This is a genomic window from Bradyrhizobium sp. Crot121 (assembly GCF_059512385.1).
Window position 1 is genome coordinate 55,796 of the sequence record NZ_JCAMOR010000022.1, and the last position, 57,318, is coordinate 113,113.

Here is a 57,318-nt window from a genome sequence, read left to right on the forward strand (position 1 = left end):
AGTTGACCGCGTCGTAGCGCGTCATGTCCTGCTCTTGCAGGAAATAGGCAGCGTGGCTTTCGCGCTCGGCGAAGATCGCGATCAGCACATTGGCGCCGGTCACTTCTTCGCGACCCGAGGACTGCACATGGATCACCGCGCGCTGGATCACGCGCTGGAAACCGGCGGTCGGCTTCGCGTCATCGGCGCCATCAGTCACAAGGTTTTCGAATTCGGTCTCAAGATAGTTGACGAGACTGGTCCTGAGCTTGTCGAGATCAACGCTGCAGGCCCGCATCACCGCGGCCGCATCCGAGTCATCGATCAGCGACAGCAGAAGGTGTTCAAGCGTCGCGTATTGATGGTGACGCTCGTTTGCAATCGCCAATGCACGATGCAGGGATTGTTCAAGGCTTTGGGAAAAAGTAGGCATTCGCTTCCTCTGTGGCCCCCGGCCATCATGATCGCCATTGCCCGGTCAGGCAACAACAACCTTCGTCATCCCCTGTCATATAGTCACGCACGATCGTGGCGAAAGCCCGGCTTCGCGCAGCGGTCAGCCAATCGAGCAAAGGCGCCGCGACCGAGAGCCACATCCCTCCAGTCAGCGGGAACATCATCCGCTTCCATCGGGCAAAGCGCGCTTCCGTCAGGCGAATTAAATGCAAGACCCGTTCCGCTTCGTGGCGGGTCTGCTCGACGTTGGGCCCGCGTTACTTCTTTTCCATCACACATTGCAGCGGATGCTGGTGCTTCCGCGCAAAATCCATCACCTGGGTCACCTTGGTCTCGGCGATCTCATAGGTGAAAACCCCGCACTCCCCGATGCCATGGTGGTGGACGTGTAGCATGATCTTGGTCGCCGCTTCCGCGTCCTTGTTGAAGAACTTCTCTAAGACATGAACGACGAACTCCATCGGAGTGTAGTCATCGTTCAAGATCAGGACGCGGTACAAATTCGGGCGCTTGGTCTTCGGCTTGACCTTGGTAATGACCGAAGTGGACGGACCTCCGGTGGCCCCCCCACTACGGCCCTCATCGTTGCTCATCCGGGGCGCTGATGGCGCGGCAAGCGCCGATATGGGCGAATTGGTTGCAAAAACTGTCTGCGACATGGCTCAGGCGTTCGACATCCCCAAAGGAAACACGCAACGCACTTGGAGGTTGCGCAACGCCGAAAACAGTCGTCACGGAACTTCCAGCACGCTCGAGAGATCGCCGTTTCCCGGTCCGATCCTTTGCTGGATCGGCAAAAGGCAATATGGGCCCGGCTTTGTCCCGCTGCAAGCACAGATGCGTGGCTCACACGGGGCCGGCCGGCCCGACTCCCGGGTCTCGACGCTCATGCGAAGGTTAATCGTTTCTGGCGGGTTTGACAAAGGAAGCCGACTACTCGTTTAGCGACCATTGACAATAGGTCCGCTTTCGTCCCCGTCGTTCGGCTTTTGCCTTGGCTTTGACCCGTTTTTATGAGGACCGGTTTACCACCTATTTAGCGGCGCACTGAGAAATGGCGGCACCAACCAGATTGCGGTGAACGCCATGTCCGTTACAGCCATTTTCGACCGCCTTCGTACAGCGGCCCGCCGGTTCGCCGGCGCGGATCAAGGCAATATAGCGGTAATTTTTGCCTTGGCTGCGGTTCCGATCATCACCCTCGTCGGTGCCGCGATCGACTATTCCCGCGCCAACAGCGCCCGCTCCTCGATGCAGGCGGCGCTCGACTCGACGGCGCTGATGGTGGCGAAAGATCTGACCGACGGCAGGATATCGACCTCGGACGTCACCACGGCGGCGCGGAAATATTTCGCCGCGCTCTACACTAACCCCGATGCCCAATCGGTGACGATCAACGCGAGTTATACGCAGAATACCGGAAACGGCTCGACCATCAAGGTCGATGGCTCCGGCAGCGTGAATACCGAATTCTTGAAGTTCGCGAGCCTTGACACTCTCGGCTTCAACCTCAGCTCCACCTCTCTCTGGGGCACGGTTCGGATGCGGGTTGCGCTGGTACTCGACGTGACCGGTTCGATGCAGAACGACGGCAAGATGGCCGCCCTGAAGCCTGCCGCAAAGGCCCTGATCGATCAGCTCGCTGCGCTCGCAAAGAATCCAGGCGATGTCTACATCTCGCTCGTTCCGTTCGCCAAGGAGGTCAACGCCGGTCCCGGCAACTACAATCAACCCTGGATCAACTGGAGCGAGTGGGATGCGGTCAATGGGACCTGCAGCAACACCTCCTATAAGAACAGCAGCAGTTGCACCGCCGCCGGCAAGACCTGGAAGACGAACAATCACACCACCTGGAACGGCTGCGTGACGGACCGCGACCAGGACTACGATACGCTGAATACCACACCAACCATCAACACTTCTCTCCCGTCCACTCGGTTCTACGCCGATCAGTATGACGCATGCCCGCCCCAACTGATGCCACTCACCTATGATTTTGCCGCCCTGAAGAACAAGGTCGATTCCCTCGTACCCAATGGCGGCACCAATCAGCCGATCGGAATCGCGTGGGGATGGCAGTCCCTCACCCAAGGCGCGCCGCTCAATGCACCCGCCGAGGATCCCAACTACACCTATCAGAAGGTCCTGATCGTGATGTCCGACGGTCTGAACACCCAGGACCGCTGGCCATCATACGGAAACGGCCAAGTCCAATTTAATGGCCAGATCGACGCCCGCCAGCGCATTCAGTGCGACAACATCAAGGGTCAGGGCATCACCATCTATACGATGCACGTGAATACCAGTGGTGATCCAACATCCCAAATTCTGAAGTACTGTGCCAGCAGCTCAGACAAATTCTCAACCGTGACGTCCTCAACCCAGATCATGACGGCCTTCACTTCGATCGGGAACTCGCTGTCCAAGCTGCGTGTCGCGCGGTAGCTACCGTCCCCTCGACGAACAGAAAAGCCCGGCCAAAGGCCGGGCTTTTCGTTTGGAAACTAAGGCAGCGCCGATTAATGCGTCGGGTTGAATCTAGCGACCAGGCCCTCGAACGGCTTGAAAGTCTGCTTGGCGCAGTCGCTGTAGAGGCCGGCGATCTTCTGCGATTCGGCAACGAAGGTCTCGTAGGCCGAGCGGGCATACTCGGTCTGGGCTTCCAGCGCTTTCTCGAGCGACTTCACGCCGGACAGCTTTTCCACAAACGACTTGGTGTCCTCGAACGACTTCTTCGCGTAGTCGCCATAGGCGGTCGCGATCGCCTGGACGCCGCTCTGCAGATTGTTCGCCGAAGCTGTGATCGTCTCAATCTGCTCTTTTCCGTAGTTCTGAATGTCTTCAACCTTGACCATTGGAATCCTTTCCCAAGACTTTTTGCGCAAACCCATTGTCGGCACGGAGCCGACTCCCCGAACGCGCCGTCAAACTAGTGCGGCGCACAATCAAGTCAAGCGATATTGTGCATTGCACAAATTGTTCGAATTTGCCGAAAACCCCGGGTCTTTACGCAACGCTTAATTAAGCTTTTGGAAACTCGGCAGGCCTAACCTTGATTCCCGAACGGGTTCATCTTCCGACAAGCAGCCTGAAAACTGTTTGTGAACAGCATCTTAGCCAGAACAGCGACCCTTGCCGGCCGATGCAACCGGAGCCTCGTTTCCGGAAGCCATCGTCGAACAGGGTGATGTCAGCGGGCCGGCGGGCACAATTTTGCCCCACGGGCCGGTGATCAAGATAGAAATTGGGACGGGGAAGTAAATGCTTCGTACAACCTTCGCTTCCTCGCGTGTCTTGCGAGTTGGCGTTCTCGGGCTCATCACCTTCACCACGGCGATCCTGATCTCCAGCGAGAGCGCCGAGGCGCGTCGCTCCCGCCACCGCCATCACGTGCGCTCTCATCAGGTGGATCGCGACAGCTATAGCCCCCAATTCTCTTCCATCATCGTCGACGGCAATTCCGGCTCGGTGCTGGCATCCAACAATCCCGATGGTCTTCGTCACCCGGCCTCGCTGACCAAGATCATGACGCTTTATCTGCTGTTCGAGCGCCTCGAAGCCGGCAGGATGAAGCTGGATACGGAAATGCAGGTATCGGAGCACGCTTCGGAGCAGTCTCCTACCAAGCTTGGCCTCCGGCCCGGCCAGACCATCAGGGTCGAAGACGCCATCAAGGGCCTGGTGACGCGTTCCGCCAATGACGCCGCCGTCGTGATCGCCGAAGCCATTGGCGGCGATGAGGATGATTTCGCCAAGATGATGACGCGGAAGGCCCGTTCGCTCGGCATGAGCAAGACGGTCTACCGCAACGCATCAGGCCTGCCCAATGATGAGCAGGTGACGACCGCGCGCGACCAAGCCACCCTCGGCCGCGCGATCCAGGATCGGTTCCCGCGCTACTATCGGTATTTCTCGACCACCGTGTTCAATTATCGGGGACAGTCGATCCGCAATCACAACCACCTGCTCGGCAAGGTGGAGGGCATCGACGGCATCAAGACCGGCTACACCCGCGCCTCCGGCTTCAATCTCGTCAGTTCGATGCGCCGCGGCAACCGCCATCTGATCGGCGTGGTGTTGGGTGGCCGCAGCGGCGGCTCGCGCGACGCCATCATGCGCAGCCTGCTCGCCGAGAACCTCGAGAAGGGCGCAACGATCCGCACCGCCGCCGCCATCACCGAGAAGAACGTCGCGGATGGCAATACCAATATCGCGGAAGCTGATACGCCGTCGCGCGGCAACGACCAGCCGGCGCAGGTCACTTCCGGCGCCGCCGCCTCCGCTGAGCCCGCAATGGCAGCGCTCACGCCGGCGGCCCCGCGCCCGGCCGCAAAGGCATCGCTGATGGCCGCAGCGGCCGCCGCCCTTCCCCCGCCGCCAGCGAAGATTGAGCCAGCGGCGAGGCCGGAGCCCAAATCCGAACCCGCGCCCCTGACCAACGGCGTGATCCAGAGCCAGCCGATGGCGATCATTCCCGGCTCGGCCGAGCCGATGAAGCCGGTCAAGGTGAAGACGGTTCAGGTCAAGGCCGGCGGCACCAAGCTCGCCTCCGCCGCGCCATCCCAGCCGGCACCACCGGTCACCAATGCGATCCCACCCCGTCCGGAAGTCGCCGAGACCTCCAGCGCCGTCGTGGCAAGCGCCGACGTCGCCAAGACCGACGCCGCAAGGTCCGCAGCCAGAGCCGAAATGCCGCCGCAGCCTGCCGGGTTCGGCACCGGCAATGGCATCCTCGGTGTGTTGCCCGCGTCGAGCCTGCAGCAGCCCACCTCCTCGCCGCAGACGGTCGCCGCGCTCCAGCCGCAAGCGGTGTCGCCGGCCGCGGTCGCCAAGCCCACGCAGCCTGCCGTGCACACCGGCTGGATCATCCAGGTCGGTGCACTCGAAAGCGAGAACGAGGCGCGCCAGCGCATCGATCTTGCGCGCAACCAGTCGCGCGGCCTCCTCGGCAAGGCCGATCCCTTCACCGAGCCGGTCGTCGGCAAGGATAACCGCAAGCTTTATCGCGCCCGCTTTGCCGGCCTCGAGCGCGAGCAGGCCGAGGCGGCGTGCCGGACGCTGAAACGCGCCGACATCTCCTGCATCACCATCCGCAACTGATCTTTCGGCCCGATCGTAAAATCGCAAAGCCGGCGCCCACTAGCGCCGGCTTTTTTGCGTCGGCCTGTCGCAGCCGCGGCCACTTGTTCCCTCGCGAAAACTTCTCGGCAAGGATTTACGGTTAAGCTTTCGAGAACAGGGGATCGACCACGCTGGACAACGGCGGGCGAGACAGGGCGCGTCAGCACAGAGAAGCAGCGGCAACTCTCGGTTTGTAGCGTTGGTAGCGTGCCGGAGTTAGCTAGAATGCGTGCGAAGCAAGGTATCCTTGGCCTCGTTTACACGGGCAGCGAGGTACGTCGACCCCCCTTGGTCGGGATGCAGTTTCTTCATGAGAGTGCGGTGCGCCCGGCTGATCTCGTCACGCGAGGCTCCCGGCTGCAGGCCAAGGATCTGGTAGGCCTCCTCTTCCGTCATTTTGCCGCCCGGCGCCGCGCGGCGTTGCCCCCCTGCCCCGTTGCGCTGCGCGTCCTGACGCCAAGCGGGAAACCGGCGGTCCAGATAGCTTTCAAGTAACGTGACGCTCTCGGCGTCGAAGCCGGCGGCCATCGCCAGCAATCCCTGAAGGTCGAACTCGTCGAGCGAGCGGCCGGCATTCGGCCCTTCCACGATCTGACCCGACAGCGCGCCGGTGTCGTGGTCGAGGCTCATGTCGAGATATTTCGAGCGCACGCGCGAGCTCTGTCCGGCGGAGCGCTGCGTGCCGCCGAAGATGCTGCCGAAATTGCCCAGCACGTTCGGGGACCAGCCGAGCAGGCCGGCGCCAAAGATCCCGAGCGGGATCGCGACAGCAAGTTCGCCCCTGATTCCGGTATAGGCGGCGACCGCGAGCGACAACACGCCGCCGACGATCTTGATCGCGCGCGCCATCATCGCCGGGTTGGCGGCCCGAAACATCTGCAGCAGGAGATAAAGCGTGACAACGGCGACGACGCCGGCAATCAGGGTTGGCATGGGCGCAATATAATCGCGGCGGCGAGGAAAAGCATCGCGAACCAAGCCCACAACGACCCAGCCTGGCTGGTGCGCCGCCGTGCGCTGTCAGGGGACGTGGCGACCACCGTCACTTCATCTGGCCGATCAACTTGGCCGCACCGCTTGCGGTTTTCGACAACTGCAGCAGCGCCTCGCGGCCGCCGGCGGCGTAGGCCGCAGCCGCCCGCAGCAGTTCGCGCAATTGCGCCGCTGCACCCGGATCGAAGCGGCAATAGGCGCCGCCGGTCAGCCGCGCAATCTCACGGAACGCCTGCTCGGCGGTGGCGTCGCCGCCTTCCTGGAACATGAAGACGGGTACCTTGAGCAGCCCGAGTTCGCCGGCCTTGGTGCAGAGATCATCGACGGACTCCTCCATGGCATCGCCGACGAACACCACGGCCCGCACCCCGGAGGCGACCGCCTCGCGGCGCGTCTCGGACAACACTTTGCCGATCTGAGTATTGCCGCCCTGGCAATCGATCTTGCCCATCAATCTGGCAAGGTGAGCGCTGTCGGAAATCCAGCCAGTCGCCCGGCATTCGTTGAAACCGCGGTAGTAGACCAGGCGGATATCCAGGCTGCCCAGGGAAGCGGCTTCGCGAAACATGTCCGCCTGCAGCGCGCAGGCCATGTCCCAGGTCGGCTGCCGGCTCATGGTGGCGTCGAGTGCAAAAATCAGCCTTCCGCGCGCGCTGGCCTGATGCGGCGACATCGCGCGCGCCTTGGCGACGAAGGCGGCGATATCGTCGGAGCTGGACGGAGATGCTTCCGGCAGGCGACCGAACTTGCGGGCCTCGGCCGCCTGCGCAGCGATGTCGTTACCGGATTTCGGTTTGGTCGGTTCGCCAGCCATGAATCCTCGCCGTTGCTGCGAGGATTATGTGGGCCGAGACCAGGAAAGCGTCAATGCGCGCGCGGGATGCGCCGAGCATTGGGGCCAGAGGTCAGTTTGGTACGGCCGAGCGATCTTTCTCGGTCTCGGTCTTCTGGACCTTCTTGGTCGAGGGATCCGGTACGTAGAGCGAGACCGGTCCCGGTTCGAGGATCTTCGGCGGCGCACTCCTGGTGTCGACCGGCGCCACCTCACTGTCGCTATCGACCAGAAACTTGTCGAGCATCGCCTGGATCGAGTTCTTCGCCACGTCCGGGCCGGTGTCGCGCATATCGTTGTGCTGGAAATTGGTGTTCACCACGGTGATACCTGACTTCTCGCACTCCTCATCATCGGGCACGACGCCCGGATCAGGCTTGAAATGGGTATCCTTCGAGCGGAACGACAGGATCTTGAACTTGCCGTCGGTCAGGAACGGCACGCGCAGATTGTCCAGCGTCACGACCTTCTTGATCTCGTCGGGATACTGCTTGGCGAAGTACATCGAGATGTCGCCGCCCATCGAGTGTCCGACCATGGTGACCTTGGCATAGTCGGCGTTAGGCTGGAGCTTCTTCATCTCGTCGATAGCGAAGTGGATATTGGCCACGCCGCGCTGGATTTGCGGCAAGCGGCCGACATAGAGCTCGCCGGCCTTGGTCACCATCGGCGGGTCTGTCGGCAGGTCGTGCTGCGGGCTGATCACCAGATAGCCGCGCGCGGCAAAGATGTTGGTCAGGAACGAATACTCGGTGTTCTTGACGGTATTGCCGTGGTTGAGGATCGCCACCGGCAGGGTGATCATGCCGGCGTTGGCCTGCATCTCCTTGTCCCAGCGCACGGCGACGTCGACGGGAACGAGGCGATTGTCCCGCGCCGGATCATAGAATTTGAGTGTCTCGTGACGGATAGCCCACTTGCTGGCGGTGAAATACGCGCCAGCAACAAGCACGGTAAGTGAAAGCAGAACGGTAATTCCACGTTTCATATTCGTCCTCGGCGCGCCCGCCTCTGGCGCTATATCCCATTTGTCCGGACTCTGACGGTCCGTGTGGATGATATATGTCACAGCGACGTGACGGGAAGTCCAAATGTTGTGTGTTGACCGCCTGATCGTTGTGCGATGCACCTAATCCTTGTGCATGCGCACAAGTAGCTGTGGGATTTGGCTTTCCTCCTAACCTTATGATGGCGCCTGCGAAATTCGGGTCTAGGCGCTCAATACATTTGTAATAAAACGGCCCACTTTGAAGTTTGTTCCCAGCTTTGGACCCTCCCCCGTAGTCACACGGGTTCAGGCAGCCGTGTAGATGGTAAGTTTCAGCGCCGGGTCGTCATTGGCCTGAAAGCTCGCATATTCGTAGGCCAGGCGGCCCCTCTTGGGATGGCTGAGCACTTTGCGGCCGGACACGCTGCTTTTGATATCGTGCGCCCCCCACCATTGGGCGAATTCCTGGCAGCCGTGCTGCAGCCGAGCGAGCAGGTCGCGAAAGGCAGGATCGCCCGCCCAGAGATCGTGACTTGCGCGAAACTGGGCCACCATCCGGCGGGCTTCATCGGCCCATGATGGACCGAACAGACGCCGCGTCGCCTCATTGGTCAGCATGCAGATGAGCACGTTGCGGTCGGCTGGCGGAAGTCGGCTGAAGCCGAAGGTTTGTTCTGCGGCATCGTTCCAGGCCAGAATGTCCCAGCGCCGCCCGGTGATATAGGCCGGCTGGTTCAAGCTCTCCATCGTGCGCCGGATCGCCGGTGGCACCACCTCCGGGATGAACGGCCGCCGATCGGCGTCGCGGATCAGCGCCCGCAGATGCGCGTGCTCGGCCTTGGTCAACCGTAGCGCTCGCGCCAAGGCGTCGATCGTCGTCAGCGAAGGGCTGACGCTGCGCCCCTGTTCGAGCCGCGTGTACCAATCGACGCCGATGCCGGCGAGTTCGGCCACCTCCTCGCGGCGCAAGCCGGGCGTCCGGCGGCGTCGTCCGATCGGAAGGCCGGCAGTTTTTGGTGTCAGCTTCTCCCGCCGCGAGCGCAGGAAATCGCCGAGTTCGCTTTGCCGGGCATCTGCCATGGGACTCTTCCTGCGACGAAAGGAGGGACTCTTGATCCCAGGATAATACCAGGTCTTGTTGCCCAGGACAGGCGCTTCGATGATGCAGTCTCAAGCGGGGTAAGAGCCATGAAAGCTGCTGTTTTGAGATCATTTGGATCGCCACTCGCGATCGAAACCGTTACCGACCCGGTGATCGGCACCGGTGAAGTCGTGGTCGACGTCGTGGCGACGCGCGTACTGTCCTATGCCAACGAAGTCTTCAGCGGCGAACGAAACTATCTCTTGGAGTTGCCGGCCGTGCCGGGACCCGGCGCGATCGGAAGGGTTCGCGCGGTGGGGCCCGACGCCACGCACCTCGCCGTGGGCGACTGGGTCTATTGCGACCCGACCTTCCGCTCCCGCGACGACGCCATCTCGCCCGACATTACCCTGCAAGGCTGGAGCGCGGGCGGCGAAGGCGGGTTGCGGCTGCAGCGGCACTTCCGCCACGGTTCGTTCGCGGAGCAGACGCTGGTCCCAACCGAGAACGTCAAGCGCATCGGCACGATCGATGCGGTCCACGCGCCAGCCTGGTGCGCGCTCGGCACGTGCCTTGTGCCGTATGGCGGCTTCCTGGCGGCAAGACTGCAGGCGGGGGAGACGGTGCTGGTCAGCGGCGCCACCGGCAATTTCGGCAGCGCCGCCGTCGCGGTCGCGCTCGCCATGGGCGCGAGATGCGTGGTGGCGCCGGGGCGCGATGAAAGGGTGCTCGCCGACCTGGGGCGTCGCTTCGGCCACAGGGTGCGCCCGGTCCGGCTTTCCGGCAATGAGGAGGACGATCGCCGGCGGATGCGCGAGGCGGCTGACGGCCCGATCGATTGCGTGATCGACCTGATGCCGCCCTCGGTCAGTGCAACCACGGTGCGCGCGGCCGTCATGACGGTGCGCCCCTACGGGCGCGTGGCGCTTATGGGCGGCGTCGGGATGCTGGGTGGCCCAGGCCTCGAATTGCCCTACCCCTGGATCATGCGCGAATGCATCACCATCCACGGCGTGTGGATGTATCCGCCGGAAGCAACGCTCGGTCTCGTTGGCATGATCCGGGCAGGCCTGCTGCCGCTCGACCTGTTTGAGGTTACCACCTTCGACCTTGATCACGTCAACGAGGCGGTGGCGCACGCGGCCGCCAATGGCGGCCCCTTCAAGATGACGATCCTGCAGCCGGCGTGAGCCGCCCTCTCAAGTCGCGATGATGTCGTGGAGCTCGAGCGGTTTGTCGACCTGGCTGAACCATTCGGCCCGGTTGGCCGCGCGGCGGCGGCCGCGCTCGTCGAGCGGCAGCTTCAATTGGCGCAGGAGGCCAGTCACCTCCTCGCGCGCCGTGACGTGGCCCATACTGGGCCGGGTGCCGAGCGTCTGCTCGTCGATATCGTCGAGCGCGGTCAGGCCGCGCGGGAAGAATTCGCGGTAGACGACGCGCTCGGCAAAGCCGTCGATCGAGCGGAAACCGAGCCGCAGCGACAACTGTTTCAGGCCGCTTGCGACGAGCTGCTTGTTGCGCGACCCAAGCATCGAGAGGCGGTTGCGGACCACGATCCAGTCGGTGGTGGTGCCGTCCACCTGGCGCCGCTTGCGCCTGACGTCGCGCACCATCTCGGCGTAATGGCTTTCGCCGGTCACCGAATAGGTGACGGGATCGATGGTGCCCAGCACGTCGAAGTCAAGGAAGCTGTCATTGATCGGCGTGACCAGCGTGTCGGCCATCGAATGGGCGAGCCGCATCAGGTAGCTGTCCGTGCCCGGCGTATCGATGACGATGAAATCGAAATTGCGCTCGACCGTGCTGATCGCCGCCATGAACTGCTGGAACTCGGCGTTCTCGTTCTCCGCGATCTGCATCGTCTCGCCGTATTTGATGCAATGATGCACGGGGATTTCGAGGCCAAGATTGGTGCGCCGTGCCCAGGCCCGCCGGTTATTGATGTAGCGGGTAAAGCTCTGCTGGCGGCAATCGAGATCGATGGTGGCGACCCGCTGGCCGGCCTTCATCAGGGCGACGGCGATGTGCAGGGCGGTGGTGGATTTGCCCGAACCGCCCTTCTCGTTGCCAAGCACCACCACATGGGCGGAGCCGGATTGCGCCTGACTAGCCTGTACCAGCATGACCTGATCCCCTCGATATCTTCAAATCGGGCGCTTCGACGGTCAAGTGAAATGCGCCCTGCGCTCAAGGAGCAGCCGACTGTCTTCCTTAATCATGAATCCATCGCGGGAGATGTCAGCCCGCAATCGCTTGAGGCCGCCAAGCGGGTCAGGTGCGCCCGCCTGCCGCCTTGGCGTCGACGCCTTCCCCTTGGTATGGTCACGTGCCCGCCTCATCGAGCGAGTCCAAGCCCGTCTCGCCCGACCAGACCTTCCCGAACCAGCCCAAGAGATTGAATCCAGATGTCGCGAAGTCCCGTGGTCGTCCGCACCGTCCCTGCCTTGCGCCGCTCCGTCGAGGCTTTGCGCGGAAGAAAGGCCATGACAGCACTGGTCCCAACCATGGGAGCTCTCCATGACGGGCATGTGTCGCTGGTCCGCCTTGCCAAGCGACGCGCCCAGCGCGTCATCGTCTCGATCTTCGTCAATCCGACCCAGTTCGCGCCATCAGAGGATTTCGGCTCCTATCCGCGTACATGGAAGGACGACGTCGCAAAGCTCGCCGCCGAGAAGGTCGACCTGATCTGGCATCCCGACGTCAAGACGATGTACCCGGATGGCTTTGCCACGCGGATCGCGCCGGAGGGGCCCGCCACCGTCGGCCTCGAAGACCGCTTCCGCCCGCATTTCTTCGGCGGGGTCGCAACGGTCGTCGGCAAACTGTTCACGCAGTGCCGGCCGGATTTTGCGATCTTCGGCGAGAAGGACTTTCAGCAGTTGCGGGTCGTGACCCAGATGGCGCGAGACCTCGACCTCGGCGTCAAGGTGATCGGCTCGAAAACTGTGCGCGAACGCGACGGGCTCGCAATGTCATCCCGCAACGTCTACCTCTCGCCCGAAGAACGGCGCGTGGCGCCGGAGCTCTATCGCGTCATGAAGGAAACCGCCCGCCGGATCCGCGCCGGTGAAGCGATCAAGCCGGCTGTCGCCGGAGGCGCCAAGCTGATCGAGAAGGCCGGCTTCAAGCTCGACTATCTGGAAGTGCGCCACGCCGAGACGCTGGCGCCGATCGCTTCGATCAAGGACGGCCCGCTGCGGATGCTGGTGGCCGCCAGGCTCGGCACCACGAGACTGATCGACAATATCGCGGTTTAGGGCGGCCGCGCCTTAGAGCGTTTTCGAGCGAAGTGGACACCGGTTCGCGTGAAGAAAACGCGTCAAAACAAGAATCTAGAGCAATCCGAGATCGCGCAGCTCGCGCCGCATCGGCTCGGGCATCGCCGCGACGCCGGAAGCGGCCGATTTGGTCAGGTCGGGCGGCGCGGCATCGGCGGTGAGATAGCGCCAGCCCTGGAAGGGGCGCATCGGGCGCGGCGATACCGCGATCACCTTGGGCTGCATCACGATGCGGCAGCGGCCGATGCCGTCCTTGTCGCGGAACGGCTCGATCGCGATGATCTTCTCGCGCGCGGCGATCTCGCCGCGGATCACCCAATAGAGCGAGCCGCCGGCAAGGATTTCCTCCTCCCGTTTCGGCGTCATCCGCGTGATATGGATGTGACGCTGGGGCAAGGCCTTCTTCTTCGCGATCGCCATCCGCTCGGCGACCCAGGTCTTGAGTTCCTTGACCGAGTCGCAACCGACGGCGAGCTTGATGAGATGAAGCGGCATGATCGTTTCGCTTTAGCCGCCGGCTCCGGTTTTGAAAAGATCACTCGTCCGAAGTTGCGGGAGCGGCTGTGGACGCCGGTGGTGGCGGCGTGATCGGGACCGGCGCGGGTGCCGGCGGACGTTTAGCCACCGCCTGTTTCTTGGCAGCGGCCGGCGGCGCGGGCGAAGCCGCTGGCGCGGGACGCGACGCAGGCGGAGCTGCGGTCGTGGCGGCCGCCGCAGCCGCCGACGGCTTCGGTGCGGGCTCAGGCGTCATGATGCTGATCGGAGGGGTATTCGCGGCCGACGGAAATTGGGCGTTGGTAGGTTTGCCGGTGGGGACCGACGGCGGCAGTGCTCCCAGCACCCCTGCTCCGGCCGCCGCTGCAATGGCAGGCGCCGGCGCGTTCCACGACGGCGCGTAACGGGTGATCAAGTTCTCATAGAGGTGCTCGTCCATATTGGACGCGATCTGCTGGGTGGTCCCGAGCGAACTGAACGCCGCGCATGAGGCCGGCGTGCAATGGTCGCGCACAGTGAGCACATAGGCCATGAGCCCGTAGCGGTCCCGCTCGACCGCGCGACGCAGCGCCTGCAGTTCGGGCGATGTGTTGCGCTCGGCGGTCGCAATATCCCCCAATGACGCTAGGCGGGTGATCTGGGAAGCCGCATAGGCGACCGCGGCAGCCGCAGAGTCGGCGGAACCGAATAACACCTTTTCGCAGGCGTTCAGCACGGCATCGCCCGCGAGGTCATCGATGCAGGCGAGCGCGGCTGGCGCCGCGACGACCGGCTGCGCCGATCGCGCATCAGCGGAAGCAAGCCGATTACCGGAATCGAAGCCACGAATGGTCGAGGCAGCAGCGACCGCAATCGCAAGCAAGGTGATGACCGTCAACGCGCCGTTGGCCACGGATTTCTCCGCGCGCAACAGCGTGATCAACAGGATCACCCCAAAAAATCCTGCGGCGGCCAGCGTCAGCCACATCGGAAAAGTCGCGGAGCGCCAGATATGATCCAGCGAAGAAACCCAGCTCATGCGCGATGTCCCTCAACGCAGCGTAAAACACAGTCGCCAAAGGCGAACGCCTCCTTTCGGGCATTCGGTCTTCGGCAGAGTCGTTCTGCGAACGGGGCCTTTTGACGGCGACCCATCAGGGAACCGCGCCTACCGGGTGCTTGCGCACAGCTCTCTTCAGGACAGGGCGAGCTGGCTTTCCTTGGCGACCCGTTCGAAAGCTTCGGTCGAGCTTTTGATGCGGTATTGGCAATCGTCACCGTCGGTCGGCAGCAGCCGGACCACCTGATAGGTCCCGGTAGCGGCCGGACGAGACACGTTGCTCGCAGTGAAATAGACAGTCTCTCCAACGCCGTACTTGTGCTTCAACGCCCTCTCCATTTTCTTGGATCGTCGGCGCGCTGCCTTAGGTCCCACAGCGGCGGCCAACATTGAGAACCCCGCGTCAAGTTAGCACAGCAAGGGCCCCGAAATCCAGCAGGATCGGGGGCCAGCAAACGCACGAAATTCGTATATTTTTCAGCAGGATAGAAGGCCCGCGAGCGAGTCGGCCGCGTTCCACGACGAGAATGGGCGAAAGTGCGGATTCCTGCGATCCAGCCACCTAAGGGCAGCCCGCCATCCGGGCTCGCATGGTAGGCGGCCGCCGGAAAGTACGAGGCATGACTGCGAACTGGGTCGGCCGGGTTAGACGGTCTCGAACCGCTCGATCACGAGCGTTTCGGCAAGCCCGTCGCGCGTCCACTCCTGGAATGCCGGCAGCGACGTCATCGCATCGACATAGGCCTGCGCCTCGGGCTTCACCGGGATCGCATAGGTGCGGAAGCGATGCACGACTGGAGCGAACATCGCATCCGCGCCGGAGAACGCCCCGAACAGGAACGGCCCCTGCTTGCCGTAGCGCGCGTGGCAGTCTGCCCAGATCTCCTGAATCCTCGCGACATTGGCGCGAGCGTCGTCCGACAACGGAATCGCCCGGATCGGGCGATGCAGGTTCATGCCGCATTCATTGCGCAGCGGCATGAAGCCCGAATGCATCTCCGCGGAGACCGAGCGCGCATGGGCGCGGGCCGCGCGATCCTCAGGCCAGAGCCTTGTTTCCGGATATTTCTCGGCGAGGTATTCGATGATCGCCAGCGAATCCCAGACCGTGACATCGCCATCGATCAGCGTCGGCACCTTGCCGGCACGCGAGAAACTCAGGATCCGGTCCTTGTCCGCCTTATCGGTGTACAGCGGGATGAAGACTTCCTCGAACGCGATGTTGTTGGCGCGCAGCGCCAGCCACGGCCGCATCGACCATGACGAATAGTTCTTGTTGCCGATGACGAGCTTCAACATGTGCGGGGGATCCGGTTGAATTGCTACTTTGCCACAGCGCGGCGCGGCCGTGCAACTCGCATCGTGACGTCGACGACATTGGCTTCGCGGCTACGAAGCGAAGTCCTGCGGCGTGAAGCTGAGATCGAGCACCTTCCACTCGCCATAGCGATCCGCTGGGAGCATCTTGTAGGGCTGGCACGCTTCCAGTGCGCTCATCGCGCCACGCATCAACACCGGTCCCTTCTCGGACGCGCTCGCCTCGATCAGCAACGGCTCGTCGGCGAGCGTCCCCTGCGGCGTCATGAACACGCGCAGCGTGACCTTGACGTCGTCGGAAGGTTTTAGCGCTGCCGGCAGCTTCGAGCAGGTCTTGAGATGGCGGCGAAACTCGGCGACGACGCTCGGAGTGAGGTCGGCGGCTCTGACGGCCGGTGCATCGAAATCATCGTCGACCTTGCCACCGTAGCGCGCGGCCGGCGCCGGGGCTGGCGCCGCCATCGGCGGAAGGGCTGGCGGCAGGCCGAGTTGGACATTGTATTTGATCGAGAGATCAGGCTCCGGCGGCGTGTAGGCTGGGGCGGCCGCCGGTGTTGCCGCGGCTTGCGGCCGGACCGAACCTGATTCCGCCGGTTCCGGCTGGTTCTGGTGGGGCGGCGGCGACGCTGCCGGCTGCGGCGCTGCGGGCTGCGGCGCCGGTGGAGGCGGCGTGCTTACAGGCGGCTCTTGGAGCGCAGACAGATCGATGGATGGTGACGGAGAAGGCGACGGCGACGGGGTCGGTTCGGGCTTCTTCTCGATGTCCTTCTTCTCGATGTCCTGCGGCGTGACGATATCGACCGGGACGGTGTCAGCCGCCACGACGTCAAACGGATGGACTTCGGACAGGAGCAGCACCAGGGCCAGCACGGACACGTGCGCAACCGCCGACGCCGTCACGTCCACAGGAATGAGCTCCCGCAGGTTCATTCGCAACTGATCAGGTTTGAGCCCCCTGCCCGTCATCAGCATAGCGGGCAATCGAGGGGTGTCTCAATCCCATTTCGGCGCGAAGCCGAAATCGGTGATGCGGCCGGAGGCGCCGCCCATGACCGAGATCAGGCTCATGTCGTCCTCCGACAATTCGAAATCGAAGACGTTGATGTTCTCGGACAGCCGTTCGAGCTTCGATGTCCGCGGGATCGCGGCAACATTCTGCTGCACCAGCCAGCGCAGGCAGACCTGGGCCGCCGTCTTGCGATAGCGGTCGCCGATCCGCGCCAATGCGCGCTCGTTCCGGATGCGGCCCTTCGCAATCGGGCTATAGGCGACCAGCGCCATGCCGTGCCGGGCGCAGGCGGCCTTCACCTTCGCCTGATCGAGATAGGGATGATACTCGACCTGGTCGCACACCAACGGCTCCGCGCAGGCCGCCACCGCCTCCTCGATCAAGGCGACCGTGAAGTTGGACACCCCGATATGGCGCGCGAGCCCAAGCTGCTTGGCATGCGCCAGCGCGCCCATCGTTTCCGCGAGCGGCACCTGCGGGTTCGGCCAGTGCAGCAACAAGAGATCGATTTCGGTCAGCCGCAGCCGCGCCAGGCTTTCCTTGGCCGAGCGCTCGAGGTCGTTGGGCCTGAAATGGGTGGTCCAGACCTTGGTCGTGATGAAGACGTCGTCGCGTCTCACGCCGGATGCGCGGAGCCCCTCGCCGACCTCGCGCTCATTGTCGTACATCTGCGCGGTGTCGATGTGGCGATAGCCGAGCCTGAGCGCCTGCTCGACGATCCGCGCGCAGGTGCGTCCACGCAGTTCCCAGGTACCGAGCCCGATCGCCGGGATCCTGGCGCCATTGGCTTCGATGATGTTCATGCGCCCATTATGGGCCGCCGCAGCTCCGCTGCCAACTCACGCGGCAGAGGCCTCTGTCGCCAGCGCAGCGAATACCGTTTCCGGCGAATGGGCGATGACCGCCAGAAGCGCCCGTGCCGGTCCGCGCGGGGCTCGCTTGCCCTGCTCCCAATTGCGGATCGTCTCCACGGGCACACCGAGCTTGGCGGCGAATTCGAGCTGGGTCAGATGCGATCGGCGGCGCAGGTCGCGCACCGTGAGCGACCCGGTCGGCGTCTCGGGCGCGAGCGGGAACTCCTGCCCGTCTCGCAGCTCGACGATCCGTCCATCCGCTTTCAGCCGCAGGCGCTTCATGGTCTGCTCCGGAAAGCCGCATTGTGGGCGAACCGACTTAAGGCCCGATTAACGCTAAGCGAGGCGCTAGTTCAGGCCGAACCACAAAGTGGCGATGCCGAGGAAGCAGAAGAAGCCAACCACGTCCGTGATCGTGGTAACGAAGGTGCCGGACGCAACGGCCGGATCGGCTCGCACCCGTTCAAGCACCATCGGGATCAAAATCCCGCCGAGCGCACCGGCAACCAGGTTGCAGACGATGGCGAGCCCGATCACCACGCCAAGGCCCGGAATCTTGAACCAGGCGACCGCGGCGATGCCGGTGATGACGGCGAAGGCAAGACCGTTGACGAGGCCCACCATGATCTCGCGCAGGATCACCCGGGCGGCGTTGTAGGATCCGAGCTCGCGGGTGGCCAGCGCGCGCACCGCGACGGTCATGGTCTGGGTCGCCGCATTGCCGCCCTGACTGGCGACGATCGGCGCCAGCACCGCAAGCGCCACCATCTTTTCGAGCTGGCCTTCGAACAGGCCGAGCACAGAGGACGCAAGAAAGGCGGTCGCGAGGTTGACCAGCAGCCAGTTGAATCGCCCTCGCGCGATCGTCCAGACATTGTCCGACAACTCTTCGTGGCGGGTGACGCCGCCGAGCGCCTTCAGGTCTTCGTCAGCCTCCTCCTCGATGACGTCGACGACGTCGTCGATGGTGATGACACCGACCAGCCGGTTTGTGGTGTCGACCACGGGCGCGGCCACCAGATTGTATTTGCCGAACATCCGCGCGACCTCTTCCTGGTCCTCCAGGGCGGAGACGCGGCGGCGATCTTCATCGATCAGGTCGGTGAGCGGCTCCGGGTCGCGGGAACGCAGCAGCACGTCGAGCGGTACCGCGCCCAGCCAGTGCCCGTCGCCGTCGACGACGTAAATCTCGTAGAACCGGTGCGGCAGGTCCGGCGTGTTGCGCATGTGGTCGAGTGTCTGCCCCACCGTCCAAGCGGGCGGCACCGCGATGAACTCGGTCTGCATCCGCCGGCCGGCGGAGTTGTCCGGATACAGCAGGCTGCGCTCGAGCTCAGCGCGCTCGGACGGCGGAAGCCTGTCGAGGATCTCCTCCTTGTCCTCCTCGTCGAGACCTTCGAGAAGCTCGATCGCATCATCGGATTCCAGCTCGCGGACGCCTTCCGCGACGGTCTCCGGCTCGAGCTCTTCGAGGATTTCCTCGCGCACGGCATCGTCGACCTCGTTCAGTGCCGAGAAGTCGAAATCGGTGCCGGTGATCTCGACGAGGCTGACGCGGTCTTCCGGCGCGAGCGCGGCGATGAGATCGCCGAGATCCGCCTCATGAAGTTCCGCCACCACCTCGCACAGGAACGGCCGGTCGGCAGTGTGGATCGCGCTCGCGATATTTTCGACGAATTCGTGGCGGAGCTGCCCCTCCTCGTCCCGCATTGGCAACCGATCGAGGATGGATGCTTCGGCGGGATGGGCAGCGTCGATTTTCTCGGCCATGCCGCGCCTCACCGTTTGACAGAAGGTAGGAACTCGTCTGAGTTATCGTCGCACGCATTACCCAATCGGCTGCGTCCCGCGCAATGCCAAATATCGCCAACCGCGAAGAACAGGTGTGCTTATGAGATCGTTCGGTGCAGCCATTCTTGCCCTGCTCGCGTGGAGCGGCGCGGCGCACGCCGCCGACGAATGCCCGCGCAAGGATGCGCTCGGAACGTCGCGCGTCCTGACCGTCGATCCCGCGAGCTATCCGCGCGTTGGCACCAAGAGCTTTCCGGACACGCTCCCCCTGCAGGATCACGAGGTGGTGTTGACGTTCGACGACGGGCCATGGCCATCAACCGACCGTAAGATCCTCGCGGCACTCGCTCACGAATGCGTGCGCGCGACCTTCTTCATGATCGGAAAGCCGGCCTCCGAGCATCCGGAGCTGGTCCGCCAGATCGCGGCACTCGGCCACACGATCGGCCATCACACATGGACGCATCACAACCTCAAATACATGAAACCGGACGACGCCATTGGCGAGATCGACAAGGGCATTGCCGCCGTCCAAACGGCGCTGCATGGGCGCGCGACCACGACGCCGAGCACGCCGTTCTTCCGCTTCCCCTATTTCGAGATGTCGCCGGAGACGCTCGCGAACCTGGAGAAGCGCGGCATCGCCGTGTTCGGCGCCGACCTCTGGGCGAGCGACTGGAACAAGATGACGCCGCAGGAGGAGCTGAAGCTTCTGACCGGGCGCCTGAACGCCGCCGGCAAGGGAATCATCCTGCTGCACGATCCCAAGACGCAGACCGCGGCGATGCTTCCGGCCTTCTTGCGCTATCTGCGCGATCACAATTACAGGATCGTGCATATCGTGCCGCCGGGCTCGAAAACCGTGTCGGATCAAACACATTGAACCAAAGCACAGCTGTGGGTTACAAAGCATTAAGGTAGCGTTCATGACGCCGCCTGTAAGGATTCGGCGTCGGACAAAGAGAATGCAGCCAGGGTGTTATGATCGGTAGCGTTGGCGAGGGATTTTGGAAGCGGTCATGGACTGCCCTCTCCCTGCTGATTCTGATCGGCGCGAGCAGCCAGTCCGCAATCGCGGCTGATTGTCCCCCTGATGCGCTCGGCACCTCGCGAACGCTGGTGGTCGATCCCCGCGAGCATCCCCGGATCGGCACCATGCAATATGCCGAGACCTTGCCGCTGGACGATCACGAAGTGGTGCTGACATTTGATGACGGCCCGCTGCCGAAATACAGCAACCAGGTGCTGGACATTCTTGCCAGCCAGTGCGTGAAGGCGACCTTCTTCATCATCGGCAGTCAGGCCAAAGCCAATCCGCAGGGTGTCCGCAAGCTCGTCGCCGCCGGCCACACCGTCGGCACGCACAGCCAGAACCATCCGCTGACCTTCAACAAGATGTCGATCGAGCAGGCCAAGCAGGAGGTCGATGCCGGCATCGCCTCGACGGTGGCCGCGCTTGGCGACGCGAGCAAGCTCGCGCCCTTCTTCCGCATTCCAGGGCTGCTGCGCGCCGAAGCGGTCGAGACCTATCTGGCGTCGCGTGGGATCCAGAACTGGAGCGCCGATTTCGTTGCCGACGATTGGCGCCATATCCCTCCGGCGCGCGTCTACGAGCTCGCAATCCAGCGGCTGGAGGAGAAGGGCAAAGGCATCCTGCTGTTGCACGACATCCAGCCGCGCACGGTGGCGGCGCTGCCGAAAATCCTGCAGGAGTTGAAGGCGCGCGGCTATCGGATCGTCCATGTGGTGCCGGCGACGCCGGAGCAGCCGGCCACGCCAACCGAACCTGTGCAATGGCTATTGCACCCGCCGATTGAGACCGTCGCAACGGTGCGCTGGCCGAAGATTGCGAATTTCGTGTTCGTCCAGACGCAGGAACTGCCCACCCCCGGGCTCTCGAATCTGGATTGGCGTGATCCAGGCCTATCCGATCGAGGACGCCGCCCGCGCGCCGCAATCGCCGCGCAGACGGCATGGCCGGAGCCATTACAGGTCTCCGAGAACAGCGGCCCGGCCCTGCCGGTCCCCGCCTCCTCCGTCTTCAGGATGCCCGAAGGCCTGCGTGTGACGTTGCTCGCGTCGCATTCACCCGCCAAACGGCCGCAACGGGTGGCAGCATCTCCTGAAGCCGCCAATGCGATGGGGCCGATTTCCGCGAGAGCCCGCACCATTGGCGCACGCCAGGCGCCGCATTCCCGGCATGCCGTGCATCAGAACCCGCAAGGAGGTCATGCGGGTCGTGGCGTCCCCAAGCATGCCGTGCAGGCGCAGCCGAACAGACGCGCACTTCAGGTCGCAAAGCGCTGAAGAGCGCGGCGCGGCGATTGCAGCGTCAGGCGCTCAATTCGTCACGATCTTGGCGATGCAGAGCAGAATGACGAGCGCCAGGAACAGCAGGTCGATATAGGACTTGATCTCGCCGGCATGACGCAGCTCGGTGACGGCACCGACGATCTGCTTGCGTGAGGCTGTCGAACTTGGTCCCTCGACCACCGCCGTCCCAAGCCGACGCGTCTCCCCTTCCAGGCGTTCGATTCGCTGGAAGAAATAGAACGAACGCAAGGCGGACGCCGCATGCATCGCGGCATAAACCAGCACCAGAAGCGCGACGAGCGCGCGATGCTCGTATTTTTCCATGAAGTTGAGGCTGAAATAGACCAGCGCCAGGAACACGAAATTGGAGACGAAGCGATAGATGTAGCTGAGCAGGATCATCCTGTTTTCCGGATTTCCGAATCGGGCGTGCGATCGGTGAGCGACGGCGCCCGTCGGGCTCGGAATCGCCGGCCCACGAGCTTCAACACCCTTAGCGTACGCCAAGGGTGTTACGGAAAGCCATCGACCGACCTCGGTTGCGGAAAATTTGTCGCCGCGCCAGAGCGGACAACGTAGACGTTCTCCGGCTACCTCGGCTCAACCTGCAGGATGCGAATGTACGCGTCGAGGACGGGGCGCGACGTCGTTTCAGGATGCCGCGCCTCGGCCCGATTATGGCTGCATCCGACGGCGGCGTTCGGCGATCAATTGCTTTGCCTCGTCCATCGTCATCTCGCCCGCCGAGCACCTGGTAGGCGCTATCAGGGTTTTGGGCTCGGCCGTCGTCACCGCTCCGTTTCTTTTCGAGGGTTGGATTCGGCGTGGGAGAGCCGTCGCCACCGCCAAAGCCAAGAAACTCGACCAGGATCACCGATGGGCGGTCGTTGTTCGACTGCGTTGGAGCGGCGCTTAGCTGAGTGGCGGCAGTGGCGTTCCCCGCCGAGCTCAGCGCGGCAACCGGCGGTGCGTGCACGACCGGAATTCCGGTCGCGCGGCCCTGGACCTGGATATTCGCCGCGTTCACGATCTGCAACGCGGCAAGATTGACGTTGCCCGAGGCCCGGATGCCGGCTTCGCCAGCGTCGATAGTGCCGAGCGGCGCGATCAGATCGACGTTGCCGGGCTGCACCTCCGGGATCGGATTCAGTCTCGCGATGCCGGCGCCTGTCGTAGGAAGGGTTGGAGACAACGTCACCCGTCCCTAACTGGCTACGCGTGTAACGGTTCTTATTGAGCCGCGCGTATCCGTACGGATGCCACCTGCGCAGACATCCGCAGAATGGCGGGCGCCTCACTGTTGGCTCCCGCTGATCTCAAGGAGCCGTTGTCGACTTTGCTGCCATTTCCTTCAGCACGCCCGCCATCGCTTCAATGACAGCCTTGGCCGATTCACCGATACCGTGCCGACGCGTGATATAGGCCGGATCATTGTAGGAAAGGAAAGTCTTGCCATCCTCGTCCTGCCAGACCAGCGCCTTCAACGGCAGATCGATGCCGATCGTCTGCACCGATTGCATCAGCGGAGTGCCGGCCTTCGCCGCGCCGAAGATCAGAAGATTCGTCGGCCGCAGTGGCAGGCCGACCGCAGCAGCGCCAGCACTGTGGTCGATATGGCTAAATACCGCCATGCCCCTGGTACGAACCTCCGCTTCAAACCGGTGCATCGTTTCTTCCGGGCCAAAGCTGCTGGGCAGCGTGATCAATCCATCAGCGGACATTGCATGCTCTCCTGATAACGAAATCGTTGTGATCAACACAAAGACGGCAGTCCTTAAGAAGCCCATTCTCACTTCTTCCCGAACAGCTTGGCCGGATCGAACTCCGGCTCCGGAACGAAACCATCGCGGTTCGGCATCCTGATTTTTGGTAGGCTGTCGCGATCGAGCTTGGCGTCGGCAGGCAGAATGCGGTTCAAGTGAAGGATGTAAGCCGCGACGGCGTAGGTATCGTCGTTGCTTAGCGAACCCGGCGCCTGATAGGGCATTGCTCTGTGAATGTAATCGAAGAGCGTGGTGGCGTAGGGCCAAAAGCTGCCGACGGTCCTCACCGGTGCGTCTGAAGCCAACGTGCCCTGCCCTCCGACGAGACGGTCCTTGATGCCGCCGACGCCGTTGTCGCCATGGCAAGCGGCGCAGTTGTCGGCGAACACCTGCTTTCCTTGCGCCACGGTACCGCTGCCGGGCGGCAGTCCCTTGCCATCGGGCCTGACGTCGACATCCCATAGCGCGATCTCGCCGGGTGTCGCGGGACGGCCGAAATCATATGCAAGTACGGGAGAAGCGAGCGCGAGCGCAATAGCGCCAGTGAGGAGTGCCTTGCTAGTCGAGGACATTTCGAACCCTCCCGGTCTCTTCAATGCTCCAGGTCTGCTGCGCGTTCTAGTGAAAAGTTGCGTTGGTCCCGATTGCGCCGACAAAGGATTTCCGGTCGGGCTGGACATTGCCCTTATCGTCGGTCGCACGGCTGACGATCTTGGTCGGCTTACCGTCCCAGGTCCAATCCATCTGAAAGCGCGTTTGCGCCTTCGGCAATACCGGCAGATTTAGCTGCGCATCCTTCCAGCTCTTGGCGCCATCGCTCGAAATCTCGACCTTGCACGCTCTTCGCGCAGACCACGCACTCATTGCTCGTGAAAGGCGCGGTGAAAGCTGTCCCGAACTGGCTGCGTGATGTAGCGGAAGAAGCTTCGCTCCCCAAGCTGCACCATCGCCTCCACCGGCATTCCCGGCGTGAGGCGGACGTTGGGAAGATGAACAAGCTGGTCCTGATCGATCAGGATCTGCACTTTATAGTAGTTGCTTTTTGTCTGCTCATCGGCGGTGACGTCGGAGGCGACGAAAGTGACGCGGCCCGCAACGAACGGTACGAGGCGCTGCTTGAACGCGGGGAGACGCACCTGTGCTTCAAGGCCGGGATACACGACATCGATATCGTTGGGCGAAAGTTTCACGTTGGCCACCAGCCGGTCGCGCGATGGCAGTAGTTCCATGACCGTATCGCCGGGCTTGACGACAGCGCCATTGTTGAACACCCTCATGCCAAGGACCGTGCCGTCCTCGGGCGCCACCACATCGCGACGCACGGCGACATCCTGCGCGGCGCGCAATTTGTCGTCCACCTCGTTCAGCCTGATACGGGCCTCCCGTATGTCGTTCGAGACATCTTGTAGCCGCTGGTCTTGAATCTGCTGCATGGATGAACGAGATTCCGCGATCGTTGCCCGCGCGCGTTGGATCTGTCCGCTCAGGTCACCCAGTGTCCCTTCCAATCCGGCTTGGTTTCGCTGCAAGGCCAGCACGACGGACAGCGTCGCCAAGCCCTTTGTCAACAACCCCTGCTTGATCTCGGCCTCGTGCCGTATCAGTTCGAGCTGTTGCCGGGTGGCTCGCTGCTGCTGTTCTGCCGATTCAATCACGCCAAGTTGCTGATCGACCCGGTCTCGCAGCACGGCGACCTGGCTTTTCAAGCTGACCGTGCGCGCTTCGAACAGCGCGCGCTGCCCGCTGACCACATCGGCGGCGCGCTGGGCGTCGAAGCCTTGCCCGCTCGCCGCCGCCAGCAGATCGTCAGGAAAGCTTATATCGCTCCTTCCGGCTGTCTCCGCATCCAGTCTGGCCAATTTTGCAAGCAATGCCCAGCGCTCGGCTCGCGCCGTCTCGGCCGTCGCGCTCGCCTGCACGTCGTTCAGTCGCATCAACACCTGACCGGCAAGCACATGATCGCCCTCGCGCACGAGCAGTTCCTGAACCGATCCCCCCTCCTGGTTCGCAATGACGCGACGCTGCCCCTCGACCTCGATCAAACCATTCGCGATCGCCGCTTCCGCCAGCGGAGCGGAGACGGACCAGACGCTGAAGCCGCCGATGAAGACCGCCATGGCCATCAATCCGAGCAGGATCACGCCGCGTGTTGACGGATGAGGCGCCTCCATCAATGGTGGCGCAGGCGACGCGATCGATCGGCCGTGGCCGTCAGCGACGACGGCTCGCCCGGATGGAGAGGTGAGAGCGCGGGTCATGATGCAACACGGTTCTGTTCGCGTCGGGCGGGTACGGCGGCTCTGGCGATGCGGGGTTCGCTGAGTTCTGGGCGGTTGTCAGGCGCCGGGGCGACGACGCGGTTCAGGATCTCGGCCCGCGGTCCAAACATTTCTGCCGCTCCATCCCGCATCAGCAAGACTAGGTCGACATGCTGCACCAAGCGCGGACGGTGCGAGACCAGAATCACCGTGGTGCCGCGCGCCTTGAGCTTCCGTAATGTGTCGGCCAGATTGGCCTCGGAATCGCCGTCGAGATTGCTGTTGGGTTCATCCAACACCACGAATTTCGGATTGCGGAACAGTGCGCGGGCCAAGCCGATCAGCTGCCGCTGCCCGCCGGACAGATACTGCCCGTTCTCGCCGATCTCGGTGTCGTAGCCGCACGGAAGCCGCAAGATCATGTCGTGACAGCCCGCAAGCTGCGCGGCCTGGTAAACCTGCTCGGGCGTCGCCTCTCCCATCCGTGCAATGTTGCGGAATACCGAACCCTCGAACAGCTCGACGGATTGCGGCAGATAGCCGACGTAGCGGCCGAAATCCTCACGCATCCAGCGATGGACGTCGGCGCCATCGAGGCGCACGGTGCCGGCGCTTGGCGCAAGCGTGCCGATCAGCATCTTGATCAGCGTGGTCTTGCCGGCCGCCGAGGGGCCGATGACGGCAAGACTGTCACCTGGGGATAGCGCGAACTGCACGCCTTTGACGATCGGGGACGTCGAACCCGGCAAGCCGTACGTGACACGCTCCACCGACAGGCGACCGACCGGGGCCGGCAATGGCCGTCCGGGCGGACGAAGACGAGGCTGGCGAAGAAAATGCTGCAAGCGAAAGAAAGCTTGCCGGGCCTGGACAAGCTGCTTCCAGCCGCCGATCAGCATTTCCACCGGCGCAAGTGCCCGGCCCATGATGATCGAGCCGGCAACAGCCACGCCCGATGTCAGCTCATGCTGCAGCACCAGATAGCCGCCCGCGCCAAGTACGGCGATCTGCACCGAGAGGCGCGCGAACTTGGCCATTGCCAGCAGAACGGAGGCTCGCTGCGCCGCGCGCCGCTGCGGCGGCAGCACTTCGGCCACCGCCTCCTGCCAGCGGCGCATCACCGCCGGCAACATGCCCATGCTGTCAATCACTTCCGCATTGCGCGCGATGCTGTCGGCGCGACGTTGCGAATTAGCCGCCGCAACATTTGCCTCCTTCATCAGCCGCGACGTGGTCAGTTCGTTCAGCAAGGTGAGAGTGAAAAGGACGATCGCTCCTGCCGTCGCGATGCAACCCAGCACCGGATGCAGGACGAAGATCACGGCGAGAAAAATCAGCACCCAGGGAAGGTCGTAGAGGGCAAGCAAAGCAGGCGAGCCGAGATAGCCGCGGCAAATGGCGAGATCGCGTAGTGCCTCCATGCGATAGGAATGACCGGCGAGCACGCTCTCCATCGCTCTCGCAAAGCCCTCCGGCGCGGCCTTCTGCTCGACCCAGGTTGCAACGCGCTGCAGGGTCTGATTGCGCGAGATTTCCAGAATAGCCAGCAACAGGATGGACACACCCGCGATCAGCGACAGATAGAGAAGCGTATCGACATTGTGCGTCGTCAGCACGCGGTCGAAAATCTGCATCATGTAGATCGGGATGGTGAGCTGCAGCAGATTGACCACGCCGCTGAACAGGCCCACCGCCAGCAGCTGAATCTTGCAACAGCCGATGGCGAGGCTGAGGATTGTCTCGCTTTCCTCATGTGGATCGACCACCGCAAGCTTCGACATCGGCTTCATATGCGGCGCCCCACTTTTCCAATTCTGATGTCTTCGTCGTGACATTCGAGTCTCGGCGCTCCTGCCGTATCTGACAGGCACGTCGCGACTTCAAAACCCATCCAGTACGGTCGTCCTTCCCAAACAGGAGGGCGACCGTATTTGGCAGAAGCGCGGCTAGGTCGCTTCGAGGACAGGCAATCCTGAGTGGACTTAGCTCAGGACAAAGTCGTGGTGAGAGAGGTCCGCGGCATGGACGCCCTGGAATGTCACGTCCCCAGCGGCGCCGAGGTCTAGAACGGCGCCGTTGGCGGTGTCATGCACGTGCGCAAGCGCATCAAAATTCGGGCCGAAGCCCGACAAATTGATCACGTCGTTGTTCACGTCGAAGTCCGTGATAACGTCGTGCCCGGCTTGCGACATCTGGAAGGTGAAGGTATCGGCACCGCCGTTGCCCGTCATAGTGTCGTTGCCCACACCGCCATCGATGCGGTCCGCGCCGCTGCCTCCGATGATGATGTCGTTGCCTTCGTCGCCGAAGAGCTTGTCAGACACCGTACTGCTGCCTGAACTGGCTGCCTGGATGAAGTCGTTTCCGGCATCGCCGTGGATCTCAGCAGCGGCCTCCCCGCCGAGCGGCGGATTGAAGGCGAGTTCACCGGTGATCCTGTCGTTGCCGGCTCCCCCATGAACCACGTCACCGAACGTTTCGGTCCACTGTACGATATCGTCGCCGTCACCCGCATCGGCGAAGCCGTGCTCACCCATATGATCGATCACGTCGTTGCCAAGGCCGCCGAATATCTGATCATGGCTGCCGCCGCCGCTGATGTGATCGTCGCCGTCACCGCCATCAAGGATGTCGGCGCCGGCATTTCCAGTGATGGTGTCGTTTCCGGTGCCGCCTTCGATATGGTCGCTGCCGTCACCGCCGGTCAGGGTGTCGTCGCCGGCATCACCGAAGATCTTGTCGCCCGCCGTGGCGTGCGCCGCGTCCGTCGTAAACGCGGAGATGATGTCGTTACCGTCGCCGCCATGGCTTTCATCGGACGCGGTATCGGAACCGGTGATCCGGTCATCGCCTCCGTCGCCGAAGACGGTGTCTCCGACCGCATCATTCCAGGAGATGACGTCATCGCCGGCGCCGGCATGAACGACATCGTGTCCCATCATCTGGTCGATGGTGTCGTTGCCGTCGCCACCGTAAACCAGGTCGTTGCCGGCCCCGGTGCTGATGTGGTCATTTCCCGACCCGCCATCGAGGTAGTCGTTGCCGCCTCCACCATTGATCGTGTCGTTTCCGGTACCGCCTTCGATGTGGTCCGCGGCATCGCCGCCGATCAACGTGTCATCGCCGCCGTCGCCGAACATCCGGTCGCCCGCCGTCGCATGTGCGGCATCCGTGGTGAAGGCCTGAATGAAATCGTCACCGTCGCCGCCGTGACTTTCATCGGACGCCGTGTCGGAACCGATGATCCTGTCGTTGCCGCCGTCGCCATAGACGGTGTCACCGACGGCATCGTTCCAGGAGATCGTGTCGTTCCCGTCGCCGGCGTGGACGACGTCATGGCCCGCCATCTGGTCGATGGTGTCGTTGCCATCGCCGCCAAACACCGTATCGTTGCCGGCACCGGTGCTGATGTGATCATCGCCGTTGCCGCCATCGAGGTAGTCGTTGCCACCTCCACCGTTGATGGTATCGTTTCCGGTGCCACCCTCGATGTGGTCGTTGCCGTCGCCGCCGATCAGGGTGTCATTGCCGGCATCACCGAAGATCTTGTCGCCTGCGGTGGCGTGCGCGGCGTCAGTCGTGAAGGCCTGGATGAAGTCGTTGCCGTCGCCGCCATGGCTCTCGTCGGCCGCGGGGTCGGAACCGATGATCCGGTCGTTGCCCTCATCGCCGAAGACAACATCACCGACCTTGTCGTTCCACGAGATCAGATCGTCGCCCGCACCTGCGTGTACGACGTCGTGACCGGCCATCTGATCGATCGTATCGATGCCGTCACCGGCGAACACGACATCGTTGCCCGCTCCGGTGCTGATGTGGTCGTTTCCCGATCCGCCTTCAAGAAGATCGTTGCCGTTGCCGCCGGTGATGACGTCGTTGCCCGCGCCGCCGAGGACATGATCGTCACCATCACCGCCGTTGAGCGTATCATCACCGTCATCGCCTGACAGCGTATCGTTGCCGCCGTTGCCGTCAATCGTATCGTTGCCCGCAAGGCCGAAGATATGATCCGGCCCATCGGTGCCGGTCAGGATATCGTCGCCGTTGGTTCCCGTGAGATTGGACATGAGGCATTCTCCCTTTCAGATGTGGGCCTCAGCTTCACATGCGGGGCCTCGGCGAGTTGCAGGTTGACAAAGAATCCTGCGGGCCCTGAACCGACGCCCTCACGTGTTCGTATGCTTTCTTTTCGGAGAGTTCAGGGCGATATGGCTGCATCTGTAATGCGAGGAGCGGATCGCTGTAACCAAACTGTAACGTCGCCCTCAGCGCGCGAGCCGAGAGTCTCATCGATCGGGATGCAAACACCCAATCCAGATGACCCTTCCTAAATCCGCGAAGCATCGATGGACCACTGAAGCCGTACCGCTCCACTCGATCAGAGCTGCAGCAGCGGTCCGCTAAGGACGCCGCAAGATTCGTACAGCCGTTGTACCGCCCTCTCCGAGCTTGGCCGGAGCCCCCATTGCCGTACCCGGCATACGATTCCAATTTGGCTGACATTCCCGACGGCGGCTTGAAGCCTTAGGCATACTCAAGGAGCAAGCGATACTTTTGGGCATAACCTAGTCCCGGAATGGCACCCACTGCATTTCCTTCTCTCGGGATGCCGGCTTCTTCTCAGCCTTTCGCTGTCGGGGCGGTCGACAACGCTTCTCGGATCTGGTCCGCGACCGATGTCGTCAGGCTTGCTCGCGCAAGCCCAAGTGGAATGGTTCGCTCAGTCAAGGAGCGATACAATTCACCGGCGTTAGGGCTGAAGAGGTCTATCGCGGCTATGTGCCGTCGCACCGTGCCGACATCGCCTCTCGCGACGCAGCCGCCCATTCCCTTGGCCAGGCTGCTGCTGGTGACCGCCGAGGTGGTTCCGGCGAGAAGCGGCAGCAGGGCGTTCAAGGCGTCACGTTCGCTGGCGCTGAAGGACTTCCAGATCGACACGGCCTCCGAAAGCAGCGCGATGAAGAAAGGGCCAACGTAATAGACCGAGGCATGGTAGATCGCGCGTTGTCCTCGGGGTACCTCCACGGTGGTGCAGCCGATGTCGCCGGCCAGCCGCTTGAGCGTCTCGAGGAATGCGGGTTCGGCGGCCTCCACGCCGACCGTCACGCCCGGCAAGCCCCGCAGAGCGACGGCCGGATCGGTAAACATCTGCAGCGGGTGGAAGCCACCTATCGTCGCGCCGTCCGATTTCGCCTTCGCCAACGCTTCAATGTCGGTCGCGCCGCTGCAGTGGACGACCTTATGATGCGACTGCCAGGCGATGCCGTCGGCGACGCGCGCGATGGCATCGTCCGATACGGTCAGCCAGACGAAGTCGCACGTGTCCGCCACCGCCTGCGCGCTCGCCAGCGCACGCAGCCCCTCGACTTCCTGCTGCATTTGGAGCGCGCCCTCGCCGCCCCGGCTCCAGGCGGCGGCCACCTGATGCCCCGCCCGACTGAAGGCTTGTGCGAGCGTGCGTCCGACGCTGCCGCACCCGATGAATCCGAATTTTGCGCTGGGCATCCCGATCAGCTCCGGAACGAGGCATCGAGCCGGTCGAGTTTGCGCAGCAGGGCCGCCCATTCGAGCGAACCGTACCCGCCCGAATTCCGCCTCGCGCCTTCGTTGAGCGTGGGGTTCGTGTCCGCTTCATTGAGCAGCGTGATCTCGCTGCCGGAGAAGCACGTCACCGTGTTCTCGATCGCGGCGGGAGACGGCTGATGGACCGGCCGGTTGCAGGCCAGAAGATCGACCTGGATCCGGCAAGCGTTCTCGAGCCAGTAGATGGCGTTGAAGGCCTGCGGGATCGTCCGGCCACAGGCGAGCAGCCCATGATTGCGCAGCAGGAGCACGTCGTGTTCGCCCAGATCGCGGACGACGCGATCGCACTCCTCGCCGCCGATCGCCGGTCCTTCGAATTCGTGGTAGCCGACCCGACCGTGGAAGCGCATCGCGGTCTGGGACAACGGGAGCAAGCCTTCGCTCAGACCGCTGACGGCGGTGCCGGCGCGGGTGTGCGTGTGGATGATGCAGTGAAGGTCCGGTCGCGCCCTGTGGATGGGAGCGTGCAGATAGAAGCCCGCGACGTTGACGTTGTAGCCGTGATCGGGTTGCAGGAGCGTGTTGCCGTCGACGTCGATCTTGATGAGGTTCGACGCCGTGATCTCTTCGTACAGCATCCCGTACGGGTTGATGAGATAGCTTCCTTCCTCGCCCGGAACGCCGCACTGATGTGGTTGTAGATCAGGTCCGTCATTCCAAAGACGGCCATCAATCGGTAGCAGGCGGCGAGATCGATCCGGGTCTGCCACTCATCGAGCGAGACCGCCGACTTGATGTCGGCGAGGGAAAGCACCTTCATGTTGCCCATCTGTGTTGTCCTTTCCAAGTGAACCGACGCGTTACCGCGTCCATTGATCGGGCGAAGCAGTCGGCCGATGGCCGCGGGAGCCCCCGTCGGCCCCTCGCTCTTCGGCCGCTCAGGACTTCTTCAGAGAGACGGCTTCCACCGCACCGGTCGCGGGACGCTCTCGCTCGAGCAGGGGGTTGTCCGGCTTCGCGACCGCGGCGAGGCATAGATCCGCGATGGAATCCGCGAACTCTTCGGTCTGCACCGGGACGCCGCTGGCTCCGGGCGCGAGAACGCTGATCAGACCTTCCATGAAGGCTCCGACGAGGCAGGTTGCGGCGACCCTGACGTCGACCTTGCGGAATTCGTCGGCGGCGAGGCCTTCCTTGATAATGGTCTCGAAGACGCGCGCGACGGCAAGTCGATACTTCAGTCGCGTGCTTTCCACTTCCGGATCGATCGGCTCGAAGATAAGGCCGTAGGCGAGGCGCTTGCCGCGCACGGCTCGCAGCACGAAAGTGCGGACCGCGTCCCTCACCTTCTGCGACGGCTCTCCTTCCGCGACGGCGATCCCCGATAGAACGTCGACCTCGCGCTGCGAAACCGTGCTGACGATGGTGGCGCAGAGATCCGCACGTGACGGGAAGTATCGATAGATCGTTCCGACCGCGACGTCGGCTGCGGCCGCGACCGCGTTCATCTGAAGCTCCTGGAATCCGCCATCCATCACGACGCCGCGCGCGGCCCGCAGGATATGCGTCTTCTTGTCGAGGGAACGGACCTGTCTAGTCGCCATCTCGTCACCCGAAGATGAAGTTGAATTCATTTTCATCTTGATTTGGAAATCGATCGGTGTCAAGAGATGATGTAATTTCGCGTGAAAATCAGCGCTTTTGAGCCGATCTGAAACTGAACAATCGCTTCAGTTTGGTGGACTTTCCGACCCTGCCTGAGGGTCGGTTCGGTTTCGAGAATGCTCGCCAACGCAGCGAGCCACGAACCTAGGAACGAATTGGAGGCGTCCCATGACCCAAGCACTCGAAGCTCCCGCCAGCCGTTACGGCACCCACAAGGTCCTAAACCAGGCCAAGCCCGCCGCCGGCTTCAATGCCTTTACCGGCGACGCCGTGCTGCGCGCCGCGATCGAGCGCGAGGCTCCTTGGGCCGCGGACCGCTGCGAGGCCCTCGGCGCGGTCGCGGGCGACGAGGATGTGCAGGAGCTCTCCCGCCTCGCCAACCGCCACTTGCCCGAACTGAAGACCCACGATCGGTTCGGCAACCGCATCGACTGGGTCGACTTCCATCCGAGCTGGCACGAACTGATGTCACTGGCGTGGAAGCATGAAGTACCGAACCTCGCCTGGCGCACCAACCAGAAGAACGGCCACTACGCCCGCGCCGTGCTGTCCTACGTCTGGAATCAGGTCGAACAAGGCACCGCCTGTCCGACCGGCATGGCTTACGCTTCGTACGCGGGCTTCGAGGCCGAGCCCGCGCTGGCGATCTGGGCGGAGAAGGTCAAGGGGACCGAATACGAATTCAGCCGCCGCGAGGTGAGCGAAAAGCCTTCGGTCGTGATCGGCTACGCCATGACCGAAAAGCAAGGCGGCTCCGATCTCCGCGAGACACAGACGACTGCTCGCTTCTCCCACTCCGAGGATTATCACGGCAAGCCGGCGCACTGGTACGAACTGACCGGCCACAAGTGGTTCTGCTCGGTGCCGCAAAGCGACGGCTTCTTCACGCTCGCCAAGGTCAATGGCGGCGTGACCTGCTTCTTCCTGCCGCGTACGCTGCCCGACGGCAGCTACAACAACTTCTTTGTCCAGCGTCTGAAGGACAAGGCCGGCAACAAGAGCAACGCTTCCAGCGAAGTCGAGTACGCCGGCACCATGGCGATCCGCGTCGGCGAGGAAGGCCACGGTATCCGCGAGATACTTTCGCACGCGCACCTGACCCGCTTGGACTTCGCGATTGGCTCCGCCGGTCTGATGCGTCAGTCGCTGACGCTAACCCTGCAGCACACCACCACCCGTAGGGCGTTCGGCACCTCCATCGCGGACCGACCGATGATGACCAACGTGCTGGCCGACATGGCCGTCGAAGTCGAAGCTGCCACGCTTCTGGCGCTGCGCGTCGCAAAGGCGACAGACCAGATGAAGGCCTCCGAACACGAACGGCTGCTCGCCCGCGTAGCCACGCCGGCGGCCAAACTCTTCAATTGCTCGCGCGCCCCGTCCATCGCCTACGAAGCGCTCCAGTGTCATGGTGGGAACGGCTTCATCGAAGAAAATCCGATGGCGCGTCTCTACCGCGAAGCGCCGCTGAACAGCGTCTGGGAGGGCACGGCGAACATGATGTGCATGGATGTCCGTCGGGCGATGGCCAAGGACCCGCGCACGATCCAGGCACTCTTCGACGAGACCCGTCCCCTGCTCGGTCAGGACGCCCGCTTCGACGCGCTGGTCCTTCATACCGAAACACTGGTTCGCGAAGCCGTTGAGGACGAGTTCGTCGCCCGTCCGATGACCGAAGCGGTCGCACGCGTCCTGCAGGGTGCAGAGCTCCTGCGTCACAGCACGCAGGACGTCGTCGACCTCTTCCTCGCCACCCGCGCACCGAACGCATCGGGGTCATGGGGTTCGCATTACGGGACGCTGGCGTTCAGCGTCGACCAGGCGAAGGCGCAGAAAGTCATGCGCCGCGCCGTGGTCGTCGAATGAATTGAGGAACGTATGTGTACGCAACGAGTTTGATCGTCATAGTCGGTTCGCACCGGCCGCATGGTCTTAGTGGACAAGTCCGTCGTCGCTACTCGCCGGCACGACCCGTTTGCGTTCTTCCACCGTCAGTCGTTGCAGCGCGCCTGGGCCAAGATTACCCGCGCCGACGATCTGCACCGGACTATCGGGGTTTTGTGAGCGCTGCTCGCGCTTGCGAGGACGTTCTTCCTCGCCATCGCCGCCGCCGAATCCGAGGAACTCGACGATAATGACGGAGGATGGTTCGTTGGCCCGCTGCTGCGGGGGCGCCGCCTGCCGGGCCGCGGCCCCGGCCTGGTTTCCGGCTTCCGGCAGTCCACTGATATTCGGCGGCTCGATCACCGGCACGCCTTTGGACTGGCCGCCGACTTCGATATTGGCGACGTTCAGGACATGCAGCGCCGCGAGATTGAGATTTGCCCGCAACCCGGATGCCCGCATCCCCTGCATTCACCGTGCCTTCGGGCGCAACGAGGTCGACATCGCCCTGAACCACGCCAGCAAAACCGATGATGGTGCCGATGCCACTACCGGAAATATCCGCCCGCTCTTGGACACGGGTAACCGCATCAACGCTAGTGGCAACCTCCGGCGCCGAAGGAACGCGGGCCGTCTTTGCGCCGCGACCGGCATCGATATCGCCAAGTGTAGCCCATAGCGTCTCGTCTCCACCGCCAAACGTCAGGACACGCGACCGATTCACCGTGACGCTTTTCTTCACGAAGACACTGATATCGCCCGGCCCGAGCGCAACGAGGCCTTGCCCGTCCCCGATGGCTGCGCCCAGTGCTGCAACCTGCAATCCACCGCCGGGAGCCAGCACCTCGATGCCGCCGCCGGCCATGGTGCGCAATGTCAGCGACTGGCCGAGCACATCGCCCTTCCAGCCCTCGCCCGGGAACAACGCCGCGATCGCTGCGTAGCCGCGGTTGTATCCACCATTGAGCGGCCGGCCCTTGCTGTCGGGCGTCAATTGATCGCGGCCGGCCTCACGCAGCTCCTGCATATAGACGCGATAGACGAACGCATGGCGAACCAGTTCCGGCAGGCTTAGGAAGCGCGCCCACGCGTCGAGCGGCGACAGGGTCTCGCCGGTCTTCTCTTCGATGAAAGAAACGAGGCCAAATCTGAGCAGCTTCTGCTGGCCGTCGCGCTCCTCGCTCCGATCGGTGAGATAGAGCGGCACCAACGTGCCGTCCGGCAGTGTTGTCGTCAAATAGGCCGGCATGGCCGCGACACGCGAGGGATCGAGATAAGCGGCGATGAAAGCATCGTAGGATGGCCGCTTGTCCTGCAGGCCTGCCATCACAGAGATCGAGGCGCCCTGCTCCGGTAGCCCTCTGATGTCGGTGCCGACGACCGGCCGGTTATTGCCGTCGAAACTGCGATTGCCGGTCGTGGTAATGGACAGAGCCTCTCCGTAGACGTCGCGGCCTGTGCTCAGCGTGATCAGCCCCGGTCCTTGAACTTGCATGGTGCCGCCGATGATGTCGTTGCCGGCCTCCAGAAGCGAGACGTCAGTCGCATGCAGATTGCGCAGTTGATAGTTGATGTCGCGAATATCCGTGCCGGCACGGAACCATGTCTGCTCCGCGGTCATGACCTGCGTCGAGAGTGGATCGCCGTCGTTCCGCAGGAGCACGTTGGAGATGGTCCCACGACGGGCGTAGATGCGGCTCGGCTCATAGTCCTCGGCGTTGGGCAGCACCGCGGGGTTGCGAATGCTCTGCAGGAAGAGACCGTGAACTCCGTAAGTGACCCGGTCGGTAGAAATGGCATTCTGCAGCATGAAGTGGAAGCTGCTTCCGCTTTGCGGCGGATTCTGGAATATGTCGTCGAAAGGCGAGCCCGCGAAACTGATTACGACACCGTTGATGCCGTCCACAGGCTGGAACGGAGACGGCATCATCTCCGGAATGGCGCGCGTTTGGGTAATCGAGCCCAGGATGATGTCCCGGTCGGCGAGCAACTGCAGCTCCGGATGTGTACCGGGCGCGGTGTAGAGCCTCCCGAAGTTGACGATGTCGCCATTCAGCGCGAGCACGTTCGTGATCGCAGGATAGAGATTCGTGGCGAAGAGACCGATCGCACCGTAGTCGGAATCTCCATCGAAAACGTAGCTGAGGTTCAGGTCCTTCGACAGGAATTGACCTTGATTGACGAGTCGAACGTCGCCGCCGATCGATACCAGATTGAGAGCGGTGCGGTTTGTATAGCCGCTCATGATCGCGCTCTGACGAGCGATACCGCCCAATAACAGAGGGTCACCGCTCAGCATCAGCGGATCGAGCACGGTTTGGACGATCAAATCGCCGGCCGTGCGCACACTCAATTCGGCGTCGCCGAGAGCGAACACAGGGGCGATGTTGTAGATTCCGGCGGCGCGTCCGCTGATGGTTACGGATCGCCCGGTCGCAGTCTCGCCCGCGGTGACCGTGCCTGTGCCACGGCCGACATAGTAGTAGCCAGCGCGGAGCGCGCCTTCGACGTCGACAGTCAGTGCACCGCCATTGCGCATTTCCAACGATTTGGCCTCGCCGCTCGTGCGACCGCCGCGCACCCGACCGTTGGTCGGGAGAGCCACGAGAATATTGTCGAGATCGCCTCCGGCGAAGACCGAGACATTGCCGCCACCGAGCGCGCCAACGCCTTGCGCAAAGTTTGCGTAGTCAATCCACCAGGAGCTCTGCTCGCCCGGACGGAAGACATAGTCTTGATCCGTGCCGCCGACGTGCTTGAGCCATTCAACGAAGAGCTGGTTGTCCTTCGGGTTGGCCGGAAGCGCCGACGAAATGCTGCCTCCCGCGGCGATCGTAAGGTGTCCACCCTCGATTCCGTAGGTCGCCGCTGAGGGCGCAGTGAAGTTGTCCCAGGTCGTCGTATCTTTGCGCCCCGCAGTGTAGACGACCGATTGATAGTGAGCGAGGTCGAGGTTGCGCCCGGCGCGGAGATCGATATCGCCGGTGCCGGTGCGCACCAGTATGCCACTGCTGCTGTTACCTACCGTGATCGTGCCAGAATTGCTGCCGAGACCGGCGAGCGGCATCGTGGTGATCGCCGAGGCCGAGCCGAGATCGGCCCCGGCGACGAGGCGAAGATTCCAGGATGCGGCATCCTGCAACACCCCGGACCGGTCGGCCCGATCGAAGCCGTCACTGAGGTTGCCGTTGATGATCAGATTGCCGGCAGCGCGGAGCGTCAACGTGCCCTCACGCTGTGAGGCTCCAAAGTCGGCGAACAGGTTCCAGGCCTGGTCGATCAACAGGTCGCCGGTGCTGCGAATCTCGATCCCGGACATGAGCTCGATGCCGCGTGAGCTGAGCCCTAAGGCAGCCGCGATAGCACCAGCATGGGTACCGAACGTCTGGGCATCGCTAACCGCCTGGACCTGAACCGCGCTGGTGGCCGCACCGGTATAGACGCTCACGCCCTCGAGCACCGCCGAGCGAGCGCCGATGATATGGGCCGCCAAAGCATCGACGGCGATGCCATCGTGGCCTGCGTTCTGCAGCGCGCGGAAGCGCACCCGGCCGGCCTCGCCGCCCGCGACATCGATCGCGCCGCCGCGGACATCGAGCCTTCCGCCCGCCGCCTCGAGCGTTACTCGGCCAGAGCCAAGTGTGGCGTCGGTCGCACCGGCAAGAAGATGGGCAGAGCTCTCCATCACCAGGCCATTGCCACCCGAGATCAAGATATTGCCGCCGTAAGTCGCGCGCGCATCAACGCTACCGGCGATCGTCACCCGTCCCTGGTCGGCCGCGAGTTGGAAGTCTTCGACCTTGGTCATGCCGGAAACGACGACATCGCCGGATCGGATACGGAACTGGCGCGAGCGGGTGAAGCCCGCCGCATTAAGGCGGTCGGCGAAAGCTGCAAACTCCGGCAACTCGGCGATGTCGAGCACGAATGTGCCGCCCTTCCCGTTCGCTCCGGCCTGCGCGGCGACCGCGCCATCGAGTACAACCGTGCCGCCACCAGATGCCGTCGCCGCAAGACTGCCGGCATTGCCACCGCCAGCGTGCGCAGCCAGATTCAAGATCGCGCCAGAGCCAACGACAACATTGCCGCCGTCGACGGCGGTCAGGCTGATGCGTCCGGCATCGCCATAGGCGCTGACGTCGAAGAATTGCTTGGCGAAGCCGCCGACATCGATCACCGCGCCGTTGGACAACGTCACGCCACCTGCGCCGGCCGTCAGTTCGACCGCGCCGCCGAGCGCGGCAATGCGGGTCGCGACCTCAATCGTCTGGCCGCGGAGCGTAAGCCGGGTGCCGAGGCTCTCCTCGAGACTCGTCGATGCCGTGCCGGCTCCCGCGAGCCGTAGCATGCCGCCCGTGATCAACGACTGCGCAGCGCCGCTGCGCCCGGTCAGCAAGGGGGTGTCGATCGTCAGTGCTGCCATGCCGGTGTCGATCCCGCCATTGCCCTGCCCTGTGATCTGGCGACGTCCCGCCATCACGACATGATCGAAACCGGAGATCGTTTTCGTTCCGGCCCCGAGAATGAGCTGGTCCGCGGCCAGCGTCAGCGTGCCTGATCCGGTGCCCGCAGTCGCAGTTCCTCCACCGCTGTTGATGAGCGCGATAGAGCCGCCGGACACCTCGATGTCGTTGGCGCCATATCCCGCAAGGCCGGCGCCATCGAAGGTCACCGAGGCAAGTCCGGCGCCGCTCAGGTTAAACGAGGAATAGAAATCGAGCGTCGTATAACTGCGGAGCGTCAGGCTCTCGGCGCGATTCAATTGCTTTAAGGATTCGAGAGACAGGACGAGGCCGTTGGTGCCGCCGCCAAAGCCGATCCGGCCCGACGCGACGGACAGCGAGGCCGCCGACAGCACCGCGCTTCCGGCAAGCTCCGTCGTCTGTGTCGCATCGATCAGAAGCGCACGGTCAGCCGTAAGGCGAACGCCTTCGCCGACCCGCACCGTGCCGCCGATCGTCGTGTCCACGTTCTCGCGGATCACCTGGACGACATCACCGTTCGACACGCGGATCAGCGCGCCATAGTCCTTGGACGGCGCCACCATGACGTCGTCGGCCGGGTTGCCGTCGTCCCAACCGTCGGGATCCTCGTAGCGCGCCGCCACCTGCGGCTTCATGATCAGATTGCCGGCGCCGCGCGTCGCCGTTCCCTCCGCCCTGATCACGCTGCCGGCGCCGATGTCGACCAGCCCGCTCGCCGCAAGGATAATCTCCGGCCCGGTGAGGGCCGAACCGGAGTCGTTCCGGACGAGGATGTCGCTCGCGGTCACGTCGAGACGCAAGCCGAGAGGATCCCCTGTGCGCGTGCCGCCGATCAACAGACTTCCGGCGCCGAACCTGGACAGGCTCGCGGAATCGATGACCAGGTAACCGTCGGCGCGCAGATCCGAGCGATCAACGCCTGCACCAACGATCGCAATCTTGGTTCCGGCGATGTCGATAAGAGAACCGCGGCCCCCTTCCGGGGTCTGCGCTTGCAGGCTGCCGTCGAGGATCAGTTGCCGCGTCGCCTTGAACACGACGGCGCCGCCATCCAGCGGCAGCCGCGGCGTCACCACATTGAGCCCGGTCAAGCGATATTGTGTGAGCTTGAATGTATCGGAGGCGAAGAAGGTGTTGGCGAAGGCCTCGTTGTACTCGGTGTACCGGCGCAACTGCGTGCCCGTAATCACCCGCCAGACTGACGAGAGCTGGTCCTCGCTGCCTAGCAACGCATCGCCGCGCCGACCGCTCATCATGACCGATCCGTCGGCAAGGCTCACAGGCCTCGCCAGCGGCGTGGTCGTCGCCGGGGAAACGAGCGAGACGAGATAAGCGCCGGGCAACGCCGCGTAGCTCGACGGCAGCAGCGTGTACCAACCGGCCGCTAAACCATTGCCGCCAGCAAGCCAGACTCGATCACCGACCATGCCGCCCGGTGCCGCGCCGTTGAAACCGGGGATCACCGCATAGCCGTTGGCCGACGTCAGGATGTCGTGCGAACCGCCGGGCCCAGGCACGAACTCACGGGCGTAGAGGTCGCCGCCGCCGCGGACGTCGATGACCGACCCCGCCCGACTCTCGACAACCGGGGCTTCAAGCGAAATCCGCTTCTCGGGAGGCGAGGTCAGAACACCGTCGGCGCCCACCGCACCTGGCTTGGTCGGATCGAGCCAGTTCTCTCCGTTGGACAGACTTCCATATGGCACGGTGAGCCCAGCACCCGACACCGATGTCACACTGCCGGCACCGAGGATCAGACGCTCGCTTGCTTTCAGCGTTATCTGCCCGAACGGCGCTCGAAGCACGCCGTTCTGTTCGATGACAGGCGCCGCCAGAGTCAAACTGCCGCCGGCCGACAACGGCGGAGCGACCACGTCCTTCCGGTCGACCGTTATCCGATCGGACGCTTTGATTGTCGCCTTGGTGCCCGTCGCCGGATAGACCTGCCCGGCTCTCAAAACCAACGCTCCATCGACATCGAGAACAGAGAGCGGCGGGATGCTGGCGTCGAACGGTGCATTAGCCGCAACTCGGATGTATCGAAGGCCGTTTCCGCGAAGCCGCGGATATTCATCTCACTGTTCACGTCGATCACGGATGCGACCAATGTGAGCCCGCCTTCGCGCCTGGTGCTGGACTGTCCGGTTCCAGTCAATGACATGTATGGCGCGATCAGGCTGGAGCGGCCGCCGTTGAGATTGACGAGCGGTGCCGAAATCTGAAGAGAACGATCCGCTTTGACGACCGCGTTGTCGAGCTTGATGCTTGCTGCCGTCGTCAGCGACACGTCGGCGAAAGAGCCCGACGCCAGCACACCCGGTCGAATGTACGCATTGCGAACCTGCACAGTGGACGGGAAAATCGCCAGCAAGTCCGTCCCGACAGTATCCCGGAGTTCTTGAATGGTCGCGTCGGTCCAGCCGTAATTTCTCGGATCAACACCGCTACCACTTGCCGGTGGCGCGGAGGTGATGATGATGTTTCCGCCGGTTCCGGCTTCGATCATTTCCTTTGAAATGAGCCATGAGCCCGATGCTGGAATCCCCAAATCCCGGGCGATTCGCGCAAGGTCGAACCCGATCACGTCGAGCGGGTTGTAGTCGCACGCACCGTTGGCCGCATATCCCCAGCAGTCGGGATCGAGTTGTCCGAGCCCCGCATCGTTCTTGATCGCCTCGATCGGATTGAAGCCGCCCGAGACCTCCGCGTTTATCGAGATCTTGCCGTTAACCGCACCAGGGCCGCCCGCCTTAGCGACCAGACGACCTGCAATCACACCCCATTGCAGCGTGAGCGAGATCGAACCGCCGTTGCTATCGATGCGGGAGTCGAGGTTGCTGTGCTGGAGGCCCCCTATCGGAACCTGGACAATACCGCTCGCGCCCGAGACGTCTATGAGCGAACCGGCATCGAGGTCCAGCATGACGCCTTTGATGCCCACGGAGCCGCCAGGACGAACGTCGACGACAGGTTGAAGGTTTCCGTTCTTGACCAGCGTCGATACGCCACGCGCCAGCAATTCGGCGCCATCAGCGAGCATAACGTCGCCGTTGTTCGCCGAAAGCTGGATCGTTCCTGCAGGGGCATCCAGCGTGCCCTTGACCACAACCTGGCTGCCGGTTTCGGAGGTCGCAAGAGAAATGGTGCCGCCGATGTCAGTCCTGACGACGGCGCCAGCACCGACGGTGACATTGGTTCCGCCTGCCAGACTGAGAGCATTGGGCTTGCGTTCGACCCGCTCGTAGACAGGCAGAACGGCAAGCGTTCCGAGAGCCGCGATGGACGTCCCCGTTTCGGCAGCGAATGCCTTTTTAGTATCGATCACCAGATTGGAGACGCGATGGTCGATGTTCGCCCCTTCGGTAACCGTAATCGTGCCTTGCGTCGTGATCGCCAGCGAGCGGAAGCCGCGATCACCCAAAAGAGAATCGTTCAGATGGAAAGCGGCGGTATTTGTGCCGGCGCCGCCCAATTCGACATCGGAGCTCGTGATGAGCTCCAGTTCGCCGCCCGAGCCCGCCGCATAGCCGCGAAGATCGATATTCGACAGCATATCGGCATCGGCAATTCCCAGCCTGATACGTCCCGCGTCACCGGCTGTGATGCTGGGCTTGCTGCCACCGCTGAGCTTTGCCCCGCCAGAAACGTCGATAACAGCGCCTTGCTCGAAGTCTCCGGCGACCTGAACCGTACCGCCATCGATCTTCCGAAAGAGCGACGCTGCCGGGTTCAAAAGTTCATTGATCCACTGTCCGCTGACGTCGATCCGCGAATTTGCCCCGAAAGTGTTGTGCTGGCCGACGAACCAGATATCGCCGCCGGCGATACGGATCGTCCCGTCGATAGTGAATGTGGTCGGCAGGTTGTTCGGCACGTTGGAGATAACGTTCAGTTTGGCTCCGGGCAGGAGTTCGAGCGCTTCGCCTTCACCGAGCGTGAAACCCTTGGCGACATAGAACTCGAAGGAACCCATGCCGGACTGGGCAAGCACGGCGGGATCGAGATAGGTGACTTTGTCACGATGCGGATTGGCCGAATTCGGATCGTACCAGATGGTGTCGAGCGGGCTCGAGACGTTGAAATCATCAGCCAAGCGAACCGGATCGCTCGCGATGATGAGCTCGCCGGGTAGCCACAACCGGGCCGGATCGCTGTTGGCGCCAATCTTTAACGTACCAGCCTTCGCTGGATTACCGAGCGCCGCCTGGCGCTCGCCGACAACCACGCCGCCCCAATAGCTACCTTCGAGAACGAGTGCTTCGGCTGCAAAGAGTTGAATCTCACCGGCGTCACGCCCCTCGGTGTATCCCTTCTCGAACGTGCGCGCTGACTTGCCGAGCGGGTCAGTCCATGTTTCGCTGATACCCCACCGGTCATGGCGACGGGTAAAGCCCCCCGCTACCCCCGTGTAGAGCTGGTCGGGCAAGGCGTCGCCAATATTGTAGACTCGTCCATCGGCGCCGCGCAGCTTGGTGGTCGTGTTCCAACCATCCGTATAGCGCACCGACCCACCCGAGACGTCGAGCAATGAGCCCTCGCGGGTAATGATCGAACCGCTGGATTTTATTACGATCGAGCCGGCCTTGGTGGAGAGTTCGGCAAGATCAGTCTTGCCCACGCCGACCCAGGATGAGACGTCGGCCAAAGGCGTGCCTACCCAACGGCCGGGCTGGCCGTCGATCCAATTGACCTCGGCCATGGGCCCGCTGGTGAAGTCACCCGATCGCCGTCGATCCACGATCACTTTGAGGCCGCGCAACCAGGAATCACGATAGAGCGGCGTATCGCGCAGCTCGTTTATGTAGAGCTGGGCCTCGACGAAGTTGCGGTCCATCGACACCGCGATGTCCTGCAGGCCCGCGACGCTCAAGTAGGCATTTTCGCCGATGTAAACGCGGCTGCCGTCGCGAACGGTCGGCTCGCCGGATATCGGCTCTTCCCCCGAAAGCGGCGAGGTGCTTGCCACGATGCTGATCTTGCCCGCCGGAACGATCACGCTTGCGCCTGCCTTCACATCAATCAGGTTTCCGCGCAACTCGACGCGGCCGGGCTGATAACGTGTCTTGAGCGATGTCTGCTCGATCTCTTCGACGTCGCTCAGGTCGGGTGTCGCCAGGGTGACGCTGTTCGAGCCCAGGGTCAGACTTCCGGTCGACCAGTATTGCAGGGGCGAACCGCTGAACGAGCTGCCGTTCGCCATCATGCCTTGATCCCAGGCGAGCAGCCGGATCGAGCCATCACGGTTGTTCAGCTTTGTGGTCGTGAAAAGCCCGCCGTCTTGTACGATCTCGCGACCCATGATCGTAATATTCCCGCGGTCGCTTTGGATCACACCGTCATTGGCGACGCGGTAGCCGACCGAAGCCGCCCTCGCCGCCATTTCGGGGAAGACGATGTCGCGCAGATCCTGCGTGAAGGCATTGGTCGGAGCTAACGGATTGGTCGCGGCCTGCATCGCATAATAGTCGAACAGCCAGCGCATCGGTGACGATACGGCGACGTCCAGACCGCGCACGCCCGTTTGGCTGGTCAAGAGATAGATCTGCTCACCGGCAGCCATGATCACTTGGCCATCCGGGGCGGAGATCTGACCGGAATTGATCACTTTCGGCGCGAACAGCATGACCTTGCCGGCGCTCGCGGTCTCGATCCGAGCGCCGGCCTCAACGCTCACGTTGCCCGGCGCCGCGCCGATCACCGCACCCGGAACCTGACTGGGGTCGTTGACGGAGACGAATTGGTTCGGCTGCCGTTGCTCCAGATAACCGAACTGGGGCTTGTAGACGTAGGTGTTGCCGCTCGCGTCGGTACCGTAAAGCTGCTTGTTGATACCGGCCAGGAACTGCTCATTGGACAAGGCCAGCGAAGAAGCAACGAGCGCCCCCACATTCACCTGGCTCGCGCCACCGAAGATGATGCCGTTCCGATTGATAATATAGACTTGGCCTTCGGCCTTGATGGAGCCGAGGATTCTGCTCGGTGCCTCCGAAGGATCGAGAACGCGGTTGAGCGCGATCCAATCCGACGCATTTGAACCGCCTGCGCGCTGGTCGAAATAGAGCTGGGTGCGGCCGCCGACGTTGAAGGTCTTCCACTCGAGGATGGCTTTCTGCTGCGATTGCTTGATCGTGACGTTGGCGTTGCCGCCACTGACGGTCTCGGTCGGGAGCTCCGCCCCCTGCCACAGGTTCGCCCTTGTGGCCACGCCCGGAGCCACCTGAAGACCGCCCGGCCGCAAGCCATTGGGCACGATATCCGGCGTGGCGCCGAGCTGGACGCGCGCCGCATCGCGAGCGGCCTGCTGGCTTGCCTGCATGGCCTGCACCGCAAGTGTCGCGCGCTTCAAGGCATTCTGCGCATCACGCGCCGCCTGCGAAGCCTCGAGCTGGACGGCCTGAGCGGCCGCGACCGCAGCGGCCGTGGGAGACGATGGTTGTCCGCCAAGAGGCCGCGCCATTGCGCCCGGCACAGTCGCAATGAGAGCCAAAGCGCTGACGGTCGCAAACAACTTGGCACGACGTATTGTGAACTGCGACTTGCGACTGCTCGACGCCATGATCATTCCTCGACGGTTCTTAATCGGTCGGGAACATGCCGTTCAGACGACGCCGCCCGGACATCCAACTGTCGGATGCCCGCTACAAACGCGTCTTGAGCCTATCCCCTCAATGTCACCCGGTAAGACCGGCCGAGCAGCGCGTTACTGAACCGCGCCGGAGAAAAAAATTCGAAGGAGAGGGAATGTTCTCGTCGCACACGCATTCGGCGTATTCTATGACACAACGACGACACCGCCGGGCAGTTGTGTAATGCGCGCGCCATAAACGTCCTGGATAAGCGCAATGAGATCGTCGATACGGTCGAGCGTAAGCCGAACTTCCACGCGACGCCGACCAAGCGCTTCGTTCATGAGCATGATGTGCCCTGGCCGATAGCGGTTGACCTCGCCGATCACTTCTGAAAGTGGGGTTTGACGAAACACCAACTGGCCTTCGCGCCAAGCCAGGACGGCTCCAACATCGGCCGCGACAACGGGCTCCAAAGCGCCTTGGGCATAGGCGACCTGCCGGCCTTCATACAGCGTGACGGAGTTTCCGGAGTAGTCGATCGCCACCGAGCCGCGTTCGCAGGTCACGGTCGCCCGCACACCTTCGCAGCGTACATTGAAATGCGCGTCGACAGCGCGGATGCGGCCGCCTGCTGCCGTGATCGTCAGCGGCGCATCGAGCGACTTGCTTGTGACGATGGCCACTTCACCCGACACCAGTTCCAGCGGCCCTTCACCGGCCGCGTGTGGCATGTTGAGGCTCGTACGCGTGTTGAGATCGATCGAGGCGCCCGATTGCAGCGCAATCCGACGTCGCTCGCCTATTGCGGTCCGCAGGTCCGCCCGCAACTCGGAGGCCGACGGCCAAAGATCAAGCGGCGGCTTCACAACAAAGTAGCCGAGTGCCGCAGCCGCCGCAGATGCCCCCGCGGCAGCCAACATCGTGCGTCGGTTGAAGACCGCGCGCCGGGGACGTCGCGATGCCGATGCGATGTTGTCCCAGAGCAGGTTCGCTTCCGCGAAGGCTTCAGCGTGCAGTTCGCTGCGCTCGCACCAGCGTTTCAACGCCGCGGCATCGGCCACGGTGGCGCGTCCGGAGGTCAGGAGCACCAGCCATTGCTGTGCTTCTTGTTTAATGGTCGCCCGCATGTCGGGCGGTGTGATCGGATCGTCTTCGCGCATAGCACTTCTAAGACCCTTTTCGGGGACCAGAACTGAACCTGCGATTCAGCTTTCTTTCAAGCCGATTGGAGCAATGCCGCAGCGCATTCAAGAGCTCCTTCTCGACCATCCGGGGAGAAATGCCAAACCGCTCTGCGATCTCCTCGTGCTTCACATTATCCAGCCGCGCGAGAAGCAGAATGGCTTTGCGGCGCGGCGTCAGCTCTTCCAGTGCAGCCCGGAGCATCGCAAGCTCCGCTCGCGCCTCAGCTATGCGCTCTGGATCAAGCGCGCCATCCATCGTGTGACGAATCGCTTCGATCTCAGAAGCGGTGAGTTTCCGATTGTCCTTCTCCCTTTGATCCGCCGCGACATTGAGAGCCATCCGGAACAGATAGGCCTCGGGCTGCTGCACCAAGCCGACATCGTCTATGCGCGCTATTCGCAGCCAGGTTTCATGCAGCACCTCGGTCGCCAACGCGTCCGAGCCAAGCCTCCAGCGAAGACGTTCGCGAAACCGTTGATAGCTTGCTTCGAAAACCTTCATCATTCGTGCTCGCGCGCCGGTCATGGTCGTGCCCCCGCGGAGCGAGAGCAACCACCATTCGACGACGCGGCGCGCAGGATTATCGTGATCGGTTGCGGCAAATCCCGTGGCGGGGGCACGACGGTGTCACTCGTAATTCGCGTCGTGATCGCCGCGTCGAGGCTTTCATTGCCGGTCGAACCAAGGAGATGCAGGGCCCGTATCCGCCCGCTCTCTTCGATCCACACTTGAAATGCAGCGCGGTAAGTGCCAAGCCGCGTGTCGTCATTACGGCACAACGCGCGCTCGACGGAATTCTGAAGCTCGGCAAAATAGGCACTCTCGTCAGAGCGATGCGTCGATTGCGATCCCGGGATGCCGACTGTTGGATTCGGCGGCGGCGGGCCTACCGTGAAAGCGTTGGCACCGACGTAGCGGATCGCAAGGCCCGTTCCGGCAAGGAGCACCTGCAGGGCGTCGGTCGGAGAAAAACGACCTTTGACGGGCGGCGAGTGCAACCCATTCGCCAACTCGCCGTCGATCAGCGCCGTCATGCCTGTCCGATTGGCGAATTCAACCAAGGCGCTGCCGAGCGGCTGCGCGGCCAGATCAAAGTTGATGTGCCGCTCGCGCGCCATCGCCCCGCCGATCGGGGACAGCGCGAGCATCAGCGCCAATCCTTGACTGAGCGGCCGGCAGGTACATGCCCTGCGGACGCGCGCGGTTGCGAGCGCATCTCGCATCAAACGCCCTGCCCCCTTACAAACGCAGCGATCTGCGGCACGGTAGCTAGGTCGGGACCATTACATTTTTATGACGGCACGAGCGTCCCCGCACAGCCATCGTTCCGCCGGATCGCCCCTGACCGCCCTGATGCGGCAAGACCGGGCACCGCAACCTGCTGAATCGCGGCGCAGGCCAGCGAAGCTGCCGGCCTTGCTGGTCGAAATGGCGGGCAGCGCGCAGCAGGGGCCGCAGATCGATCGCGTCCCTTTCCGCGACGGTAGGTACGCTCGGTATCGGAACAAATTCCGAGACCCGCACGTCTAGGAAGTGTGTGGGACTAAGCTATTCTTACAGATCTCGATGGTAGCGGGGGACGACTCGAACCCAGGACGCAAACATTCTGGCCTCTAGTCTATACTGGCGGCAAAGGCCAGCATCGACGTCCGGCGGTGCGCGCGCTGAAGAACAGGGTCGCACAATATGCCCAACCGCACCCTGCCCGATTGTCCTTGATCGAACGCTGCTCGGGCCTCGTGGCGATTATACATGCGAGAAGAGCCGGCCGATTTCTACGCTGAGCTACGCCGCAACTCTCTCGCAAGGAAACAGTGCTTTTGTCTCGCCGGATCTTCGTTCAAATAGAGATGCGAGAACCACGGGAGCAAACGCCGGACTCTCTTCGAGAGACACTGGGTACAAGGCTTGGACAACAGGCTGCAACGCGAGTGTCTCCGGAGGTGACCAACTCATAAGGAGCCACACGAAAGCGCGTGAGACGCTGAACACTCGCTGGTACTAACATTCGCTGCGAGTAACAATGCGGGAACAAGGGACGGAAAAAACGCCTTTTATATCAATGGGTTAGACCATTGGTGCGCTCGGAGGTTACTCGGAATTGCTGTAGTTTCAGCCTGTTAGGACGGCCGCCCGGCACGTTTGGTGCGATAAAAGCGGGTGAGGTACAATTCGATTAGACAATTTTCTTGAGGGCAAAATCGAGGTGGATATCAGCGAGTAATGTGGAGGAAACCGCCCCGCCGCTCCCTCCCCCTCTCCGCCGGAACCAAAAAGAACGGACCCAGGGCGATCCCCTTTTCACTACCCCCACATCCACGATCCACGAGCTTTGATGATGCCTGCCAACGACCCGAACGAAGCCTATGAGGTGACGCACCCTCCGGGGAACCCGCACGACATACCGGCGGGCTGGTGGGACGGTCATCTGCAATGGGATCCCGGTGCATCACTTCGGACCAAGCCGAGCGGCACCTGTGTGAAAATCACGCCGGAAGGTGCCGAGCTGTTCGCCTAGGACGTGGACTCATACGCGCTCCCATTTCCGATGAGCTCGGCTGCTGCCCCTCCCTCGTACGGATGCTGCCGCTCCCTTTCTCGCGACAGCTCCGCGACCCTTCTACGCTCAGCCCAGGCGGTCTTCAGGGCCTCGTATGCGTCGTCCAGCGTGCGAAATGCAGATCGAAGCTCGTCACTCGCGCCAGAGCCGTCCAGCGTTAGCACGGGCGTCCGAAGGCGCGGCGCAATGGCCTCCCGGATTTGCTCAGCCGCCGCGCCCGAACTCGGGCAGCGGAGGAAGGGCTGCACCAAGCGCGGCGCCTCCAGCGGTCACTGCGGCGGCTTGGGCGAGGAATGCACGTCGGGTGCTGTTGACGCAGTCAATGTCAGTCGTCGCGGCGATGTTGTTTGAGGACGAGTTTAAGGGTGGCGTGCTATGCACGCGATCAGCTCGATTCATTTGGATTCCACTCCTTGTGTGGCTTGGGTTAGAGCTGGGCGCGGAAGCTGGAACCTTCCCCTCAGCTCGCTTTTAGGTTATACAAAAATATGGCTAAATCAAAAAGGGTTATACCCAAAAAGCGGCGGGGACGTCCCGCTACCGGCAAGGACCCCCTTACGGCGTTGAGGCTGCCCCCGGAGTTAACTAGGGCAATCGAAGCGTGGGCGGCGCAACAGGGCGATGAGCCGAACCGGTCCGAGGCCATCCGCCGCTTGGTCGAGCTCGGTCTAACAGTGAGACCGAATGACCGTCCAAAGGGTAAAGGGCAGAAGCAGCGCGCACGCGAAATAGCTGGCGGCACGATCGATGAACTGACGGACTTGTCAGCCAATCCAGACGATCAGGCCAACCGGAAGCGTCATCTTCTTAAAGGTCCAGAGGAATTTCGGAGAGTCAGAGTCGATCGGCCAAGCCGGAAGACATGATTGCACCCGCCGTTGGTTGAGCTCGGGCTGAAGGCGAACAAAATGAAATTGCTGCCTTGGGTGCTTGTCGCTGTCCTCTTGTTGGTTGTCATAGTCCTGGGTGCATCTGTCGTTCGACTAGAAAATTATAGGTATGCCGACTCCCTAGGCATGTGTTCCGAATTCTTTAGCCGCGATGATCCGCGGAAGCGCATGGAGCGCGAACGATGTCTTGAGACTAGTCAAACGAGAACACATTGGCTCTGGCACCTACTCTACGGCACTAAGATCCTGTAGCGTTCGGATGATGCGGCTTGAAACTCAGGGGGCAAAGAAATAATGGCAATCAACCGAAGAACGGCGGCAATTCTACTAATCGCGGTTGCTGCGCTAACCGGCCCGAACTCCTCCTGGGCCGAGCAACTGACGCTTCCTTGCAAATTCGAGGGTAGCGAGCGACGTGGCGCCGAACGCGAGAAAGATGTGAATCAGATCTATATCGATACAGAGCTTCCAGCAGTTGAGCTTCGCGTAGCGCAGACGATGGGGACATCCGACCAAGTCTATTTCGGCTTCCGAAACCGGCAAGCTAAAGGAATGACCGACGACAAGGTCCTGCTATATTTCCTCGGCTCAAAAATGAGCATGGCGGCAATTTGAATGGGGGTGCCGACCTCGATTGTGCTTGATCGCATCAGCGGCTCAATGGTCTGGTCATGGGCGGATGAAGCAGGTTCGCGGGCCTACCGTTACCAATGCAAACCCTAGTTTGCCATCCGGTGGCTGGTTGATATCGGGCTGAAGAGGGGGAAATAGATGGCGGGGAAGTTTGGAACGTTGTCCGCACTGGTCCTCGGCCTTCTCGTGGCGTCACAGTCGGCCCGAGCGGCTGACGAGAATAGAATGGCATATGGCGCTGGAATGGTGACATGCGCGGAATGGCAGAAATATCGGGCGACAGGCGACAAGCCGGCCACCCTCCAGTTGCAGGCTTGGCTCGACGGCTTTCTGTCTGGCTTTAACATGGGGAGCGACATCGATTTTATTAGTCCAAAGCCGACGTCTGTGGCCTACTACGCTTGGATAGATAACTACTGCGCCCAAAACCCTCTAAACCACGTCGCCACGGCTGCGCTAGCCCTCAAGAATGAGCTGACAGCAAGGACGCACAATTGATCAGATTGCCGCCGGGCTCGGGTTAGGGCGAAGGGGAAATAGTTGAGGTATGTTCTGGTGATACCGAAGCGCACCGACGGGATTCAGACGATCGTCTTCGCGGCGGTCCTGTTCGCCATCTCCTGCGGCGTGCTGTGGCTTAGGAACAGGGGGCTGCTCCCATGATGATGAGATGGGTCGCCGTTGTATTCGTTTCGCTGGGCATCATGGATTCTGCAGCATTGGGGCAGTCAATCGGGGACACCCGCTGCAAAGATCCAACCTACACGGCGATGGCGGTTGATAAGATTAAGAAAGCCCTGTCCGGCGTTGTGGACGCTGTTGAAACGGTGCCGCCTGACGAGGCGGAGTATATCCGATCTGAATCCGGGAAAGCGCTGGAGCAGCAAAATGCGGCTCGCTTCAATGCCGTCGCAGGCCGACGCTTCTATGCCGCGTTTCAGTTCCACGAGGAAGCAAATGTTGCTGTAGAGAATCTTAATGCCGCCAGGAGTGCCGGAGGCCGCGACCAAGCTCGTTATTTGGTGGTCGTGCTATCGAGGATTGGCGAGCTTCAGGAGAAAATGCCTGAATATTTGTCCGCCGACCGAAAACGCGCCCAGCCCCTGGTGAACGACGGGATACGGGATAAGATGTACTTTTTCTTACCGACCGCGAAGGCTATGACGGTTAGCTTACTTCAGTGCGTTATAAGCGTCCTTTGACCACGGTGTTTCCGGCGGCCAACTTTTCACGGCTGGTACGAGACACCGGGCCGACCCTCGGCCACACGCCGGCTCAACGCTAGGGCTGCTGGGCTAAGGAGAAATAACCGATCAATCGAGGACCGCGGGAGCGGGCGACCCTCAACCTAACGCCCGACCATCAGCATGAAGTCACTCTCGCCGACAATTCGAATGGCCGCGCCGGCGGCGATCAGAGTCTCGCACTTCCGGTGCTTCGAGCTTTTTTGTTGACCCTTGGTAAGCCGGAGATCCTGATCGCCGACAACGAGGATGGTGGTCTTTTTCGTGACGGAGTCAGCCACCGTGCAGCCGGCCTCGGCCGCGGCTAAAGCAGCCTCGGAGCGCGTAATTTGTAGGGCGCCGGTGAACGCGATGGTCTCGCCCCACAGTGGGCCATCAGGATTCCCATCACGGGCGATCCGCTCATACCGAATTGGGTTGATACGTTTTGGAGTCGGCGTCTCTGCTGTAGACTTAAAGCCGACCTCATCGACCCAATTCTGCAAAGTCTTTCCGCCATCCTTGATGGCCTGTAGCAGCAATAGACCGGCCGCCCGAGCATCTTCGGAGGCATCATGATGTCGAAAATCGATGCTGAACGCTCGAGCCAGATTGGCCAGGCCATAGCCTCCATCTTCTCGGAAGTGCTCCCAGCTCCGCCGAGCTACCTGCAGAGTATCAACCCACACACAAGGAAGGCCCCTGGCTCCATATTTCTGGGCCGCGCGCGCCAATGCCGCCCGATCAAAAGCGCTATGGTGGACGATCGCTGTGTCCTCAAGCACTGAGCTGATGACCGGTAGCACCTTCTCCATCGTTGGCTTGCCGGCGACATCCTCCGGCCTGATGCCGTGGATCGAGACATTCATTGGATCGAAATAGTCCTGCGGATCGATCAGGATCGTCAGCGACTTGAAGACCTCGTTCTGCCGGAAGTGCACCAGCCCTATTGAACAGATACTAGCCGAATCGGCATTGGCCGTCTCAACGTCCAAAGCGATGAAATCTGAAACCCCCACCGCGCGCCCCCACGTTTTTCCCCAAAGCAAGATCGAGCAAATCGTCTTTCGTCGCAAGAAATTCCGAATGGTATTAGATGCCGGACGATATAGACGAACGTCCCCTTGCCTTCGCCCTGTGGTTGCGCTTGGATATCCGCCATGGGGACGGCGGGCAACATTTTCTCAATCAAGTCCGCAAGAATCAGCCTGCAATCGCGTGCTGCATGGCTTTTTCAAGCACTAAGTTTTTCCCGTCAACGCCGCTCACAATCAGCGCGCGAATCGCAAGTCAGTGATAGGATAAAAATGACTGTATGCGTGGCAGTAACCGTGGACGACGGGCTTGTGTTTGCGGCCGACAGTGCGGCAAGCTTGCTGGCGACAGATCCAAATGGGCAAAGCTTCGTTTCGAACGTCTACCAGCACGGCAACAAGGTCTATAACCTTTGCCGCGGACTTCCGGTCGTCGCCATGACATCGGGCATGGCGTCTATCGGACGTGCGCCGATCCAATCGTTGGCCAAGGACTTGCGGCTGCTTCTCAAGGAAGGATCCTCACTAGCAATCGATCCAAGCAGCTATATCGTCGAGCAAATCGCGATCAATGCGCGAAAATTCCTGTACGAGGAAAAGTTCCTTGCCTTGCAGCCGCCGCCGCCTGCCCCGCATTTACTCGACTTTTGGATTGGAGGGTTTTCGAGCGGCTCCGAGCAGCCCGAACTCTGGAAGGTGACGATCTTGAACGGCCAGTGCACCGCGCCTGAACAAATCAGGCCGCCCGGCCAATTCGGCATTAACTGGGGCGGTCAGCCAGATCCTGTTCACAGGTTGATAAAAGGTTTCAGCCAAGATATTGGAACAGCGTTGATCGGGGCCGGATTGGACCCGCAGCAATTGCCGCAACTCGTGCAGGTGATATCAGCCCAGACCGAAGCTCCTTTGTGCCACCCTGCAATGCCCATACAGGACGCGATTGAGTTGGCCAATTTTCTCGTAGACCTCACGAAAAACTACTTCCGCTTCATGCCGGGCGCGGATGTCGTAGGTGGCGAGACTGATATCGCGTCGGTGACGCGGCACGAAAAGTTCAAATGGATTAAGCGCAAGCATTACTATCCCGCCCACCTGAACCTTCTGGAGCATGATCATGTCTGATACGAAGCGAGAGTCCAAGAGTCCCCCGGAAGAGCTACGGGTTATCGCAATGCCGAAGTTTTCGTACCAGCCGATCGATAGCCGCACCTATTCGACCGACTATCAGGAACCGAAGAAGGCCGCCGGCGATGAGGTCGTTTCGTCGCTCCGCAATCTTCAAATGGTGTAGAGAATATTCAATTTGCTTTAGCGCAGCCCGCCGCATGTCGGCGGGCTTTTTTTGCCTCATGCATCCATTGTCCTTACGGGAACGCCGGCGAGCCAGCCCTCACCGCTCGTCCTCCAGCCGTACTCACTTGTACGGCGTGATCTCCTGGCAACTCTCCTGTTCACTGTGCCTTTCTGGACACAGACATACTCCGAGAATCCGCTAAGCACTACAGCGCTGAGTTGAATGGCGTTCGCGCCAGGGCATTGCGCCTCATTTTGAGGCGTATAGGGGAATTTGAAATGAAAAGGTTTCTATTTACCGCGGTCGCCGCAATGGCGATTGGATCTTCCGCGTCGGCTGCCGATCTCGCTTCACGGTCTTACACCAAGGCGCCTCCTCCGATCGTCGCCGCCTACAATTGGACGGGCTTCTATATCGGTGCTCAAGGCGGCTACGGCTGGTCGCAAAGCGTCGACATTGCTGGACTGACGACAGATACCGACGCCCTCAAAGGCGGCTTTGCTGGCGGCACGATCGGTTACAACTGGCAGGGTGCCGGCAGCCCCGCAGTATTCGGTATCGAGGTCGATGCCGCATGGTCGGATATCAACTTCAACGAATCGGCTTTTGGCGTGACCTTCGAAGATCGAATCCGAGCCTTTGGAAGCGTTACGGGTAGAATAGGATATGCTGTCGACGCCGCGCTACTCTACGTGAAGGGTGGCTATGCGTGGGCCGACAATCGTATCTCTGCCTCTGCATTTGGGTTCTCGCTATCCGAAAATCAATTCCATTCGGGATGGACCATCGGCGGTGGTCTCGAATATGGATTTGCGCCGAATTGGTCTGGCAAGATCGAATACATGTACGCCAGCTATGCCAACGAGAACTATTTGACCGCGTTTATTCCTGTTGGGGTTGGCATCGGTGCTGACGTTCACACGATTAAGGCCGGCATCAACTATCGGTTTGGCTGGGGCACGCCCGTCGTCGCAAAGTATTGATCTTTGTCGAGCATACTGAGCAAAAGCCCCGGCCGACGCTGGGGCTTTTTATTTTGGCTTATAGCCTAAGCGCATAGCCCTAGAGTTCTCCACACCCACGACGTCCGGTAGCTTCATCTCGTTCCGACCATCAAGGGATTGATAATTTGCCAAGTGGATTTTGCGGCGCTGTCATCGGCCACGCCTTGGCGCCGCAAACCCAATGCCAGACCGGAACGGCGATCGATTGACGAGACGAATAGAGCATTGCCTTTGAGCCCCCGTTGCGGTTGATTGGATTCGGGGGCAGACAATATGTTCAGATTTTTAGCGATTGCTGTGACACTCGGCTTGCTGGGCGTGAACCTTGGTGGTTGTGCCGCCGCGCTTGTCGGCGGCCTCATCTACAAAAGCACCAAGTCCAACGAGGAAAAGGCCGCGTTTGTCACTAACCTCCAGAAGACCAATCTGGAGCGTGAGAAGGCACACCTAAAGCCGCTCGATTGGTGCTCAGAAGCCTACAAATTCGACAAAGGCTGGGCGACAGAAAACACAGAATGCCAACAAAGGGTCGCGGCCTACGAAGCAGGCGACAAGTCGGCCTTGACCCCGTAGGCGTCCCCAAGGCACGCAGCGTTACCGATCTTCGTCGGGGTGCGTCCACTTGTAGGGCGTGATCCCCTGCGTCTCGGTCAGCTTGATCATGTGGACCGGCGGCGCGTAGCGGCCCTTCCGGCATGACCGGCATTTGAGCGAGGCCTCGAGCTTCCACAGCGGCGTGTCCCGCGGCCGCCGGACGGCGTCCAGCGGCAGGCTCGCCCGGGTCCCGCACCAGTGGCATTCGACCTCCAGCCAGCCGAGCCCGCCGTTGACGCACTGGCCGATCGTCGGGGACGGCTGGGCCGGCCCGCCGTAGCCCTCCATGCGCACGGACCAAGCTTCGGCCTCTGCACGGGGTCCGCCTCCTGGATGGCCTTCTGGGCGGCTTCCCGGGCGGCCTGGGCGCGTATGTCAGCGCCCATGATCCGGCCGCCCCAGATGACTTCCCGCTTCCTCCTCATGGCGGGCAATTACAGCCTCGCCCGCACCCCCCACGCAATCCGCTTAGTTCGGTCGCCGTGCGCTGGCTGGTTACCAGCCTTCGGTCCACCGCGCAATCCGGCGAACTTCCTAACCTCTCGCATGGAACGAAGCTGGTCTGCCGGCGTCAACTTCAATGCTTCCGGCCAACAGCCCCCAAAGCCCCCGGCCGGAGGAAAACCTCCAAGGTTGGCGGCCCCAGCTGTTCTGGGGCCGTTTTTTCTCGATGGCGACATACGTTCGGCATTGCGTACAGCACAAAGCATAGTGGGAGATCGAAATGGATGATCGAGCCGTGCGGGTGGCGTTGGAGCGACACTGGGATGCTTCGGACGCAAGCGATTTCACGGTAGAACATGAAATCTACCGCGAGGATGCCGTGCTTGATTACCCACAATCGGGCGAGCGAATCCGGGGCCGGCACAACATTCAAGAGAGCCGGCTCGTCCAGCCGAACAAGAAGCGCTTCTCGGTCCAGCGAATTGTCGGCGGCGGCGACCTGTGGGTCACTGAATTTGTACTCAGCTACGACGATGTGCCATCATACGCGGTTAGCATCATGGAATTTCGCGAAGGACTGGTGGCCAGGGAAACGCAATATTTCGCTGATCGGTTCGACCCTGCTCCCTCGCGTGCGCATCTTGTCGAGCGAACAGACTTGGGGTGAACGCGAGATCCCGTAGCGGCGCACTTCAGTCGTTCTGGGAACTCTGTGGATCTCGCCGTGCGCCAGCGGCGGTTGAGCATTTCGGGCGGCGGCAGCAG

The 57,318-nt window shown here is 62.2% G+C and carries 49 protein-coding genes and 1 pseudogene (1 of these 50 running past the window's edge); 15 read left to right on the top strand and 35 right to left on the bottom strand.

Going from position 1 to position 57,318, the window contains the following annotated elements:
• Positions 1–412, bottom strand: the 5' end (the start) of a protein-coding gene (clpA, locus tag AC5ZGW_RS20405; protein WP_130228739.1) for an ATP-dependent Clp protease ATP-binding subunit ClpA. 1,991 nt of this gene lie to the left of the window's left edge; the window shows 412 of its 2,403 coding nt (coding positions 1–412); it begins with the start codon at positions 410–412; its stop codon lies off the left edge, out of view.
• A 280-nt stretch (positions 413–692) separates the two neighbouring features.
• On the bottom strand, positions 693–1,028 hold the full coding sequence (gene clpS, locus AC5ZGW_RS20410; protein WP_165435454.1) for an ATP-dependent Clp protease adapter ClpS: 336 nt from the start codon (positions 1,026–1,028) through the stop codon (positions 693–695).
• 493 nt (positions 1,029–1,521) lie between these two features.
• Here clpS and AC5ZGW_RS20415 point away from each other — a divergent pair, with 493 nt between their 5' ends.
• Positions 1,522–2,880: a TadE/TadG family type IV pilus assembly protein gene (locus AC5ZGW_RS20415; RefSeq protein ID WP_130228741.1), complete on the top strand. Its 1,359-nt coding sequence runs from the start codon at positions 1,522–1,524 to the stop codon at positions 2,878–2,880.
• A gap of 74 nt (positions 2,881–2,954) precedes the next feature.
• On the opposite strand, the gene AC5ZGW_RS20420 is transcribed toward AC5ZGW_RS20415, so the two are convergent.
• On the bottom strand, positions 2,955–3,290 hold the full coding sequence (locus tag AC5ZGW_RS20420) for a phasin family protein (RefSeq protein WP_028163972.1): 336 nt from the start codon (positions 3,288–3,290) through the stop codon (positions 2,955–2,957).
• A 406-nt stretch (positions 3,291–3,696) separates the two neighbouring features.
• On the opposite strand from AC5ZGW_RS20420, the gene AC5ZGW_RS20425 reads away from it, so the two are divergent.
• Entirely contained in the window at positions 3,697–5,535 is a 1,839-nt protein-coding gene (locus AC5ZGW_RS20425) for a serine hydrolase (protein ID WP_463327597.1), read from the top strand.
• Positions 5,536–5,772: 237 nt separating this feature from the next.
• Here the strand turns inward: AC5ZGW_RS20425 and AC5ZGW_RS20430 are convergent, their stop codons facing one another.
• The 4 genes from AC5ZGW_RS20430 to AC5ZGW_RS20445 form a co-directional block, all read right to left on the bottom strand.
• Positions 5,773–6,489, bottom strand: coding sequence for a DnaJ domain-containing protein (locus AC5ZGW_RS20430; protein ID WP_130230834.1), 717 nt, complete (start codon positions 6,487–6,489; stop codon positions 5,773–5,775).
• Positions 6,490–6,598: 109 nt separating this feature from the next.
• Complete coding sequence (locus AC5ZGW_RS20435) at positions 6,599–7,363, bottom strand: vWA domain-containing protein (RefSeq protein WP_130230832.1); 765 nt, start codon at positions 7,361–7,363, stop codon at positions 6,599–6,601.
• A gap of 91 nt (positions 7,364–7,454) precedes the next feature.
• Positions 7,455–8,369 (bottom strand): alpha/beta fold hydrolase, encoded by a 915-nt coding sequence (locus tag AC5ZGW_RS20440; RefSeq protein WP_130230830.1) that lies wholly within the window; start codon positions 8,367–8,369, stop codon positions 7,455–7,457.
• A gap of 306 nt (positions 8,370–8,675) precedes the next feature.
• Entirely contained in the window at positions 8,676–9,449 is a 774-nt protein-coding gene (locus AC5ZGW_RS20445) for a helix-turn-helix transcriptional regulator (RefSeq protein WP_130230828.1), read from the bottom strand.
• 108 nt (positions 9,450–9,557) lie between these two features.
• Between AC5ZGW_RS20445 and AC5ZGW_RS20450 the strand changes: the two genes are divergently transcribed.
• Positions 9,558–10,640 (top strand): zinc-binding dehydrogenase, encoded by a 1,083-nt coding sequence (locus AC5ZGW_RS20450; RefSeq protein WP_130230826.1) that lies wholly within the window; start codon positions 9,558–9,560, stop codon positions 10,638–10,640.
• 9 nt (positions 10,641–10,649) lie between these two features.
• Here AC5ZGW_RS20450 and AC5ZGW_RS20455 read toward each other — a convergent pair whose 3' ends face one another.
• On the bottom strand, positions 10,650–11,573 hold the full coding sequence (locus AC5ZGW_RS20455) for a division plane positioning ATPase MipZ (RefSeq protein ID WP_130230824.1): 924 nt from the start codon (positions 11,571–11,573) through the stop codon (positions 10,650–10,652).
• 282 nt (positions 11,574–11,855) lie between these two features.
• On the opposite strand from AC5ZGW_RS20455, the gene panC reads away from it, so the two are divergent.
• Complete coding sequence (panC, locus tag AC5ZGW_RS20460) at positions 11,856–12,707, top strand: pantoate--beta-alanine ligase (protein WP_130230822.1); 852 nt, start codon at positions 11,856–11,858, stop codon at positions 12,705–12,707.
• Between the two features lie 75 nt (positions 12,708–12,782).
• On the opposite strand, the gene AC5ZGW_RS20465 is transcribed toward panC, so the two are convergent.
• The 8 genes from AC5ZGW_RS20465 to mgtE all read right to left on the bottom strand — a co-directional run bounded on the left by AC5ZGW_RS20465 (position 12,783) and on the right by mgtE (position 19,212).
• Positions 12,783–13,223 (bottom strand): DUF1489 family protein, encoded by a 441-nt coding sequence (locus AC5ZGW_RS20465; protein ID WP_130230820.1) that lies wholly within the window; start codon positions 13,221–13,223, stop codon positions 12,783–12,785.
• 40 nt (positions 13,224–13,263) lie between these two features.
• Positions 13,264–14,241 carry a hypothetical protein gene (locus tag AC5ZGW_RS20470; protein WP_496113952.1) on the bottom strand — a complete coding sequence of 326 codons (978 nt, stop codon included), beginning with the start codon at positions 14,239–14,241 and terminating at the stop codon, positions 13,264–13,266.
• Positions 14,242–14,397: 156 nt separating this feature from the next.
• On the bottom strand, positions 14,398–14,601 hold the full coding sequence (locus AC5ZGW_RS20475) for a hypothetical protein (RefSeq protein WP_130231764.1): 204 nt from the start codon (positions 14,599–14,601) through the stop codon (positions 14,398–14,400).
• A gap of 306 nt (positions 14,602–14,907) precedes the next feature.
• Positions 14,908–15,561 (bottom strand): glutathione S-transferase family protein, encoded by a 654-nt coding sequence (locus AC5ZGW_RS20480; RefSeq protein WP_130231766.1) that lies wholly within the window; start codon positions 15,559–15,561, stop codon positions 14,908–14,910.
• Between the two features lie 90 nt (positions 15,562–15,651).
• Positions 15,652–16,509, bottom strand: coding sequence for a cell envelope integrity protein TolA (gene tolA / locus AC5ZGW_RS20485; protein ID WP_463327593.1), 858 nt, complete (start codon positions 16,507–16,509; stop codon positions 15,652–15,654).
• Between the two features lie 63 nt (positions 16,510–16,572).
• Positions 16,573–17,391 (bottom strand): aldo/keto reductase, encoded by an 819-nt coding sequence (locus AC5ZGW_RS20490; protein WP_130226534.1) that lies wholly within the window; start codon positions 17,389–17,391, stop codon positions 16,573–16,575.
• Between the two features lie 36 nt (positions 17,392–17,427).
• Entirely contained in the window at positions 17,428–17,724 is a 297-nt protein-coding gene (locus AC5ZGW_RS20495) for a helix-turn-helix domain-containing protein (protein WP_028163986.1), read from the bottom strand.
• 66 nt (positions 17,725–17,790) lie between these two features.
• A complete protein-coding gene (gene mgtE, locus AC5ZGW_RS20500) occupies positions 17,791–19,212 on the bottom strand; it encodes a magnesium transporter (protein ID WP_463327592.1) in 1,422 nt (473 codons plus the stop codon).
• A gap of 121 nt (positions 19,213–19,333) precedes the next feature.
• On the opposite strand from mgtE, the gene AC5ZGW_RS20505 reads away from it, so the two are divergent.
• Positions 19,334–20,116: a polysaccharide deacetylase family protein gene (locus tag AC5ZGW_RS20505; protein WP_130226533.1), complete on the top strand. Its 783-nt coding sequence runs from the start codon at positions 19,334–19,336 to the stop codon at positions 20,114–20,116.
• 98 nt (positions 20,117–20,214) lie between these two features.
• Positions 20,215–21,540, top strand: coding sequence for a polysaccharide deacetylase family protein (locus AC5ZGW_RS20510; RefSeq protein ID WP_130226532.1), 1,326 nt, complete (start codon positions 20,215–20,217; stop codon positions 21,538–21,540).
• A 33-nt stretch (positions 21,541–21,573) separates the two neighbouring features.
• Here AC5ZGW_RS20510 and AC5ZGW_RS20515 read toward each other — a convergent pair whose 3' ends face one another.
• The 11 genes from AC5ZGW_RS20515 to AC5ZGW_RS20565 form a co-directional block, all read right to left on the bottom strand.
• On the bottom strand, positions 21,574–21,948 hold the full coding sequence (locus tag AC5ZGW_RS20515; protein WP_028163989.1) for a hypothetical protein: 375 nt from the start codon (positions 21,946–21,948) through the stop codon (positions 21,574–21,576).
• 91 nt (positions 21,949–22,039) lie between these two features.
• Entirely contained in the window at positions 22,040–22,744 is a 705-nt protein-coding gene (locus AC5ZGW_RS20520; RefSeq protein WP_130226531.1) for a filamentous hemagglutinin family protein, read from the bottom strand.
• A gap of 118 nt (positions 22,745–22,862) precedes the next feature.
• Complete coding sequence (locus tag AC5ZGW_RS20525) at positions 22,863–23,267, bottom strand: DUF302 domain-containing protein (protein ID WP_130226530.1); 405 nt, start codon at positions 23,265–23,267, stop codon at positions 22,863–22,865.
• A 68-nt stretch (positions 23,268–23,335) separates the two neighbouring features.
• On the bottom strand, positions 23,336–23,881 hold the full coding sequence (locus AC5ZGW_RS20530; RefSeq protein ID WP_130226529.1) for a c-type cytochrome: 546 nt from the start codon (positions 23,879–23,881) through the stop codon (positions 23,336–23,338).
• A gap of 46 nt (positions 23,882–23,927) precedes the next feature.
• On the bottom strand, positions 23,928–24,173 hold the full coding sequence (locus AC5ZGW_RS20535; protein WP_245474762.1) for a molybdopterin-binding protein: 246 nt from the start codon (positions 24,171–24,173) through the stop codon (positions 23,928–23,930).
• Entirely contained in the window at positions 24,170–25,567 is a 1,398-nt protein-coding gene (locus tag AC5ZGW_RS20540) for an HlyD family type I secretion periplasmic adaptor subunit (RefSeq protein WP_130226528.1), read from the bottom strand. Before AC5ZGW_RS20540 ends, AC5ZGW_RS20535 begins: the two co-directional genes overlap by 4 nt.
• Positions 25,564–27,357: a type I secretion system permease/ATPase gene (locus tag AC5ZGW_RS20545; RefSeq protein ID WP_207231041.1), complete on the bottom strand. Its 1,794-nt coding sequence runs from the start codon at positions 27,355–27,357 to the stop codon at positions 25,564–25,566. Before AC5ZGW_RS20545 ends, AC5ZGW_RS20540 begins: the two co-directional genes overlap by 4 nt.
• Positions 27,358–27,549: 192 nt before the next feature.
• Positions 27,550–29,634: a calcium-binding protein gene (locus AC5ZGW_RS20550; RefSeq protein ID WP_130226527.1), complete on the bottom strand. Its 2,085-nt coding sequence runs from the start codon at positions 29,632–29,634 to the stop codon at positions 27,550–27,552.
• 553 nt (positions 29,635–30,187) lie between these two features.
• Positions 30,188–31,132 (bottom strand): Rossmann-like and DUF2520 domain-containing protein, encoded by a 945-nt coding sequence (locus AC5ZGW_RS20555; RefSeq protein ID WP_130226526.1) that lies wholly within the window; start codon positions 31,130–31,132, stop codon positions 30,188–30,190.
• The gene (locus tag AC5ZGW_RS20560; protein WP_349645088.1) at positions 31,078–31,728 is read right to left on the bottom strand and encodes a class II aldolase/adducin family protein; all 651 of its coding nucleotides are present in this window, start codon (positions 31,726–31,728) and stop codon (positions 31,078–31,080) included. The genes AC5ZGW_RS20555 and AC5ZGW_RS20560 overlap by 55 nt, the downstream gene beginning before the upstream one ends.
• A 300-nt stretch (positions 31,729–32,028) precedes the next feature.
• On the bottom strand, positions 32,029–32,694 hold the full coding sequence (locus tag AC5ZGW_RS20565) for a TetR/AcrR family transcriptional regulator (protein ID WP_165435268.1): 666 nt from the start codon (positions 32,692–32,694) through the stop codon (positions 32,029–32,031).
• A 229-nt stretch (positions 32,695–32,923) separates the two neighbouring features.
• On the opposite strand from AC5ZGW_RS20565, the gene AC5ZGW_RS20570 reads away from it, so the two are divergent.
• Positions 32,924–34,621: an acyl-CoA dehydrogenase family protein gene (locus AC5ZGW_RS20570; protein WP_130226524.1), complete on the top strand. Its 1,698-nt coding sequence runs from the start codon at positions 32,924–32,926 to the stop codon at positions 34,619–34,621.
• A 181-nt stretch (positions 34,622–34,802) separates the two neighbouring features.
• On the opposite strand, the gene AC5ZGW_RS20575 is transcribed toward AC5ZGW_RS20570, so the two are convergent.
• From AC5ZGW_RS20575 to AC5ZGW_RS20595, 5 genes are all read right to left on the bottom strand, one after another.
• Positions 34,803–41,081, bottom strand: a complete 6,279-nt coding sequence (locus AC5ZGW_RS20575; protein ID WP_130226523.1) for a filamentous hemagglutinin family protein — start codon at positions 41,079–41,081, stop codon at positions 34,803–34,805.
• Entirely contained in the window at positions 41,078–45,679 is a 4,602-nt protein-coding gene (locus AC5ZGW_RS20580; protein WP_130226522.1) for a two-partner secretion domain-containing protein, read from the bottom strand. The genes AC5ZGW_RS20575 and AC5ZGW_RS20580 overlap by 4 nt, the downstream gene beginning before the upstream one ends.
• Positions 45,680–45,895: 216 nt before the next feature.
• Entirely contained in the window at positions 45,896–46,852 is a 957-nt protein-coding gene (locus tag AC5ZGW_RS20585) for a FecR family protein (RefSeq protein WP_130226521.1), read from the bottom strand.
• 7 nt (positions 46,853–46,859) lie between these two features.
• A complete protein-coding gene (locus AC5ZGW_RS20590; protein WP_245287283.1) occupies positions 46,860–47,381 on the bottom strand; it encodes an RNA polymerase sigma factor in 522 nt (173 codons plus the stop codon).
• A gap of 17 nt (positions 47,382–47,398) precedes the next feature.
• The gene (locus AC5ZGW_RS20595; protein ID WP_207231040.1) at positions 47,399–48,025 is read right to left on the bottom strand and encodes a secretin and TonB N-terminal domain-containing protein; all 627 of its coding nucleotides are present in this window, start codon (positions 48,023–48,025) and stop codon (positions 47,399–47,401) included.
• Positions 48,026–49,215: 1,190 nt separating this feature from the next.
• On the opposite strand from AC5ZGW_RS20595, the gene AC5ZGW_RS20600 reads away from it, so the two are divergent.
• On the top strand, positions 49,216–49,395 hold the full coding sequence (locus tag AC5ZGW_RS20600) for a hypothetical protein (protein ID WP_496113953.1): 180 nt from the start codon (positions 49,216–49,218) through the stop codon (positions 49,393–49,395).
• A 246-nt stretch (positions 49,396–49,641) separates the two neighbouring features.
• On the opposite strand, the gene AC5ZGW_RS20605 is transcribed toward AC5ZGW_RS20600, so the two are convergent.
• A complete protein-coding gene (locus AC5ZGW_RS20605; RefSeq protein WP_130226518.1) occupies positions 49,642–49,836 on the bottom strand; it encodes a twin-arginine translocation signal domain-containing protein in 195 nt (64 codons plus the stop codon).
• Between the two features lie 785 nt (positions 49,837–50,621).
• Between AC5ZGW_RS20605 and AC5ZGW_RS20610 the strand changes: the two genes are divergently transcribed.
• Positions 50,622–50,942 carry a hypothetical protein gene (locus tag AC5ZGW_RS20610; RefSeq protein WP_130226515.1) on the top strand — a complete coding sequence of 107 codons (321 nt, stop codon included), beginning with the start codon at positions 50,622–50,624 and terminating at the stop codon, positions 50,940–50,942.
• A 677-nt stretch (positions 50,943–51,619) separates the two neighbouring features.
• Entirely contained in the window at positions 51,620–52,162 is a 543-nt protein-coding gene (locus AC5ZGW_RS20615) for a hypothetical protein (protein ID WP_130226514.1), read from the top strand.
• 146 nt (positions 52,163–52,308) lie between these two features.
• Here the strand turns inward: AC5ZGW_RS20615 and AC5ZGW_RS20620 are convergent, their stop codons facing one another.
• On the bottom strand, positions 52,309–53,202 hold the full coding sequence (locus AC5ZGW_RS20620; RefSeq protein WP_130226513.1) for an exonuclease domain-containing protein: 894 nt from the start codon (positions 53,200–53,202) through the stop codon (positions 52,309–52,311).
• 141 nt (positions 53,203–53,343) lie between these two features.
• On the opposite strand from AC5ZGW_RS20620, the gene AC5ZGW_RS20625 reads away from it, so the two are divergent.
• The 4 genes from AC5ZGW_RS20625 (at position 53,344) to AC5ZGW_RS20640 (ending at position 56,088) form a co-directional block, all read left to right on the top strand.
• Positions 53,344–54,339 carry a hypothetical protein gene (locus AC5ZGW_RS20625; protein ID WP_130226512.1) on the top strand — a complete coding sequence of 332 codons (996 nt, stop codon included), beginning with the start codon at positions 53,344–53,346 and terminating at the stop codon, positions 54,337–54,339.
• A complete protein-coding gene (locus AC5ZGW_RS20630) occupies positions 54,332–54,508 on the top strand; it encodes a hypothetical protein (protein ID WP_165435266.1) in 177 nt (58 codons plus the stop codon). Before AC5ZGW_RS20625 ends, AC5ZGW_RS20630 begins: the two co-directional genes overlap by 8 nt.
• Before the next feature lie 281 nt (positions 54,509–54,789).
• Positions 54,790–55,494 carry an outer membrane protein gene (locus AC5ZGW_RS20635; protein ID WP_130226511.1) on the top strand — a complete coding sequence of 235 codons (705 nt, stop codon included), beginning with the start codon at positions 54,790–54,792 and terminating at the stop codon, positions 55,492–55,494.
• 294 nt (positions 55,495–55,788) lie between these two features.
• Complete coding sequence (locus AC5ZGW_RS20640; RefSeq protein WP_130226510.1) at positions 55,789–56,088, top strand: hypothetical protein; 300 nt, start codon at positions 55,789–55,791, stop codon at positions 56,086–56,088.
• Positions 56,089–56,109: 21 nt separating this feature from the next.
• On the opposite strand, the pseudogene AC5ZGW_RS20645 reads toward AC5ZGW_RS20640, so the two are convergent.
• Positions 56,110–56,495: pseudogene (locus AC5ZGW_RS20645) on the bottom strand (hypothetical protein).
• A 338-nt stretch (positions 56,496–56,833) separates the two neighbouring features.
• On the opposite strand from AC5ZGW_RS20645, the gene AC5ZGW_RS20650 reads away from it, so the two are divergent.
• On the top strand, positions 56,834–57,220 hold the full coding sequence (locus AC5ZGW_RS20650) for a nuclear transport factor 2 family protein (protein WP_130226509.1): 387 nt from the start codon (positions 56,834–56,836) through the stop codon (positions 57,218–57,220).
• Positions 57,221–57,318 lie beyond the last annotated feature (98 nt).

Bases quoted from the DNA above. Each gene is read 5' to 3' on its own strand.
- clpS (WP_165435454.1), bottom strand. From the start codon at position 1,028: ATGAGCAACGATGAGGGCCGTAGTGGGGGGGCCACCGGAGGTCCGTCC.
- AC5ZGW_RS20415 (WP_130228741.1), top strand. From the start codon at position 1,522: ATGTCCGTTACAGCCATTTTCGACCGCCTTCGTACAGCGGCCCGCCGG.
- AC5ZGW_RS20420 (WP_028163972.1), bottom strand. From the start codon at position 3,290: ATGGTCAAGGTTGAAGACATTCAGAACTACGGAAAAGAGCAGATTGAG.
- AC5ZGW_RS20425 (WP_463327597.1), top strand. From the start codon at position 3,697: ATGCTTCGTACAACCTTCGCTTCCTCGCGTGTCTTGCGAGTTGGCGTT.
- AC5ZGW_RS20430 (WP_130230834.1), bottom strand. From the start codon at position 6,489: ATGCCAACCCTGATTGCCGGCGTCGTCGCCGTTGTCACGCTTTATCTC.
- AC5ZGW_RS20435 (WP_130230832.1), bottom strand. From the start codon at position 7,363: ATGGCTGGCGAACCGACCAAACCGAAATCCGGTAACGACATCGCTGCG.
- AC5ZGW_RS20440 (WP_130230830.1), bottom strand. From the start codon at position 8,369: ATGAAACGTGGAATTACCGTTCTGCTTTCACTTACCGTGCTTGTTGCT.
- AC5ZGW_RS20445 (WP_130230828.1), bottom strand. From the start codon at position 9,449: ATGGCAGATGCCCGGCAAAGCGAACTCGGCGATTTCCTGCGCTCGCGG.
- AC5ZGW_RS20450 (WP_130230826.1), top strand. From the start codon at position 9,558: ATGAAAGCTGCTGTTTTGAGATCATTTGGATCGCCACTCGCGATCGAA.
- AC5ZGW_RS20455 (WP_130230824.1), bottom strand. From the start codon at position 11,573: ATGCTGGTACAGGCTAGTCAGGCGCAATCCGGCTCCGCCCATGTGGTG.
- panC (WP_130230822.1), top strand. From the start codon at position 11,856: ATGTCGCGAAGTCCCGTGGTCGTCCGCACCGTCCCTGCCTTGCGCCGC.
- AC5ZGW_RS20465 (WP_130230820.1), bottom strand. From the start codon at position 13,223: ATGCCGCTTCATCTCATCAAGCTCGCCGTCGGTTGCGACTCGGTCAAG.
- AC5ZGW_RS20470 (WP_496113952.1), bottom strand. From the start codon at position 14,241: ATGAGCTGGGTTTCTTCGCTGGATCATATCTGGCGCTCCGCGACTTTT.
- AC5ZGW_RS20475 (WP_130231764.1), bottom strand. From the start codon at position 14,601: ATGGAGAGGGCGTTGAAGCACAAGTACGGCGTTGGAGAGACTGTCTAT.
- AC5ZGW_RS20480 (WP_130231766.1), bottom strand. From the start codon at position 15,561: ATGTTGAAGCTCGTCATCGGCAACAAGAACTATTCGTCATGGTCGATG.
- tolA (WP_463327593.1), bottom strand. From the start codon at position 16,509: ATGAACCTGCGGGAGCTCATTCCTGTGGACGTGACGGCGTCGGCGGTT.
- AC5ZGW_RS20490 (WP_130226534.1), bottom strand. From the start codon at position 17,391: ATGAACATCATCGAAGCCAATGGCGCCAGGATCCCGGCGATCGGGCTC.
- AC5ZGW_RS20495 (WP_028163986.1), bottom strand. From the start codon at position 17,724: ATGAAGCGCCTGCGGCTGAAAGCGGATGGACGGATCGTCGAGCTGCGA.
- mgtE (WP_463327592.1), bottom strand. From the start codon at position 19,212: ATGGCCGAGAAAATCGACGCTGCCCATCCCGCCGAAGCATCCATCCTC.
- AC5ZGW_RS20505 (WP_130226533.1), top strand. From the start codon at position 19,334: ATGAGATCGTTCGGTGCAGCCATTCTTGCCCTGCTCGCGTGGAGCGGC.
- AC5ZGW_RS20510 (WP_130226532.1), top strand. From the start codon at position 20,215: ATGATCGGTAGCGTTGGCGAGGGATTTTGGAAGCGGTCATGGACTGCC.
- AC5ZGW_RS20515 (WP_028163989.1), bottom strand. From the start codon at position 21,948: ATGATCCTGCTCAGCTACATCTATCGCTTCGTCTCCAATTTCGTGTTC.
- AC5ZGW_RS20525 (WP_130226530.1), bottom strand. From the start codon at position 23,267: ATGTCCGCTGATGGATTGATCACGCTGCCCAGCAGCTTTGGCCCGGAA.
- AC5ZGW_RS20530 (WP_130226529.1), bottom strand. From the start codon at position 23,881: ATGTCCTCGACTAGCAAGGCACTCCTCACTGGCGCTATTGCGCTCGCG.
- AC5ZGW_RS20535 (WP_245474762.1), bottom strand. From the start codon at position 24,173: ATGAGTGCGTGGTCTGCGCGAAGAGCGTGCAAGGTCGAGATTTCGAGC.
- AC5ZGW_RS20540 (WP_130226528.1), bottom strand. From the start codon at position 25,567: ATGACCCGCGCTCTCACCTCTCCATCCGGGCGAGCCGTCGTCGCTGAC.
- AC5ZGW_RS20545 (WP_207231041.1), bottom strand. From the start codon at position 27,357: ATGAAGCCGATGTCGAAGCTTGCGGTGGTCGATCCACATGAGGAAAGC.
- AC5ZGW_RS20550 (WP_130226527.1), bottom strand. From the start codon at position 29,634: ATGTCCAATCTCACGGGAACCAACGGCGACGATATCCTGACCGGCACC.
- AC5ZGW_RS20555 (WP_130226526.1), bottom strand. From the start codon at position 31,132: ATGGGCGGCCCTGCTGCGCAAACTCGACCGGCTCGATGCCTCGTTCCG.
- AC5ZGW_RS20560 (WP_349645088.1), bottom strand. From the start codon at position 31,728: ATGCTGTACGAAGAGATCACGGCGTCGAACCTCATCAAGATCGACGTC.
- AC5ZGW_RS20565 (WP_165435268.1), bottom strand. From the start codon at position 32,694: ATGGCGACTAGACAGGTCCGTTCCCTCGACAAGAAGACGCATATCCTG.
- AC5ZGW_RS20570 (WP_130226524.1), top strand. From the start codon at position 32,924: ATGACCCAAGCACTCGAAGCTCCCGCCAGCCGTTACGGCACCCACAAG.
- AC5ZGW_RS20580 (WP_130226522.1), bottom strand. From the start codon at position 45,679: ATGGCGTCGAGCAGTCGCAAGTCGCAGTTCACAATACGTCGTGCCAAG.
- AC5ZGW_RS20585 (WP_130226521.1), bottom strand. From the start codon at position 46,852: ATGCGCGAAGACGATCCGATCACACCGCCCGACATGCGGGCGACCATT.
- AC5ZGW_RS20590 (WP_245287283.1), bottom strand. From the start codon at position 47,381: ATGATGAAGGTTTTCGAAGCAAGCTATCAACGGTTTCGCGAACGTCTT.
- AC5ZGW_RS20595 (WP_207231040.1), bottom strand. From the start codon at position 48,025: ATGCTCGCGCTGTCCCCGATCGGCGGGGCGATGGCGCGCGAGCGGCAC.
- AC5ZGW_RS20600 (WP_496113953.1), top strand. From the start codon at position 49,216: ATGCCTGCCAACGACCCGAACGAAGCCTATGAGGTGACGCACCCTCCG.
- AC5ZGW_RS20605 (WP_130226518.1), bottom strand. From the start codon at position 49,836: ATGAATCGAGCTGATCGCGTGCATAGCACGCCACCCTTAAACTCGTCC.
- AC5ZGW_RS20610 (WP_130226515.1), top strand. From the start codon at position 50,622: ATGGCAATCAACCGAAGAACGGCGGCAATTCTACTAATCGCGGTTGCT.
- AC5ZGW_RS20615 (WP_130226514.1), top strand. From the start codon at position 51,620: ATGATGATGAGATGGGTCGCCGTTGTATTCGTTTCGCTGGGCATCATG.
- AC5ZGW_RS20625 (WP_130226512.1), top strand. From the start codon at position 53,344: ATGGGGACGGCGGGCAACATTTTCTCAATCAAGTCCGCAAGAATCAGC.
- AC5ZGW_RS20630 (WP_165435266.1), top strand. From the start codon at position 54,332: ATGTCTGATACGAAGCGAGAGTCCAAGAGTCCCCCGGAAGAGCTACGG.
- AC5ZGW_RS20635 (WP_130226511.1), top strand. From the start codon at position 54,790: ATGAAAAGGTTTCTATTTACCGCGGTCGCCGCAATGGCGATTGGATCT.
- AC5ZGW_RS20640 (WP_130226510.1), top strand. From the start codon at position 55,789: ATGTTCAGATTTTTAGCGATTGCTGTGACACTCGGCTTGCTGGGCGTG.
- AC5ZGW_RS20650 (WP_130226509.1), top strand. From the start codon at position 56,834: ATGGATGATCGAGCCGTGCGGGTGGCGTTGGAGCGACACTGGGATGCT.